The 51,068-nt window shown below is 49.3% G+C and carries 52 protein-coding genes, 1 tRNA gene and 1 other RNA gene (1 of these 54 cut by a window edge); 51 read left to right on the forward strand and 3 right to left on the reverse strand.

Features of this window, described 5'->3' with window-relative positions; translation table 11 throughout:
- From ABCW45_RS09615 to ABCW45_RS09645, 7 genes are all read left to right on the forward strand, one after another.
- Positions 1 to 859 carry the 3' portion of a patatin-like phospholipase family protein gene (locus ABCW45_RS09615; RefSeq protein ID WP_343220728.1) on the forward strand. Its footprint begins 287 nt before the window's first position, so the window shows 859 of its 1,146 coding nt (coding positions 288–1,146); the start codon falls outside the window, past its left edge; the stop codon is at positions 857 to 859.
- Positions 860 to 963: 104 nt separating this feature from the next.
- Positions 964 to 1,272: a DUF6637 family protein gene (locus ABCW45_RS09620; RefSeq protein WP_015554881.1), complete on the forward strand. Its 309-nt coding sequence runs from the start codon at positions 964 to 966 to the stop codon at positions 1,270 to 1,272.
- A gap of 4 nt (positions 1,273 to 1,276) precedes the next feature.
- Positions 1,277 to 2,257, forward strand: coding sequence for a biotin--[acetyl-CoA-carboxylase] ligase (locus ABCW45_RS09625; protein WP_117514940.1), 981 nt, complete (start codon positions 1,277 to 1,279; stop codon positions 2,255 to 2,257).
- Positions 2,250 to 3,386, forward strand: coding sequence for an A/G-specific adenine glycosylase (gene mutY / locus ABCW45_RS09630; RefSeq protein WP_343220729.1), 1,137 nt, complete (start codon positions 2,250 to 2,252; stop codon positions 3,384 to 3,386). The genes ABCW45_RS09625 and mutY overlap by 8 nt, the downstream gene beginning before the upstream one ends.
- Positions 3,387 to 3,732: 346 nt before the next feature.
- On the forward strand, positions 3,733 to 4,668 hold the full coding sequence (locus ABCW45_RS09635; RefSeq protein ID WP_343220730.1) for a diacylglycerol/lipid kinase family protein: 936 nt from the start codon (positions 3,733 to 3,735) through the stop codon (positions 4,666 to 4,668).
- A gap of 168 nt (positions 4,669 to 4,836) precedes the next feature.
- Positions 4,837 to 5,961: an RNA polymerase sigma factor RpoD gene (gene rpoD / locus ABCW45_RS09640; RefSeq protein ID WP_021905985.1), complete on the forward strand. Its 1,125-nt coding sequence runs from the start codon at positions 4,837 to 4,839 to the stop codon at positions 5,959 to 5,961.
- Between the two features lie 230 nt (positions 5,962 to 6,191).
- Positions 6,192 to 6,854 (forward strand): epoxyqueuosine reductase QueH, encoded by a 663-nt coding sequence (locus ABCW45_RS09645; protein ID WP_343220731.1) that lies wholly within the window; start codon positions 6,192 to 6,194, stop codon positions 6,852 to 6,854.
- Here ABCW45_RS09645 and ABCW45_RS09650 read toward each other — a convergent pair.
- Positions 6,834 to 7,838: an MBL fold metallo-hydrolase gene (locus tag ABCW45_RS09650; protein WP_117484322.1), complete on the reverse strand. Its 1,005-nt coding sequence runs from the start codon at positions 7,836 to 7,838 to the stop codon at positions 6,834 to 6,836. The genes ABCW45_RS09645 and ABCW45_RS09650 overlap by 21 nt on opposite strands.
- 298 nt (positions 7,839 to 8,136) lie before the next feature.
- Here ABCW45_RS09650 and ABCW45_RS09655 point away from each other — a divergent pair, with 298 nt between their 5' ends.
- From ABCW45_RS09655 to ABCW45_RS09715, 13 genes are all read left to right on the forward strand, one after another.
- On the forward strand, positions 8,137 to 8,400 hold the full coding sequence (locus ABCW45_RS09655) for an HPr family phosphocarrier protein (protein ID WP_015554876.1): 264 nt from the start codon (positions 8,137 to 8,139) through the stop codon (positions 8,398 to 8,400).
- 114 nt (positions 8,401 to 8,514) lie between these two features.
- A complete protein-coding gene (locus tag ABCW45_RS09660; RefSeq protein WP_343220732.1) occupies positions 8,515 to 9,360 on the forward strand; it encodes a P-loop NTPase in 846 nt (281 codons plus the stop codon).
- A gap of 328 nt (positions 9,361 to 9,688) precedes the next feature.
- On the forward strand, positions 9,689 to 10,723 hold the full coding sequence (locus tag ABCW45_RS09665; protein ID WP_117469863.1) for a methionine ABC transporter ATP-binding protein: 1,035 nt from the start codon (positions 9,689 to 9,691) through the stop codon (positions 10,721 to 10,723).
- A complete protein-coding gene (locus tag ABCW45_RS09670) occupies positions 10,716 to 11,396 on the forward strand; it encodes a methionine ABC transporter permease (RefSeq protein ID WP_015554874.1) in 681 nt (226 codons plus the stop codon). The genes ABCW45_RS09665 and ABCW45_RS09670 overlap by 8 nt, the downstream gene beginning before the upstream one ends.
- Before the next feature lie 179 nt (positions 11,397 to 11,575).
- Positions 11,576 to 12,463, forward strand: coding sequence for a MetQ/NlpA family ABC transporter substrate-binding protein (locus tag ABCW45_RS09675; RefSeq protein ID WP_015554873.1), 888 nt, complete (start codon positions 11,576 to 11,578; stop codon positions 12,461 to 12,463).
- A gap of 399 nt (positions 12,464 to 12,862) precedes the next feature.
- Entirely contained in the window at positions 12,863 to 14,233 is a 1,371-nt protein-coding gene (locus ABCW45_RS09680) for an MATE family efflux transporter (RefSeq protein WP_343220733.1), read from the forward strand.
- Between the two features lie 433 nt (positions 14,234 to 14,666).
- Positions 14,667 to 16,646, forward strand: a complete 1,980-nt coding sequence (locus ABCW45_RS09685) for an ABC-F family ATP-binding cassette domain-containing protein (RefSeq protein WP_117484320.1) — start codon at positions 14,667 to 14,669, stop codon at positions 16,644 to 16,646.
- Between the two features lie 276 nt (positions 16,647 to 16,922).
- On the forward strand, positions 16,923 to 17,615 hold the full coding sequence (locus ABCW45_RS09690; protein WP_015554866.1) for a redox-sensing transcriptional repressor Rex: 693 nt from the start codon (positions 16,923 to 16,925) through the stop codon (positions 17,613 to 17,615).
- Positions 17,609 to 17,977 carry a holo-ACP synthase gene (gene acpS, locus ABCW45_RS09695; RefSeq protein ID WP_015554865.1) on the forward strand — a complete coding sequence of 123 codons (369 nt, stop codon included), beginning with the start codon at positions 17,609 to 17,611 and terminating at the stop codon, positions 17,975 to 17,977. The genes ABCW45_RS09690 and acpS overlap by 7 nt, the downstream gene beginning before the upstream one ends.
- Positions 17,974 to 19,557, forward strand: a complete 1,584-nt coding sequence (locus tag ABCW45_RS09700; RefSeq protein WP_343220734.1) for an NAD(P)H-hydrate dehydratase — start codon at positions 17,974 to 17,976, stop codon at positions 19,555 to 19,557. Before acpS ends, ABCW45_RS09700 begins: the two co-directional genes overlap by 4 nt.
- On the forward strand, positions 19,547 to 20,722 hold the full coding sequence (gene alr, locus ABCW45_RS09705) for an alanine racemase (protein WP_343220735.1): 1,176 nt from the start codon (positions 19,547 to 19,549) through the stop codon (positions 20,720 to 20,722). Before ABCW45_RS09700 ends, alr begins: the two co-directional genes overlap by 11 nt.
- 176 nt (positions 20,723 to 20,898) lie before the next feature.
- On the forward strand, positions 20,899 to 21,249 hold the full coding sequence (locus ABCW45_RS09710; RefSeq protein ID WP_117469858.1) for a type II toxin-antitoxin system PemK/MazF family toxin: 351 nt from the start codon (positions 20,899 to 20,901) through the stop codon (positions 21,247 to 21,249).
- Between the two features lie 266 nt (positions 21,250 to 21,515).
- A complete protein-coding gene (locus ABCW45_RS09715) occupies positions 21,516 to 22,862 on the forward strand; it encodes a hemolysin family protein (RefSeq protein WP_117469857.1) in 1,347 nt (448 codons plus the stop codon).
- Positions 22,863 to 22,933: 71 nt separating this feature from the next.
- Here the strand turns inward: ABCW45_RS09715 and ABCW45_RS09720 are convergent, their stop codons facing one another.
- Positions 22,934 to 23,518: a xanthine phosphoribosyltransferase gene (locus ABCW45_RS09720; RefSeq protein WP_343220736.1), complete on the reverse strand. Its 585-nt coding sequence runs from the start codon at positions 23,516 to 23,518 to the stop codon at positions 22,934 to 22,936.
- 480 nt (positions 23,519 to 23,998) lie between these two features.
- Between ABCW45_RS09720 and recQ the strand changes: the two genes are divergently transcribed.
- The 10 genes from recQ to ABCW45_RS09770 all read left to right on the forward strand — a co-directional run bounded on the left by recQ (position 23,999) and on the right by ABCW45_RS09770 (position 36,188).
- Positions 23,999 to 25,867: a DNA helicase RecQ gene (gene recQ / locus ABCW45_RS09725; protein WP_343220737.1), complete on the forward strand. Its 1,869-nt coding sequence runs from the start codon at positions 23,999 to 24,001 to the stop codon at positions 25,865 to 25,867.
- Positions 25,868 to 26,083: 216 nt separating this feature from the next.
- Positions 26,084 to 27,121 (forward strand): ABC transporter substrate-binding protein, encoded by a 1,038-nt coding sequence (locus ABCW45_RS09730; protein WP_117502962.1) that lies wholly within the window; start codon positions 26,084 to 26,086, stop codon positions 27,119 to 27,121.
- 92 nt (positions 27,122 to 27,213) lie between these two features.
- Entirely contained in the window at positions 27,214 to 28,143 is a 930-nt protein-coding gene (locus ABCW45_RS09735; RefSeq protein WP_117484315.1) for an ABC transporter permease, read from the forward strand.
- Positions 28,136 to 28,930, forward strand: coding sequence for an ABC transporter ATP-binding protein (locus tag ABCW45_RS09740; protein ID WP_117469853.1), 795 nt, complete (start codon positions 28,136 to 28,138; stop codon positions 28,928 to 28,930). Before ABCW45_RS09735 ends, ABCW45_RS09740 begins: the two co-directional genes overlap by 8 nt.
- Before the next feature lie 339 nt (positions 28,931 to 29,269).
- Complete coding sequence (ybaK, locus tag ABCW45_RS09745; protein ID WP_021906009.1) at positions 29,270 to 29,770, forward strand: Cys-tRNA(Pro) deacylase; 501 nt, start codon at positions 29,270 to 29,272, stop codon at positions 29,768 to 29,770.
- A 301-nt stretch (positions 29,771 to 30,071) separates the two neighbouring features.
- On the forward strand, positions 30,072 to 31,013 hold the full coding sequence (locus ABCW45_RS09750; protein WP_117469852.1) for a cell wall hydrolase: 942 nt from the start codon (positions 30,072 to 30,074) through the stop codon (positions 31,011 to 31,013).
- Between the two features lie 266 nt (positions 31,014 to 31,279).
- Complete coding sequence (locus ABCW45_RS09755; protein ID WP_242992098.1) at positions 31,280 to 31,945, forward strand: HAD family hydrolase; 666 nt, start codon at positions 31,280 to 31,282, stop codon at positions 31,943 to 31,945.
- 195 nt (positions 31,946 to 32,140) lie between these two features.
- Positions 32,141 to 32,319, forward strand: a non-coding RNA gene (ssrS, locus tag ABCW45_RS09760) — 6S RNA.
- Positions 32,320 to 32,543: 224 nt separating this feature from the next.
- On the forward strand, positions 32,544 to 33,863 hold the full coding sequence (locus ABCW45_RS09765; protein WP_117469850.1) for an AI-2E family transporter: 1,320 nt from the start codon (positions 32,544 to 32,546) through the stop codon (positions 33,861 to 33,863).
- A 24-nt stretch (positions 33,864 to 33,887) separates the two neighbouring features.
- Entirely contained in the window at positions 33,888 to 36,188 is a 2,301-nt protein-coding gene (locus ABCW45_RS09770; protein ID WP_117469849.1) for a SpoIID/LytB domain-containing protein, read from the forward strand.
- A 227-nt stretch (positions 36,189 to 36,415) separates the two neighbouring features.
- Here the strand turns inward: ABCW45_RS09770 and ABCW45_RS09775 are convergent, their stop codons facing one another.
- Positions 36,416 to 37,630: a 6-phosphofructokinase gene (locus ABCW45_RS09775; RefSeq protein WP_252196285.1), complete on the reverse strand. Its 1,215-nt coding sequence runs from the start codon at positions 37,628 to 37,630 to the stop codon at positions 36,416 to 36,418.
- Between the two features lie 197 nt (positions 37,631 to 37,827).
- On the opposite strand from ABCW45_RS09775, the gene ABCW45_RS09780 reads away from it, so the two are divergent.
- The 21 genes from ABCW45_RS09780 to ABCW45_RS09880 all read left to right on the forward strand — a co-directional run bounded on the left by ABCW45_RS09780 (position 37,828) and on the right by ABCW45_RS09880 (position 50,953).
- A complete protein-coding gene (locus tag ABCW45_RS09780; RefSeq protein WP_181968494.1) occupies positions 37,828 to 37,998 on the forward strand; it encodes a hypothetical protein in 171 nt (56 codons plus the stop codon).
- A gap of 22 nt (positions 37,999 to 38,020) precedes the next feature.
- A complete protein-coding gene (locus tag ABCW45_RS09785; RefSeq protein ID WP_117469848.1) occupies positions 38,021 to 39,991 on the forward strand; it encodes an oleate hydratase in 1,971 nt (656 codons plus the stop codon).
- 338 nt (positions 39,992 to 40,329) lie between these two features.
- Entirely contained in the window at positions 40,330 to 41,973 is a 1,644-nt protein-coding gene (locus ABCW45_RS09790; RefSeq protein ID WP_117469847.1) for a DUF3298 and DUF4163 domain-containing protein, read from the forward strand.
- 265 nt (positions 41,974 to 42,238) lie between these two features.
- Positions 42,239 to 42,433 carry a helix-turn-helix domain-containing protein gene (locus ABCW45_RS09795; RefSeq protein WP_002591239.1) on the forward strand — a complete coding sequence of 65 codons (195 nt, stop codon included), beginning with the start codon at positions 42,239 to 42,241 and terminating at the stop codon, positions 42,431 to 42,433.
- Between the two features lie 29 nt (positions 42,434 to 42,462).
- Positions 42,463 to 42,852, forward strand: coding sequence for a hypothetical protein (locus ABCW45_RS09800; protein ID WP_118293907.1), 390 nt, complete (start codon positions 42,463 to 42,465; stop codon positions 42,850 to 42,852).
- A 19-nt stretch (positions 42,853 to 42,871) separates the two neighbouring features.
- Positions 42,872 to 42,944: transfer RNA gene (locus tag ABCW45_RS09805), tRNA-Ile, on the forward strand.
- A 235-nt stretch (positions 42,945 to 43,179) separates the two neighbouring features.
- Positions 43,180 to 43,491, forward strand: coding sequence for a hypothetical protein (locus tag ABCW45_RS09810; protein WP_343220738.1), 312 nt, complete (start codon positions 43,180 to 43,182; stop codon positions 43,489 to 43,491).
- Positions 43,492 to 43,941 carry an XF1762 family protein gene (locus ABCW45_RS09815; protein ID WP_055214515.1) on the forward strand — a complete coding sequence of 150 codons (450 nt, stop codon included), beginning with the start codon at positions 43,492 to 43,494 and terminating at the stop codon, positions 43,939 to 43,941.
- Positions 43,942 to 44,220, forward strand: a complete 279-nt coding sequence (locus ABCW45_RS09820) for a hypothetical protein (protein WP_118771927.1) — start codon at positions 43,942 to 43,944, stop codon at positions 44,218 to 44,220. It begins immediately after the preceding gene.
- Positions 44,201 to 44,563: a hypothetical protein gene (locus tag ABCW45_RS09825; protein WP_118771926.1), complete on the forward strand. Its 363-nt coding sequence runs from the start codon at positions 44,201 to 44,203 to the stop codon at positions 44,561 to 44,563. Before ABCW45_RS09820 ends, ABCW45_RS09825 begins: the two co-directional genes overlap by 20 nt.
- Positions 44,556 to 44,897 carry a long-chain fatty acid--CoA ligase gene (locus tag ABCW45_RS09830; protein WP_118771925.1) on the forward strand — a complete coding sequence of 114 codons (342 nt, stop codon included), beginning with the start codon at positions 44,556 to 44,558 and terminating at the stop codon, positions 44,895 to 44,897. Before ABCW45_RS09825 ends, ABCW45_RS09830 begins: the two co-directional genes overlap by 8 nt.
- A 12-nt stretch (positions 44,898 to 44,909) precedes the next feature.
- On the forward strand, positions 44,910 to 45,233 hold the full coding sequence (locus ABCW45_RS09835) for a hypothetical protein (protein WP_119216775.1): 324 nt from the start codon (positions 44,910 to 44,912) through the stop codon (positions 45,231 to 45,233).
- Positions 45,230 to 45,958 (forward strand): single-stranded DNA-binding protein, encoded by a 729-nt coding sequence (locus ABCW45_RS09840; RefSeq protein WP_343220739.1) that lies wholly within the window; start codon positions 45,230 to 45,232, stop codon positions 45,956 to 45,958. The genes ABCW45_RS09835 and ABCW45_RS09840 overlap by 4 nt, the downstream gene beginning before the upstream one ends.
- A complete protein-coding gene (locus ABCW45_RS09845; protein ID WP_343220740.1) occupies positions 45,948 to 46,202 on the forward strand; it encodes a toxin PIN in 255 nt (84 codons plus the stop codon). The genes ABCW45_RS09840 and ABCW45_RS09845 overlap by 11 nt, the downstream gene beginning before the upstream one ends.
- On the forward strand, positions 46,192 to 46,512 hold the full coding sequence (locus ABCW45_RS09850; RefSeq protein ID WP_343220741.1) for a hypothetical protein: 321 nt from the start codon (positions 46,192 to 46,194) through the stop codon (positions 46,510 to 46,512). The genes ABCW45_RS09845 and ABCW45_RS09850 overlap by 11 nt, the downstream gene beginning before the upstream one ends.
- Complete coding sequence (locus tag ABCW45_RS09855; protein WP_343220742.1) at positions 46,509 to 47,036, forward strand: DUF7768 domain-containing protein; 528 nt, start codon at positions 46,509 to 46,511, stop codon at positions 47,034 to 47,036. Before ABCW45_RS09850 ends, ABCW45_RS09855 begins: the two co-directional genes overlap by 4 nt.
- Before the next feature lie 171 nt (positions 47,037 to 47,207).
- Entirely contained in the window at positions 47,208 to 47,975 is a 768-nt protein-coding gene (locus ABCW45_RS09860; RefSeq protein ID WP_022279754.1) for a rolling circle replication-associated protein, read from the forward strand.
- Between the two features lies 1 nt (position 47,976).
- Positions 47,977 to 48,150, forward strand: coding sequence for an N-acetylmuramoyl-L-alanine amidase (locus ABCW45_RS09865; RefSeq protein ID WP_118293901.1), 174 nt, complete (start codon positions 47,977 to 47,979; stop codon positions 48,148 to 48,150).
- 215 nt (positions 48,151 to 48,365) lie between these two features.
- The gene (locus tag ABCW45_RS09870) at positions 48,366 to 48,776 is read left to right on the forward strand and encodes a VRR-NUC domain-containing protein (protein WP_055214531.1); all 411 of its coding nucleotides are present in this window, start codon (positions 48,366 to 48,368) and stop codon (positions 48,774 to 48,776) included.
- A 28-nt stretch (positions 48,777 to 48,804) separates the two neighbouring features.
- Positions 48,805 to 49,593 carry a ParA family protein gene (locus ABCW45_RS09875; RefSeq protein WP_009297807.1) on the forward strand — a complete coding sequence of 263 codons (789 nt, stop codon included), beginning with the start codon at positions 48,805 to 48,807 and terminating at the stop codon, positions 49,591 to 49,593.
- 208 nt (positions 49,594 to 49,801) lie between these two features.
- Entirely contained in the window at positions 49,802 to 50,953 is a 1,152-nt protein-coding gene (locus ABCW45_RS09880) for a ParB/RepB/Spo0J family partition protein (protein WP_343220743.1), read from the forward strand.
- Positions 50,954 to 51,068 lie beyond the last annotated feature (115 nt).

Raw genomic sequence — 51,068 nt, forward strand, 5'->3', positions numbered from 1 at the left:
GACCGACGCGGCGGCAGAATTCAGACGGCTGTTTTCAGACAGGGGGCTCGATATCGCCCCGCTCAAAAAACTTCTGGAAGAGACGGTGGATGAGGAGCGGATCAGGCGCTCACCACGGGATTTCTGCGCCGCGTCCTTTTCAGTCACGGACCGGAAAGAGGAGGACTTCGATGTAAAGGCAGCACCGCCGGGGACCATAAAGGATATAATGATGGCCAGCGCCTATTTCCCAGGATTTAAGCAGGAAAAGCTGGGTGGAAAGACGTATCTTGACGGCGGCAGCGTCAACAATGTGCCGGTGGATCTCCTGACGGACCGGGGATATAAGGATATCATCGTGATCCGCCTCTATGGGATCGGCGTGGACCGGCGAAGGTTCATGGATATCCCGGAGGACGTGACGGTCCACGAGATCGCGCCAAGAAGAAATCTCGGCGGGATCCTGGAATTTGACAGTGCGAGAACGAGGAAAAACATGAAGCTCGGCTATTTTGACGGGCTGAGATTCCTCTACGGACTCTGCGGAAGGAAATATTATCTTGACATGCCATACTCCGAGGCGTATTATTTTGGCAGGATCATGTCGGAACTTGACATGTTTAAGGAGTGGCTGAGACCTTATGTAAAGGAACATGAGTTTGCAAAGCTCACAGGCTATCGTGTATACACGGAGAAGATATTTCCGTTTCTTGCCAGGAAGCTTCGGCTGCAGCCGGAATGGGATTACAGGGATCTCTACGGGGCAGTCCTGGAAGTGTTCGCGAAAAAGATGCAGATGGAAGTCTACGAGGTCTACACGCCGGACGATATCGTGGGAAAGATCCATGAACTTTTTTCAGACAGGCTGACGATAGGATAGGGAATCGTGGCAGCACATCGGAAGTCTTTCAAAAGTACCAGGCAGCACGGATGATCCTGGGAAAACGGCAGATCCGGCAGAAAATATGAGGAGAACGCTGAAATATGGCGGAAAACAATAAGAGAAGAAAAGTCAGGAGCGAGTCCATGGCTCTTGATGCCATGCACATCATCATCGGCATCGCTGTGGTGGTGATGGCAGTTATCTCGTTCCTTGACACGGAGAGGTATATGTTCCTCTTTCCGGCGATATTTTTCCTGGCGGCAGTTTTAAATCTGGTCACAGGAAAATACTGGCTGTCCCGGGCAAAACGGGAGAGGCGGAGAAGAACGGCGGCGGTGTTCCAGATGGTGTTCGGAACGACCCTGCTGATCTTTACATTTTTAAGCGCAATGAGTATCTGGTGGAGGTAATGAGATGAAGGGAGAGATCCTGAAATTATTGAAGGAGACAGCTGGCTATATTTCCGGTCAGGAGCTTTGCGAGAAGTTCGGTGTCTCGAGAACGGCGGTCTGGAAGGTCATCAACCAGTTAAAGGAGGAGGGCTACGAGATCGAGGCCGTCCGGAATAAAGGATATATTTTAAAGGGATCGGCGGATGTGCTCTCAAAGGAAGAGCTGGAAAGCACGATCCACACGAAATGGGCAGGAACGCAGGTGGCGTTCTTCGAGGAGACCGACTCCACGAACAATGAGATCCGCCGTCTCGCGGAACAGGGCGCGCCCCACGGAACCCTGGCTGTCGCGGAACGCCAGCTCGGCGGAAAGGGCAGAAGAGGTCGTGTCTGGACATCTCCGGCGGGCGTTGGGATCTGGATGAGCATGCTCTTAAGACCACAGATCGATCCCATGGCGGCCTCCATGCTGACGCTCGTCATGGCGCTGTCCACGAGAAGGGGAATCGAGAAGGCGACAGGATTGAAATCTGAGATCAAATGGCCGAACGACCTTGTTTTAAATAAGAAGAAAATCTGCGGAATCTTAACGGAGATGAGCACGGAGCTCATGGAAATCCAGTACGTGATCCCGGGAACCGGCATCAACGTAAACCAGATGGAATTTCCAGATGATATCAAGGCAACAGCGACTTCCCTGCGGATCGAGAGTGGAAAGATCCAGAAGAGAAGTGAGATCATCGCGGCGATCATGGAGGCATTTGAGGGATATTATGACACCTTCATCGAGACACAGGACATGTCGGGACTTATTGAAGAGTACAATGCAAACCTTGTAAATCTCGGCAACGAGGTGTGCGTTCTGGATCCGGCGGGCGAGTACCGCGGTGTCTCTGAGGGAATCAACAAGGAAGGCGCACTTTTAGTCCGTCTCTCCGATGGCACATTAAAGGAGATTATCTCCGGGGAAGTTTCCGTCCGCGGAGTCTATGGATATGTATAAGGAAGAAATGAATGTTTCGGGGGCGGATCTTTATTCCGGTCTCCAGAAAATCTTTCCGGATGAGAAAGACCTCACCCTGACGGAGCGTCTGGAAGCCGCAAGAGGACCACTCCTTTCCTGGTATCGGGGGAATAAAAGAGATCTCCCCTGGCGGGAGAACCAGGATGCCTACCGGATCTGGATCTCGGAGATCATGCTGCAGCAGACGAGAGTGGAGGCAGTAAAGCCCTACTTTGCCCGGTTTATGGAGTGTTTTCCGACGGTGCAGGCATTGGCTGAGTGTGAGGAAGAAGAGCTTTTCAAGTATTGGGAAGGTCTCGGATATTACAGCAGGGCCAGAAATCTGAAGAAAGCGGCCAAGATCATCGTTTCCCAGTACGGCGGAGAACTTCCGGCAGATCGCAGAGCGCTTCTTGCGCTTCCGGGAATCGGAAGCTACACGGCGGGTGCCATTGGATCCATCGCTTTCGGACTCCCTGTCCCAGCGGTGGACGGAAATGTCATGCGGGTCCTTTCGAGAGTTGCCGGAAGCTACGAAGATATCTTAAAACAAGCGGTAAAGAAGAAGACAGAAGCTGCGGTCGAAGAGGTCTTAAAGACACTCAAAAAGGATGAGCCAGGAGATTTCAACCAGGCGCTCATCGAGATCGGAGCCATCGTCTGCGTCCCCAATGGTGCCCCTCTCTGCGATCTTCCATGTCCATTCTATACGGTATGCGAGGCGAGAAAAAGAAACCTGATCTCTGCGATCCCGGTGAAGGCACCGAAAAAGAAAAGGAAAATTGAGGAAAAGACCGTATTATTAGTGAAATACGGGGATAAAATAGCCATTAGAAAGCGGGATGACACCGGACTGCTGGCATCCCTGTATGAATTTCCGAATCTGGAAGGAAAACTTTCAGAGAAAGAGGTACTGGAACGCCTCGGTGGCGGGGCATCGGTGGAGGAAAAACTGCCGGAGGCAAAGCACATTTTCAGCCATGTGGAGTGGCATATGAGCGGGTACCTGGTGAGGGCAGGGGAAGAGATCCCGGGAATGCTGTTTGCGGACAGAGGGGAATTAAAGGAGAAGTACCCGATCCCGAACGCGTTTGCGGTGTATAGAAAGCTGCTGGAAAGCCAGTCATGATATAATGAGTCCAAAAGAAAAACAAGCGGCACCGCAGGTGGCATTTGTTTTTCTTGGACCATTAACGAACGAACCGCCTGCGTCAGCAGGCAATAGAGCGCGTCAGCGCGGGGGTCGTGAGTCTATGATATAATGGCTGTAAATTCTCTTGACCCCACAGATATTGTTTGTCAGGGCGGACAGAATGCAGAAGATGCATCATTATTGTACACGGGTAGGAATTTTCTGAACTGAAAATTCCGTACAGTAGTACCGATGCATCTGTCAGTGTCCCATATTAGAAATAGAAAGTATTGACATTTGTTAGTATTATGGCGCATAAGGGCGTCTTTTATGGAGCGTGTTCATGATGAAAATGAAAAAAATGTTATTTGTTTTTAATCCCCGTTCCGGGAAGGAAGCCATCAAGAACCAGTTGTCCGATATTCTCGGGATTTTCTGTGGAGCAGGCTATCTGCCCTCTGTCTATGTGACCCAGGAACCGGGGGATGCGGCGAAGATTGCCGAGGAATACGGTAAGGATGTGGAACTTTTCGTCTGCAGCGGCGGGGATGGAACGCTGAACAGCGTGATCTCCGGCATCATGAGGCTGGAAAAACGTCCGGAGATCGGATATCTCCCGGCAGGTTCCACGAATGATTTCGCGAGAAGCTTAAAGATTCCGGCGAATCTCACGAAGGCGGCGCAGGATGTGGTGAGCGGAAAGTCCTACGGCGTCGACATCGGAAAATTTGGGGATGAGCGGTATTTTGTTTATATCGCCGCATTTGGCGCTTTCACGGAAGTGTCGTACAGCACGCCCCAGGACATCAAGAACGTTCTTGGGCATCAGGCATATATCCTGGAGTCCATCAAGGCACTGGGAAATCTCAAATCCTACAGGATGCATTTGACATGGGATGACGGTGAGACGGATGGAGAGTTCGTTTTCGGAATGGTGACGAACACCACAAGTGTCGGAGGCTTCAGAGGACTTGCGCCGAAGGATGTTTCCTTCCATGACGGCCTGTTTGAGGGCGTGTTTATCCGGACACCGAAGACTCCGGCGGATCTTCCGAATATTATAAGTGGTCTGCTTCTGTTCCCGGAACAGGAAAATAAGGACGTGATCCGCGTGAAATCTTCAAAGTTTACGGTCACCGCCAAGGAAGAGATCCCGTGGGTCCTCGACGGTGAGTTTGGCGGATCGGTTACTGAGGCAAAGATCGAGAATGTGAAGGAAGCAGTGACCTTAAGCTGCAGCCCGGAGCCGGAGAAGCAGGAGGAGAAGACGGCGGGATGACAGGGGCGGCAAGTGCGCAGACCTGCTGAATAATTACAAAAAGTGCTAATAAAATGTTAAAATTCAACAAAAAAGGCGTAGAAAAGCATTGAAAATTGTCGCTGGATAGTATATAATGAACTATCGTGGAGCAGTTTGAGCAGCCCCAACCTGAAAGGACGTTATTCAGTGGAAAAAGAAGTATTTTTAGACAAACTTAAGAAACTTGTCGCACTGGGCAAGTCAAAACAGAACGCACTTGACGCGACGGAGATCAACGACTTTTTTGCCGGAGATAACCTCGGACCGGAGCAGATGGATGAAATTTATAATTACTTAGAGCACAGCAATATCGACGTTGTGCCGGTAATTGATGACGCAATGCTTGCGGATGATTCCATGCTTCTGGATGATCTGGATGATGACTACCGTGAGGACAAGGACGGAGAGGACATTGACTTAGACGCCATCGATCTTCTGGAAGGTATCGGAACAGAGGATCCGGTCCGCATGTACTTAAAGGAGATCGGTACCGTGCCGCTTCTTTCCGCGGATGAGGAGCTTCGTCTCGCGAAGAGAAAGGCAGAGGGAGATGAGTCTGCAAAAGAGCGTCTGATCGAGGCAAACCTTCGTCTCGTCGTAAGTATCGCAAAGCGTTACACTGGACGTGGAATGAGTTTCCTGGATCTTGTACAGGAAGGAAACCTTGGTCTGATCAAGGGCGTTGAGAAGTTCGACTATACAAAAGGATATAAGTTAAGTACATATGCGACTTGGTGGATCCGTCAGTCTGTGACGAGAGCCCTTGCGGATCAGGCGAGAACGATCCGTGTTCCGGTGCATATGGTAGAGACGATCAACAAAATGTCAAAGATGCAAAGAAAGCTGACTCTGGAACTCGGCTATGAGCCGTCCGTGACAGAACTCGCGGAAGCGCTTGAGATGTCCGAGGACAAGGTTATGGAGATCATGCAGATCGCGCGAGAGCCTGCATCCTTAGAAACTCCGATCGGTGAGGAGGACGATTCCAACCTCGGCGATTTCGTTGCGGACAGCAACGCGGTGACTCCGGAAGGAAACGTGGAATCCGTAATGTTACGTGAGCACATCGACGCATTACTTGGTGATCTCAAAGAGAGAGAACGTCAGGTCATCGTTCTTCGATTCGGTCTTGAAGACGGACATCCGAGAACTCTGGAAGAAGTTGGAAAAGAGTTCAACGTAACGAGAGAGCGTATCCGCCAGATCGAGGCGAAAGCATTGAGAAAGCTCAGAAATCCGGTCCGCAGCAAACGGATCCGGGATTTCCTGTAAGACCGGGAAAAGGATATTGGAAGCGGATCGTTGGGGGCAGACTGAACGGATTCGGTGAAAATAGAAATGCAGGCAGCGGGAGAAGATCCGGCTGCCTTTTTCCGTTGCGGTCTTTTTGCCGGTATCCTGTAATGGTGAAGTGCCGGTGACGGCAACCGGGCAGAAGGCTGAGACAGAAGGAGACACAGGGGATTGAAGCATCGGGGCAGCATAGCCTGCCGGGAGATCATATGAATAAGAGAAATTATCAGAAGGAATTAGATAAAAAACTGGAAGAACTGCAGAAAGAGGGAAAGGTTCCCACTTTATTTCTACACAGCTGCTGTGCGCCCTGCAGCAGTTATGTTCTGGAATATCTTTCCAGATATTTTGAGATCACGGTATTTTATTATAACCCGAATATTTATCCGCCATCAGAGTACGAGGAGCGGACATCGGAGCAGGAACGTCTGATCCGGGAATTCAATGGAGAGTGGGAACAGGAGACAGACCGCCACCCGATCCATTTTGTGGCAGGAACCTATGTGCCCGACGATTTCTATGCAGCGGCAAAAGGGCTCGAGCAGGAGCCGGAAGGCGGCGCAAGATGTACGGAGTGCTTTAAACTCCGCCTCTCCGAGGCGGCGAGAGAGGCAAAAGCCGGGTACTTCGATTTCTTTACGACGACGCTTACGATCAGCCCCCTAAAGGACGCGGAGCGGTTAAACCGGATCGGGGAAGAGATGGGACGCGAGTATGGTGTGGAGGTTCTGTCATCAGATTTCAAGAAGAGAAACGGATATAAAAGATCCACGGAGCTTTCCAGAGAACACGCGCTCTATCGTCAGAATTACTGTGGCTGCGTGTTCTCAAAGAGGGAGTCGGAGGCGCGCTCAGCGGAGAGACCAGAATAAGACCCCGTCCTTCTCTGTCCGGGTGATCGACCCTGTCTCTGCCAGCCAGTCCAGACAGGAAAAGAGTTTCGGCCATGTATTGAGATAGGAGAAAAGATAGGAATAGCGGTAGGTCTGCATGCGCTGGACATAGAGCGCCTGATCAAGCTCTAAAAGAGTCATGGGGTGGCGGCTTTCTGCCAGAGCCAGCCGGAGCTGGGTGCAGCGTGTCTCATATTCGTCGATGATGCGGCAGGTCTCCTCACGGATCTCGGTGAATTCTCCGTAGTGTCCGGGGAGAAAACGGTAACCGGCATAATCGGCAGCCAGTGCTTTAAGGGATGCAAAGTATTCAGCAAGGAGATGTTGGTCTTTTCCTGATGTGATGACGATGGGAGTAAGCCCCAGGATCACCTGATCAGCGCAGAAGAAAAGCTTTTTCTTCCTCTCCACGAGCCCACACTGACCGGCTGTATGACCGTATAGGGGGACGATCTCGAAATCATAGCCGCCGCAGGAGAGCGTGTCCCCCGGCGCAATGGGGGTAAAGGGAAAATGAAAAGAAATATTGTTTTCCCTTGCAAGTTGGTCAGCTCCGGTGTTGATTTCCTGCCAGGCATCGGGAGCCAGTTCTTTTGTGACTCCGCATTCTCTGGTGTAGGAGCGGCGCATGGTGTTGTCCTCATAAAGACGATGGTAGCGGTCGGAACATTCGGAGATCTCCACGGGGTTCATGAAGGCCCGGGCACCGCGCTCTATGAAAAGGGAGATGTATCCGCTGTGATCTGCATGATTGTGGGTCACAAAGATGTCGAGATCCCGATAGTCGATGGAAAGCTCTTTTAAGACATGTTCCATCTCATTCAGGCACTCCGGAACTTTCCAGGATGTGTCGATCATGAGGCTGCGGCCATTTCCTTTTATAATATAGAGGTTTCTCGATGAGGTCCGCATGGCTTTATTGGTGAGAATGACTTTATATAGATTGGGAGCGAGTAGTTTCATTTCGTGGGAACTCCTTGAACGTGGTTTTTAAGGTAGATCGTTTTGATTTTATCCCGGGCTTTGTAAAATGTCAAATCATTCCGGAGCGTTTCGTTGACATCATGGGGTTTGTGGTATAAAATGAAAATGTTTACGTAACTATTCAGTAGGTCTGCGCATATGCTGCGCTGACCGTAAGAACACATAGGATAGAAAGCAAAAATCCCATCAGCGAAGCTGATCTGGAATGGATTTTTGCTCGTGACTATGAAGGTACTGAATAGTTACATGTTTACAAACAAAATAGGAGGAACAGGTTATGGTAGAAAGAAAAGTTACAGTAGTAAACCCGACAGGTCTTCATCTTCGCCCGGCGGGACTGCTCTGCCAGACATCCATGAAGTTCGATTCTAAAGTGATGATTTTTTATAAAGAAAAAGAAATCAATGCGAAGAGTGTGTTAAACGTAATGGCATCCGGGATCCGGTGCGGCGATGAGATCACAGTACATTGTGATGGCCCGGACGAGAAAGAAGCCCTGGAGGCTGTATGTGACCTGATCGAGACAGGTTTAAAGGAATAAGAACAGCGTAAAAAGAAAAATAAGCAACGTGGCAGCATCAGGCTGCCATGGCTCCCGTCAAACTCACAGGTAGAGGATCTGGTGGGAGAATAAGTGATAGAAAGTGAGAGAATCATGAGCGAAACAGCAGAAAATTGTACACATGACTGCGGAAGCTGTACTGCAAACTGCGGAAGCAGAACAAATGAGCCGCAGAGCTTCCTTGAGAAGTTAAATCCGGCGAGCTCTGTAAAGAAAGTGATCGGCGTTGTCAGCGGGAAAGGCGGTGTCGGAAAATCCTTAGTGACATCCCTGATGGCCTGCCGCATGCGCGCGACGGGTGCGAGAGTAGGAATCCTTGATGCGGATATCACAGGTCCGTCGATCCCGAGAGCCTTTGGGATTCATGATGGCGTGACAGTGACTCCGGATGGAAAGCTCCTTGTCCCGGCGACTTCCTCCACTGGTGTTGAGGTGATCTCCTCCAATATGCTTCTGGAGAATGAGACAGATCCGGTGATCTGGCGTGGTCCGGTGATCGCGGGTGCGGTAAAACAGTTCTGGAGTGAGACACTCTGGCAGGATATCGACTACATGTTTGTTGATATGCCTCCGGGAACCGGCGATGTGCCGCTGACCGTATTCCAGTCTCTTCCGGTAAGCGGAATCATCATCGTAACTTCCCCGCAGGAGCTCGTCGCTATGATCGTTGAGAAGGCCGTTAACATGGCAAAGAAGATGAACGTTCCGATCCTTGGTCTTGTTGAGAATATGAGCTACCTCGAATGTCCGGACTGCGGAAAGAAGATTTCCGTATTCGGCGAGAGCCATATTGATGATGTCGCAAAGGAATACGGAATTCCGGTTCTCGCTCAGATCCCGATCCGTCCGGCGATCGCGAAAGCTGTCGACGAGGGAACGGTAGAGTATATAGAAGCAGACTTCTTAGACAATGCGGTGAAGGCAGTGAAGGAAGCTTAGGAAAAGCAAAAAAATAAGGTATGATACACAGGGCAGCTAAGGCAATAGCTGCCCGTATTTTTGGTGTAACAGGAAATTCCCTGTTACACCAAAGGCACATTCTTTTTATGCAATCGAAAATCAAAGGGTTCAATCTGGTAAATGACCACCACAGAAAGACAGATGAATGTCAGAGCCGGAAAAATTCATAAAAGACTCTCTGATATAGAAAAAACCTATAACGACTTATTTCTTATCTGTATTGGACGGATCAGTGAAAACGTGATATCTTATTAGCACACACAGAAATTAGAAAATGTACGACTGGTACGTACATAGGAGGATAAAATTGATTCAGTTAGACCATATTACAAAGACCTTTGATACCGGCGCGGATAAAGTCCACGCGGTCTCCGATGTAACGCTCCATATCAAGAGCGGCGAGATCTTCGGTATCATCGGATTCTCCGGAGCCGGAAAATCCACACTGGTGCGATGCATCAACCTGCTTGAGAGACCGACGAGCGGAACCGTCACCGTAGACGGAAAGGTCCTCACGGATCTTCCAGCAAAGGAATTGAGAGAGGCGAGAAAGAAGATCGGAATGATCTTCCAGCACTTTAACCTGATGCGTTCCAGAACGGTAGGAGAGAATGTCGCTTACCCGTTAAAGGGAAGCGGGCTTACAAAACAGCAGATCAAGGCGAAAGTGAAGGAGCTTTTGGAGCTCGTTGATATCGCAGAGAAGGAAAATGCGTATCCGAGCCAGCTTTCCGGCGGACAGAAACAGAGAGTCGCGATCGCAAGGGCCCTTGCGAATGACCCGAAGGTTCTTCTCTGCGATGAGGCCACCAGCGCTCTGGACCCGCAGACTACGGGGGCGATCTTACAGCTCTTAAAGCATTTAAATAAGAAGCTTGGAATCACTATCGTGATCATTACCCACGAGATGGCAGTTGTCAAGGAGATCTGTGACAGGGTTGCTGTTATGGAGCACGGAAATGTTGTTGAGGAAGGCGATGTGTTCTCGATCTTTGCGGCACCGAAGGCTGGTATCACGAGAGATTTCATCCGCACAACTTCAAACCTTCAGAAGATCGAAAAACTGATCGAGGATAAGTCACCGCTTGTAGAATTAAAGCCGGGCGAGAAGATCCTTCGGTTGAACTATATTAAGAAAAATACATCGGAGGCATTGATTTCCGAGACTTCCAGAAAGTTCAACATCAACTTAAATATCATCTTTGCGGATCTGGAGATCGTTCAGGACGCGCCGATCGGCGGAACCGTAGCGATCGCCAGCGGCAGGAAAGAGGATATTGAGGGTGCAGTTGAATATCTGAAAGCAAAGAATGTAGGAGTGGAGGTGATTGAGAATGGCTGATTTTTTAAATGCAATCATCCCAAATGTCATGTCGAAGCCGGATGAACTTCTTGAAAGCTTTGGACAGACGATCTACATGGTGATCGTATCAGGAGCAATCTCCATGGTATTCGGACTTTTCTTCGGAATTGTCCTCACGGCGACCGCTCCGAAGGGTGTTTTAAAAAACAAGGTTGTTTTCAATATTTTAGACAAGCTGGTAAATATTTTCCGTTCGATTCCGTTTGTGATCCTTCTGACAGCTCTGATCCCGCTGACCCGTATGGTAGTGGGAACCGCCATCGGTACGAAGGGCGCGATCTTACCTTTGATCTTCGGTACTGTCCCGTTTTTCACGAGACAGATCGAGAGTGCGCTCGCTGAAGTGGATTACGGACTGATCGAGGCGGCGGAAAGCATGGGGAACAGTCCCTGGGAGATCATTTTCCGGGTATATCTGAAGGAGAGTGTACCGGGAATCGTCCGCGCGATGCAGATCACGTTCATCAGTCTGGTAGGCCTTACCGCGATGGCAGGTGCTGTCGGCGGCGGCGGACTCGGAGACTTCGCGATCCGTTACGGTCATTCCAGAGGACAGACAGACGTCACATATGTGACTGTGATCATCATTCTGATTATGGTAAGCCTCATTCAGAGTACAGGTTCTTATGTTATTAAAAAGACGACCCATTAAGAGGGTATCCCCTTGTTGGGCGGTCGGTATGTTTCAATACCGGTCATAAGAAACGATCATATAGCTTGAAGCGGCGCGGAAATTTTCTGAGCCGTATCAATAGAATGGAACTGTCCGGTCCGTACAGCGAATGCGGACAGAACCGGGCAGCGACAAATCAGTTTAGGAGGAGACACATTATGAAGAAAAGAATTTTAGCACTTGGTACTGCAGCAGTTTTAGCATTATCCTTAACTGCATGCGGAAGCAGCCAGAAGGCAGAGACAACAGCAGCGGCAGCAGACACAACAGCAGCAGGTTCCGCGGCAGCAGATACGACAGCGGCATCCGGCGAGAAGACAGTGATCAAGCTCGGCGTAGTCGGCGAGAACAATGAGCAGTGGCAGCCGGTCATTGAGAAACTTGCGGAGGAGAACATTGATCTTGAACTTGTAAAATTTGCGGATTATCCGCTTCCGAACCGTGCGTTAAACGACGGCGAGATCGACTTAAACTCTTTCCAGCACATCGCATATTTTGAGGATGACTGCAAGAACAACGGATATGATCTTTCCATCATCGGTGAGACCATCATCGCTCCGTTAGGACTTTACTCCAACAAGATCAAAGACGTTTCCGAGATCAAGGACGGCGATATCATCGCGATCCCGAACGATGCTACAAACGGCGGCCGTGCGTTAAAGCTCTTAGAGTCCGCAGGTCTCATCAAGGTTGATCCGGAGGCTGGTTACACACCGACGAAGAAGGACATCACAGAGAATCCGTTAAACCTTGACATTAAAGAGGTTGAGGCAGCAAACACAGCAAGCCTTCTTCCGGACGTCGCAGCGGCAGTTATCAACGGCGGCCATGCGGTTGACAACGGTTTAAACCCGGAGAAAGATTCGATCTTCCTTGAGAGTGTTGAAGAGGGAAGCGACAACCCGTATGTAAACATCATCGTTGCGAGAACAGCGGACAAGGACAATGAGCTTTACAAGAAAGTTGTAGATTATTTCCGCACACCGGAAGTTGCGAAAGTGATCGAGGAGACTTACAAGGGCGCTTACATTCCAACATGGGAGTAATCTTTAGAATTTAAATAGTACGAATGGCCAAAGAGGCAGGATATCCCGTTTACTTGCGGGTTTCCTGCTTCTTTTGCGTGAATTCGTAACGATTCAGTACCTTCATAATTACAAGCAAAAATCCATTCCGAACCGGCTGCGACGATGGGATTTTTGACTTTTAGTCTATGTTTTCTTACGGTCAGAGCAGCAAATGTGCAGACCTGGTGAATAGTTACTTGAATTCACAAAATTTTCTTGTGAAACAGACAACGGTTTTCCTGTGACAGCGACGCCATGGAACTGCTTGCTTTTTCTCCCGAAATCCCGTATGATTTACATAGATATTACATTTTAACGGTAAATTTTACATGAAAAATGAGATAAAACAGAAATAACAGTCAGAAAGGGGCAATGTGGATGTCGAGACCTCAAGGTGGACGAAAAACAAACATTGATATGACGGAGGGAGTGATCTGGAAACAGCTGGTGTTGTTTGCGATCCCGCTGATCATGGGAAACGTATTCCAACAGCTCTACAATACCGTGGACAGCATCGTTGTGGGAAATTATCTCGGAACGTCGGCCCTGGCTGCTGTGGGAGCTACCACGGCGATCTGCAACACGCTGGTGAACTTCTTTAACGGAATCTCCATCGGAGCCGGTGTGGTGATCAGCACGAGTTTCGGCGCGAAAAACCTCGAGAAGCTTCACGAGGCGGTGGAGACGACGATCCTCTTCGCGGTGATCGTCGGATGTTTTGTCTCCCTGATCTCTATCGGGGTCGTTCCGGTGATGTTAAAGTGGATGTCCACGCCGGATGATGTGGTCGGACCGGCGGGTGAGTATTTAAAGATCTACTTTGTCGGAGTTCCGGTGCTGTTCCTCTACAATATGGGAAGTGCGATCTTAAGGGCTGTGGGGGATACGAGACGTCCGCTCCTGTTCCTGATCATCAGCAGCTGCTTAAATATTGTTCTGGATATCCTTTTTGTGGCGGTATTCCACTGGGGGATCAGCGGTGTAGCGATCGCCACAGTGATGGCGGAGACAGTTTCCGCGTTTCTGGCCTGCATGACACTCACAAGAACAGATGGAGCCCATAAACTTGTCTTAAGAGATTTACATATCAATAAAACATGTCTCGGTGAGATCTTCCGGATCGGACTTCCTGCCGGTGTCCAGCAGGGACTCACAGCGTTTTCCAATGCCCTGGTACAGGCATATATCAACGGTCTTGGTTCCTCTGTCATTATGGCGGGCTGGAGCTGCCACTCGAAGATCGACCATTTCGCGATCCTGCCGGCCCAGAGCATGGGCCAGGCGGCGACCACCTTCGTGGGACAGAACCTCGGCGCGAAGAATGTAAAGCGTGCCAGAAAAGGCGTCCGACAGGCGGTGTTCATGGGTGTCGGCGCGCTGATCTGCATCTCCATCGTCATGGCACTCTCCGCGAGATCCCTGGTATCCCTTTTTAACAGGGATCCGTCGGTTCTGCATTACGGAACTCTGTTTATCCTGATGACCGTGCCGTTCCGCTTCTGCAGCTCCTTCAACCAGATCCTGGCTGGTTCCTTAAGAGGCTCCGGTGACGCGAAGGGTCCGATGTGCATCATGCTCTTCAGATTCGTTGTCTGCAGGCAGATCTATCTGTTCTTTGTGACAAAGATCGCCTTCAACGAGTACACCGTAGGTCTCGGCTACCCGGTTGGGTGGATCGTGTGCGCGGTTATCTCCTACTTTTACTATAAGAAAAGCAGATGGGAAGAGCAGGTGGAGAAAGAAGCATAAAATGAATAAAGATATCCGCTGCCTGGTTCAACATGAACGGAATGTCATGGAAAACGGCAGCGGATTTTTGATTTTGTGTTCGTTGCGCTGATGGGAGATATGTGTTATACTTAACTGCGTATGTCGTTTTATATGAATACGATATGGTGTTATATCAGGCGGATTTGATGTGACATGACACTGACAAGAGAAAAGAGGCAGGCAGCCGGACTGAAAAAGCGGTTGGTTGTAAGGACAAAATGTTTGGACTTGGAACGATCATAAACGTCGGTGTGGCCGTATTTTCCCTGGGCTTAAATAAAAAAGTAAATGCCGGCAAATACAGAGTCTGTATTTGCGGTTGAAAGATAAAAGAGCAGTTGTAAAAATAACTGCGGTGTACAAAAAGTATGCGGCTGTGAGGCTGTTACAGTGATAGAAACAGGAGGATTTTATGATATTATCCTGCAGCAATATCTGCAAATCATTCGGAAGCGACGATATTATCAAGAACGCTTCCTTTCATATTGAGGATCATGAAAAAGCTGCCATCGTCGGCATCAACGGCGCGGGAAAATCGACGCTTTTAAAAATAATCGTAGGTGAACTGCAGCCTGATTCCGGTGAGGTGGTGCTGGGAAGCGGAAAGACGTTGGGCTACCTGGCACAGAACCAGGATCTTTTAAGCCACAGGACCATTTACGAGGAGATGCTTGACGCAAAAAAATCTGTCATCGCCATGGAAAATCGTCTGAGGGATCTGGAAAATTCCATGAAGACGGCATCCGGGGAAGAGCTGGAGACCATGATGAATCAGTACAGCCGTTTAAGCCATGAGTTTGAACTCATTAACGGCTATGCCTGGAAGAGTGAGATCGTAGGTGTCTTAAAGGGGCTTGGATTTACGGAGGAGGAGTTCTCCAAGCAGATCTCCACGCTTTCCGGCGGACAAAAGACACGAGTTTCTCTGGGCAAGCTTCTTCTCACAAACCCGGATATCATTCTTCTCGATGAGCCGACGAACCATCTTGATATGTCATCCATCGCATGGCTGGAGACTTATCTCTTAAACTACCGCGGTGCCGTTCTCATCGTTGCCCATGACCGGTATTTTCTTGATAAGATCGTATCGAAGGTCATCGAGCTGGATAATGGGCATGCTGTGGTCTACTCCGGAAATTATACGGCCTACAGCGAGAAGCGGGCGCAGATGCGCGCGATCCAGATGAAGGCATACTTAAACCAGCAGCAGGAGATCAAGCACCAGGAAGCGGTCATCGAAAAGTTAAAATCCTTCAACCGGGAAAAGTCCATTAAGAGAGCGGAGAGCCGGGAAAAGATGTTAGATAAGATCGAAGTCCTGGAGAAGCCGACGGAGGTCAATGACGCCATGGATATCCGCCTGGAGCCGAATATCTTAAGCGGAAACGATGTGCTGACGGTGAACGGTCTGGCGAAGTCCTTTGGTTCCCAGACATTATTTACAGACCTGAATTTCGATGTAAAGCGCGGGGAACGGGTCGCTATTATCGGTGACAACGGAACGGGAAAGACCACGATCTTAAAGATCATCAACGGGCTTGTGGAGCCGGATGACGGTGAGATCATTCTTGGTTCCAGAGTCCACATCGGATATTATGATCAGGATCATCAGGTCCTTCATATGGAGAAGACGTTGTTTGAGGAGATCTCCGACGCCTACCCGGGAATGTCCAACACCCAGATCAGAAGTACGTTAGCGGCATTCCTCTTCACCGGGGACGATGTGTTTAAGCGGATCGGGGACTTAAGCGGCGGCGAGAGAGGCCGTGTTTCCCTTGCGAAGCTCATGCTCTCCGAGGCGAACTTCCTGATCCTCGATGAGCCGACGAACCATCTTGATATCACTTCGAAGGAGATTCTGGAGAATGCCTTAAGCCATTACGGCGGTACGGTGCTCTACGTCTCCCATGACCGGTATTTTATCAATAAGACCGCGACGAGGATCCTGGATCTCACCGGAAAGCGGATGATGAATTATATCGGTAACTACGATTATTATCTGGAAAAACATGAGGCCATGATGAACGCCCATTTCGGGACCGAGAATGTGGAGCCTACCGGCGGAATCGTCGGATTCGGCGCATCAAAGACGGGAGCGGCGGCTGAAACTTCCGGAAAAGCGGCGGAGAGCAGCGCGGACGCAGGCGGAAAGCTTGACTGGAAAGCCCAGAAGGAAGAGCAGGCCCGCCAGAGAAAACGTCAGAATGACTTGAAAAAGGTCGAGGACGAGATCCACAGACTCGAGACGAGAGACGGTGAGATCGACGGGCTTCTCTGCGACGAGAGTGTTTTCTCCGATGTGGCGAAGCTCATGGAGTTAAATAAAGAAAAAGAGGAGATCGCAGGGAAACTTGAGACTCTGTATGAAAAGTGGGAGGAGCTGGCTGAATAAGCAGCAATCATTAATATCCGCTGAGTCTCAGGTCCGTTGCTGCCTGCGCAGGGTGTGAACAGCAGCAAACCTGTTGAACAGATATAGATATACTCAAAAGAAAAATGTTCCGTCCGGTCGGGGAGATCATGGGCGGGACATTTTCTTTTTTATGGGATAGGGCAGTTCCAGCCCCAATTCGCCTAAATTCTTTGACAAGGATTTGACAAATAATATAGATATGAGTATAATAGATTCCATCGTTATATGAAAGTTTTGAGAAGGTGAAACCAGAAAATGACAGACGAAAGACAGATTTCAAAGGCGGTTATTTCCAGACTTCCGCGCTATTACAGATATCTGGGTGAGCTGATGGAGGAGGGGATCGAAAGGATTTCTTCCAATGAGCTGAGCGCCAGAATGAAGGTGACGGCGTCCCAGATCCGTCAGGATCTTAACAATTTCGGCGGCTTCGGCCAGCAGGGATACGGATATAATGTTAAGTATCTCTACACGGAGATCGCAAGGATTTTAGGAATCGACAGACAGCACAACCTCATTATCATCGGAGCCGGAAACCTTGGACAGGCCATCGCCAATTACACAAATTTTGAGAAGCGCGGATTTATGATCAAGGGAATGTTCGATACCAATCCGCGGCTGATCGGTCTCGTGGTCCGTGGTGTGGAAATCCGCGGGATCGATGACCTTGAACAGTTTATTATCGATAACGAGGTGCAGATCGCAGCCCTCACGATCCCGAAGTCCAAGGCTCCGGAGATCGCAGAGCGCCTGGTAAAGGCCGGAATCAAGGCGATCTGGAACTTTGCCCATACCGACCTAAATGTTCCGGATGATGTGGTCGTTGAGAATGTCCACCTCTCCGAGAGCCTGATGCGACTTTCCTATCGTGTCTGCAGCATGCAGGATGAGCGGGAGCGGAAAGCAAAGGAAAAAGCAGAACAGACGGGAACCAATGAGACATGTTGATTGGAGTTGGCTGTGATTTGATCGAAATTGAGCGCGTAAAAAAAGCCTGTGATAAAGAGGCTTTTTTGTCGCGTATTTATACCGAGCGTGAGCGCCGGCAGGCAAAGGGAGATCCCCGGGTCCTTGCCGGCACTTTTGCCGTTAAAGAAGCAGTGGCGAAGGTGTTTGGAACGGGATTCCGGGAGTTTATGCCGATTCATGTGGAGGTCTTAAGAGACCCTCTTGGAAAGCCCTATGTGGAGCTTCATGAGGGAGCCGCAAAAACAGCAGAAGATCTCGGGATCACAAAGATCGAAGTGTCGATCTCAGACACGAAGGACCATGCGATGGCGTTTGCCGTCGGAGAGGGGGAGGCCGGATGAAAGCAGTTCTCAGTGGAAAAGAAATGAAAGAGTTCGATGCAAGGTCCATCAAAGGGTATGGGATTCCATCCTTAGTCCTGATGGAACGGGCAGCGATGGCAGTTGCAGAGAAAGCAGAGGAGATACTGGAAAAAGAAGAGGCAGGGACCGTCTGGTCCGTCTGCGGCTTTGGAAATAACGGGGCGGATGGGGTTGCCGCCGCCAGAATGCTGTTTTTAAAGGGGTACGATGTGAAGATCGTTTTCCCGCAGCGGGACGGAAAAGGAAGCGAGGAGCTGGAAGCCCAGCTAAATGTCGTAAAACGGCTGGGAATCCCGGTGATGACGGCGGAAGATCTGTCGGACCCGGTGGAAAAGAAGATCCCGGCGCAGCCGTTTAGAAAGGCCGGGGAGAGAAAAAGAAGCTGCCGGGGCGTGATCCTGGACGCAATCTTCGGGATCGGCCTTTCGAGAAATGTGGAGGGCGCATACCGGAAGCTGATCCGGTGGATCAATGGACAGGAAGACATGAAAGTCATTGCTGTCGATATCCCGTCGGGCATCAGCTCCGATAACGGAAGCGTGATGGGAGATGCAGTCCGCGCGGATGTGACGGTCACGTTCGGAGAAAAGAAGCTTGGACAGGTGCTGTTTCCGGGGCGGGAGCTCTGCGGACATCTTTTCGTGAAAGATGTGGGCTTTGTGCCGGAGAGCAGCGCAGAAAGAGAAAAGCATGTCCAGATGCTGGATCGGGAAGATCTTTTGAGGATCCCGGCCCGCATGGCTGACTCTAATAAGGGAACATACGGAAAGGTTCTTGTGATGGCAGGAGCGAAGAATATGGCGGGGGCTTCCCTGCTTTCCGCCAGAGCGGCATACCGGATGGGAGCCGGCCTCGTAAAGGTCTTTACCCCGGAGGAGAACCGGCTGATCGTACAGGAAAAGCTTCCAGAGGCCATTTTAGCTACCTACGACACGAAGGAGGCCGAGAAAGACCCGGAAAACTTTGCGCGAAAGATCGCGAGGGAGACGGAATGGGCCGATGTGATCGTTCTGGGACCCGGGATCGGGATGGAAGATTATGCCAGATGCATGGTGGAAAATGTCCTGAAGGACGCCTATGTTCCGATCATTCTTGACGCGGATGCCCTGAATCTTGCGGCGGAATACCGGGAACTGACAGGTTATTTTACGGAGAATATTATTGTGACGCCGCATATGAAGGAGATGTCGCGGCTTACAGGAATTCAGATTGAAGAAATGAAGGAGAATCCGGTCCGCACTGCCAGAGAGTTCGCGGATCAGTACGGCGTAGTATGCGTCTTAAAGGACGCAGCGACGGTGATCGCCGGAAGAGATGGTAAGACATTCGTGAACGGAAGCGGGACTCCGGCTATGGCCAAAGGCGGTTCCGGTGATGTGCTTACGGGCGTGATCGCCGGGCTCGTAGCGCTGGGACTGGAGGAGAGTGACGCGGCGGCCCTTGGCGTTTATGTACACGGTCTCGCCGGTGAGGCCGCTGAGAAACACTTTGGAGTCCACGGAGTGTTAGCTGGAGAGATCGCAGATTGCCTTTCGGAGGTATACAGAGATGGAATTTGACAGAATCTACGCAGAGGTTGATCTCGGGCGTATTGAAGAAAATATGGAGGCCATGAAGGAGCATCTTCGTCCGGGAACGAAGATGTACGGCGTGGTAAAGACGGATGCATACGGACATGGGGCAGTTCCGGTGGCGAGGACCATCGACCGTTTTGTCTGTGGGTACGCGGTGGCAACGGTGGATGAGGGGCTTAAGCTCAGGAGACATGGAATCGAAAAAGAGATCCTGTGTCTTGGTCCGGTTTCAGCCGGCCGCTATCAGGAATGTCTTGAAAACGACATCAGTCTGCCTATGTTTGAATACCGGAGAGCAAAAGAATTATCAGATGCCGCTGTGGCAGAGGGAAAGACCGCGAAGATCCATATCGCGGTGGATACGGGAATGAGCCGTATCGGACTTTTCCCGGATGAGGGATCCGTGGAGATCGTAAAGGAGATCGCAGAGCTTCCGGCTCTCAGGATCGCCGGTATGTTTACCCACTTCGCACGGGCAGACGAGGCAGATAAGACGAATGCAGGGGAGCAGTACAGACGGTTTCGCGAGTTCTGCGATGATGTGAAGGCAGCCGGTGTGGCTGTCCCGGTCTGTCACTGTTCTAACAGCGCCGGAATCGTAGAACTCCCGGATTTTAACATGGACGCGGTCCGCGCGGGAATCACGATCTACGGCCTGTACCCGTCGGATGAGGTAAAACAGGATATCATTTCTCTGAAACCGGCGATGGCGTTAAAAAGCTTTATCACTTACATCAAGGAGATCGGACCGGGAACGGAGGTCAGCTACGGCGGAACCTTTAAGGCGGAGAAGACGATGCGGATCGCTACGGTCTCTGCAGGTTACGGGGATGGCTATCCGAGAAATCTTTCCGGAAAAGGAGAGGTGCTGATCCATGGAAAACGGGCAAAGATCTTAGGACGGATCTGTATGGACCAGTTTATGGCGGATCTTACGGGGATCCCGGAGGCCAAAGAGGGAGATTCTGTGACTCTTGTGGGCAGAGACGGGAATCAGGAGATCACTATGGAGGAGCTTGCAGAGATTTCCGGCGGATTCCATTACGAGATCCCATGCCTGATAGGAAAACGTGTGCCGCGGCGGTACGTGAAGAATGGAAAAGAAGTGGGCGGCATGATGTGCAGGGATGAGGAGTACGAAGGCTTCTGACGGTCATGCTCGAAAACCGGTACGTCTGAATAAAATATCATAAGTGGGAAATACTCTGGACTATAAGAAGCACGCGTTGCAGGCTTCTTGAGGGAGCGCGGCAGCCGCCGGGGACAGGTGCAGGCACAGCCCCGGATCTGCTGACCGCATAGAAATTCAGGCGGAGTGTGAGACTTGTGATTATCAGACGGGGCGATATCTATTATGCGGATTTGAGACCGGTAGTCGGTTCGGAGCAGGGAGGCGTGCGGCCTGTGCTCGTGATCCAGAACGATGTGGGGAACAAGCATAGTCCCACGGTGATCTGCGCGGCGATCACATCAAGGATGAATAAGGCAAAACTTCCTACCCATGTGGAGCTTTCCGCCAGAGACTGTGACATGGTGAAGGACTCTGTGATCCTTTTAGAACAGCTTCGGACCATCGACAAGCAGAGGCTCAGGGAAAAGATCTGCCATATCGACGGGGAGCTGTTAGGCCGGGTGGACGAGGCGCTGAAGGTCAGCCTGGAACTTGGAGGCTATTAGGAAAATGCCTGTGAAAGGGGCGGAACCTGTTACATAATCGCGGGTGTATTCCTTGACGGGGCATGGATTTAATGCTATAGTGGACAAATAGTAACTGTTCAGTAGGTCTGCGCATTTACTGCGCTGACCGTAAGAAAACTTAGAATAGAAGGCAAAAATCCTATCGGCACAGCCGATTTGGAATGGATCTTTGAAACAATTCAGCCGTGGATCTGGAAACGGCTGGATGCAGTACTGAAAATGATAAAGGAGTGTAGGTAATTCTCATGGACGATGGCAATTCGTGGATAGGAATTGTTTTATTTGCCGCATCGGTGATCCTGTTTGCGGTGATGTACGGATTCGGTGCGGCGGTTCAGGCGCTGAACACCAGTGCACTGGAGGATGAGCGCGACGAGGGGAATAAGAGGGCGGAAAAGCTTCTGAAGATCCAGGAGGATCCGTATCTCTTTATCCGCACAAACCAGCTGGCAACGAGTATCCTGACACTGGCAATGGGAGCGTCTTCCCTGCTGTTTGTGGTACGAAATCTGACGGCACTGCTCGGAGTGCGCACAAAGCTGCCGCATCTGGCAGCCGTTGGAATTTCATATGTCGCGGGACTTGTGGGAATCGCATTTCTGCTCACGGGACTGGGGATCGTGATCCCGAAGCGCATCGCTGCGAAAAGTCCGATCCGGTTCTGCTATAAGGTGCTTCCACTGGTGGAGCTCGTGGCGAAATTTCTGTTTCCGTTCGCGTGGCTGATGGATCAGTTCGCCTATATCTCCCTGAAGGCGGTGGGCATCAATATCCGCGAAAAAGATGACAATGTGACCGAGGAAGACATCATGTATATGGTCAATGAAGGTCATGAGCAGGGGGTCTTAGAGGCCAGTGAGGCGGAGATGATCACGAATATCTTCGAGTTCGATGATAAAGTGGCGGCGGATATCATGACGCACCGCACGGCTGTCCTTGCGTTGGACGGGGAGATCACGCTTAAGGAAGCGCTGGATTTCGTTGTGAAGGAAGCAAACTACTCGAGATTCCCGGTTTATGAGGAAGATATCGACAATATCATCGGTATTCTCCACATGCGGGACATGCTTCATTATACAGACTCGAAAGAACATTTAAATACGCCGATCAAAAAGATCAAGGGTCTGCTCAGAAGTCCACACTTTATTCCGGAGACGAAGAATATCAACTCTCTCTTTAAGGAGATGCAGTCCCAGAAGATCCATATTGAGCTGGTCGTGGATGAGTATGGTCAGCTTGCGGGTATCGTCACGATGGAGGATATCTTAGAGGAGATCGTCGGAAATATTCTGGACGAGTATGATAAGGAAGAGCCAGATATCGTTTCCAGAAAGAATGGTACATATGAGCTTACCGGTCTCACACTCTTAGATGATGTGGAGGAGACTCTTGGGGTGGAATTTGATAAGGAAGATAAGGATAACTTTGACACATTGAACGGTTTCATGGTGTCCAGGCTTGGGCATATCCCGAAAGCGGGAGAGAAGGGGAGTGTCCGGATCGGGGACTATCTGTTAAAGATCATGAAAGTGGAGAACAAGGTGATCCAGACGGTTCTTGCGATTCCGTTACCGAAAGAAGAGAAGAAATAGAAAGAAGAAATAGAAAACGGATACTCTGCACTCCGGCATTCCTGCCGGAAGCGAAAGTATCCGTTTTTACATTAGTCCTGTTCGCGGAATTTTACAGTGCCGGCAGCCGGGTCCATGGACTCAACGATGGCTAAGGACTCTAAGTGGTAGCCCAGATTTCTGATGACCTGTCCGCCGATCTGGAATCCTTTTTCTACCACGATGCCGATTCCTTCAACTGTAGCGCCCGCCTCATGGACAATGGAGATCAGTCCCTGAAGGGCATAACCGTTCGCAAGGAAGTCATCGATAATTAAAACATGGTCATCCGGGGAAAGGAATTTCTTGGAAACGATGACCTGATTTTTACATTTATGGGTGAAAGATTCTACCTCAGCAACATACATTTCGCCGTCAAGGTTTACGCTCTGGGATTTCTTAGCGAAAACGACCGGCACATGGAAATGCATTGCCGCAATACAGGCGATACCGATACCGGATGCCTCGATGGTCAGGATCTTGTTGATATTTTCATTGGCAAAACGGCGCTTGAACTCCGCGCCCATCTCGTCAAAAAGTTCGATATCCATCTGATGGTTTAAAAAGCTGTCAACTTTTAATACGTTTCCCTCTTTTACAACACCGTCTTTCGTGATACGCTCTTCTAAAAAGTTCATGTTCTTTCCTCCGTAATTCCCCTTTTCGGGTGTATCTGTATTGTATCCAATTATAGCAATATTGGGGGGAGATTACAAGATGAAAAGCCGGGGAAAATATTACTGTACACGGGTAGGAATTTTCTGAACTGAAAATTCCGTACAATACAGTGGTGGTAGTGGATTTTGCCGATTCGGAATGCGAAGCATCGGCAAAATCAGTTACTGTTTGCGCAAAGCGTGAACAGTAACGGGAAAATGAATGGGCACAGGGATGGAAAAGCGACATCTTTTATAAAAGTTTATGGACTGCGGGCTTGCACGGAGAGCAGGAGCGTGATATTATGGAACAACAATAAATTCTTGATTCTGAATGATCTGATATTCGATATGCTCTTAGCTGCGTTGCGGCATCGTTTTTCTTTATGTTCCATTTGAATAATGCTTCAATAGCAGACTTTGCTCGATACTTTATCAGATTTGGAAAGGTATTATGCTTTTATGGATAAATATGAGGTATTAAAACAGTATTTCGGCTATGACGCTTTCCGGGACGGACAGGAAAAGATGATCGACGCGATCACCTCCGGCAGGGACGTACTTGGAATCATGCCGACGGGTGCGGGAAAGTCGCTCTGTTACCAGATCCCGGCGCTGATGGCAGGGGAGAACGGGGGAATTACGCTTGTGATCTCACCGTTAATTTCCTTAATGAAGGACCAGGTCAGCGCGCTGAACCAGGCGGGAGTCCATGCGGCCTATTTAAACAGTTCCCTGACGCCAGGGCAGTATTATAAAGCGCTGGGATATGCCCGCGAGGGTCGATATCCGATCATCTACGTCGCGCCGGAGCGCCTTCTGACACCGGAATTTCTCGATTTTGCCGTCCACGCGAAGATCGCTATGGTGGCGGTGGACGAGGCCCATTGTGTCTCCCAGTGGGGGCAGGATTTCAGGCCCGGTTACCTAAAAATAGAAGAATTTTTGTGTACACTCCCGAAACGTCCGGTAGTCAGCGCCTTCACGGCAACGGCGACGGCGGAGGTTCGGGATGATATTATCGATCTCCTGAAACTCCAGGATCCGGTGGTGACGACAACAGGATTCGACCGTCCAAACCTCTATTTCGAGGTCCAGAGCCCGAAGGACAAGTATGCGGCGGTAAAGACATATATCGAAGAACACGCCGGTCAGTGCGGCATCGTTTACTGCCTGACGAGAAAACTCGTGGAGGAGGTGACGGAGAAGCTGATGAAGGACGGCTTTTCCGTGACGAGATACCACGCGGGACTGTCCGACAGCGAGAGAAAACAGAATCAGGAGGATTTCATCTTCGACCGGGCGCAGATCATGGTGGCGACCAATGCCTTCGGCATGGGAATTGACAAGTCGAACGTCCGCTTTGTGATCCACTACAATATGCCGAAGAACATGGAGAGCTATTATCAGGAAGCCGGCCGCGCGGGGCGTGACGGGGAACCGGCGGACTGCCTGCTGCTCTACGGCGGCCGAGATGTGGTGACAAACCAGATGTTTATCGACAACAACCGGGATAATGAGGAGCTTGACGATGTGACGAGAGCGATCGTTGCGGAGAGAGACCGGGATCGCTTGAAAAAGATGACGTTCTACTGCTTTACGAACGACTGCCTGAGAGAGTATATCCTGCGGTATTTCGGGGAGTATGGAAGCGGATACTGCGGGAACTGCTCGAACTGCAAGACACAGTTTGAGGAGATGGATGTGACGGAGATTGCGAAGGCTATCGTGGGCTGCGTCGCAGAGTGCCGGGAGCGGTATGGAACCACGGTGATCCTGGATACTGTCCACGGGGCAGCGACGGTGAAGATCCGAAATTACCACATGGATGAGAATTCCCATTACGGAGAGTCATCGAAGGTTCCCACATACAGATTGCGCCAGGTCTTAAATTTCCTCCAGGTGAAGGAATATCTTGTGGTGACATCCGACGAGTACGCCATCGTAAAACTCGGAAAGAACGCGGCGGCCCTCTTAAACGGCGAAGATGAGAAAGTCATGATGAAGCTCCCGAAGGAGCAGGAGAGAATGAAGACTGGGAAGACTTCCAGTGCGAAGAAGCCAAAAATGACGGCCGGAAGCGAGAACTTTACAGAGAAGGAGACGACGCTTTTCGACCTCTTAAAGGAACTTCGCAGGGAGATCGCAAGGGAAGAAAAAGTCCCGCCCTACATAGTATTCTCCGACAAGACGCTGGTACATATGTGCCTTGTAAAACCCCAAAATAAGGAGAAAATGTTGAAGGTTTCCGGCGTTGGTGAGTTTAAGTTTGAGAAGTACGGGGAGAGGTTCCTGGATAAAATCAGGGACTCTTTGAGTGGGGAATTATAAATTTAAAAGCGCAGAAAGTTTCGAAATATCGAAATTTATGCGCTTTTTGCATAGATAAAAATAGGAAATCGACTTGACGAATCACAGAAACGGGTGTATGATAATGACAGTTTCACTCACACGCGTTAAAGCGTAACGCAACAACGCATTTAAGAACGGAATTCCGCATGAAGGAAAGGATTCCGAAAAGAGAAAAATTGAGGGGAGATCGATATTATGAAAAAAGTAACAGCACTTGCAATGGCAGCCGTCGTTGCGGCTTCTGCACTGACGGGCTGTGGATCCAGTTCCACAGCGGAGACAACAGCAGCAGCCACAGAGGCAAAAACAGAAGCTGCGGCAGCAGCTTCCACTGAGGCGGCAAAAGAGGACGGCAAGACTTATAACGTAGGTATCTGCCAGTTAGTCCAGCATCCGGCACTTGACGCGGCGACAGAAGGCTTTGAGGCTGCATTAAAAGATAAACTCGGTGACAATGTTAAATTTGATCTTCAGAACGCATCCGGCGATTCTGCAACATGCGCAACGATCATCAACCAGTTCGTTTCCAACGATGTTGATCTGATTCTTGCAAACGCGACTGCAGCTCTTCAGGCCGCAGCGGCAGGAACCAGCGAGATCCCGATCCTCGGAACCTCCATCACGGACTACGCGACTGCTCTTGACATCGATAATTGGACCGGTACGACTGGTCTTAACATTTCCGGAACCTCCGATCTCGCTCCACTTGACCAGCAGGCTGCAATGCTCAACGAGCTGTTCCCGGAGGCAAAGAATGTCGGCTTATTATACTGCTCCGCAGAGCCGAACTCCAAATATCAGGCAACAACCGTAAAAGGATATCTTGAGGATCTCGGATATACCTGTAAGGAATACACCTTCGCAGACTCCAACGATATCGCTTCCGTAACAACAACAGCAGCAGGAGAGAACGATGTTCTCTATGTTCCGACTGACAATACGGCTGCTTCCAATGCAGAGATCATAAACAATATCTGCCTTCCGGCGAAAGTTCCGGTAATTGCAGGTGAAGAAGGAATCTGCTCCGGATGCGGCGTTGCAACTCTTTCCATCGACTACTACGACATCGGATACAAAGCCGGTGAGATGGGCGCAGAGATCCTGATGGACGGCAAAGATGTAAAGGAAATGCCGATCGAGTTTGCACCGGAGGTAACAAAGAAATACAATAAGGCAAACTGTGAGGCACTTGGAATCACGGTTCCGGATGACTACGTTGTGATCGAAGAATAATAACGACTTGAAATTATGAGGACATCAGGGTGGCAAACAGCAAAAAAATTTGTCACCCTGTTTGTTATCATCAGCCATAGGAGGAAAGAAACGTGAATTTTGCAACATTGTTTAATGCATTGCCGGGTGCCTGTGCACAGGGACTCATCTGGGGCATCATGGCGATCGGCGTTTATATTACATATAAGATCCTCGATCTTGCAGACCTTACCGTGGACGGAACCATGTGTACGGGAGGTGCTGTCTGCATCATTTTCATGTTAAACGGACATTCTGTGGGAGTGTCCCTGTTTGCGGCGTTTATCGCGGGAATGATCGCGGGCCTTGTGACCGGAATCTTTCACACGGCGATGGGGATCCCGGCGATCCTTGCGGGAATCCTGACCCAGCTTGGTCTCTACTCCATCAACCTCCGCATTATGGGCGGTAAGGCAAATCAGGCCATCAGTGTGGATAAGTATGATCTTTTAGTGTCTCTCCGTTATGTAAAGGGAGTCGCATTTTACAGGAACACGATCTTCGTGACGGCATTGATCATTGTGATCCTGATCGCGGTCCTCTACTGGTTCTTCGGAACAGAGATCGGATGCTCCATCCGTGCCACAGGTTCCAATCAGAACATGTCACGTGCCCAGGGCATCAATACCGATTTTACAAAGATCTTAGGTCTTATGATCTCTAACGGGATCGTTGCCTTTGCGAGCGGCTTATATGCCCAGTATCAGGGCTTTGCGGATGTCAACGCAGGCCGCGGTGCCATCGTGATCGGTCTCGCAGCCGTTATCATCGGTGAGGTCGTATTCGGAAAGATCAGCCAGAACTTCGGTTTCAAGTTGTTCTCCGTTGCCTTCGGTGCAATCATTTATTATCTGGTCCTTCAGGTCGTACTCTGGATGGGATTAAATTCCAACGATTTAAAACTCCTGTCAGCTCTTGTCGTTGCGGTATTCCTTGCGATCCCGTACATGAAAGGCAAATATTTCTCTAAACCGGTAAAAAGAGGAGGTGCACCTCGTGCTTGATCTTCACAGTATTTATAAAACCTTCAACGCGGGAACCGTCAATGAAAAGACTGCGTTAAACGGATTAAATCTTCATTTAAACGAAGGCGATTTTGTCACCGTCATCGGTGGAAACGGAGCTGGAAAATCTACCATGTTAAATGCGGTCGCAGGAACGTGGTTTGTGGATGAGGGAAAAATCACCATCGATGATATCGACGTGACAAAGCTCCCGGAGCACAAGCGTGCGAAGTATCTCGGACGTGTATTCCAGGATCCGATGACAGGAACGGCTGCCACCATGCAGATCGAGGAGAACATGGCATTAGCAGCAAGAAGAGGAATGACACGTTCTCTGAAGGCCGGAATCACCGCAAAAGAGCGTGAGTTCTACAGGGGGCAGTTAAAGATCTTAGGCCTTGGTCTTGAGGACCGCCTCACATCAAAAGTCGGACTTCTCTCCGGCGGACAGAGACAGGCGCTGACCCTTCTCATGGCAACCTTAAAGAAGCCGAGACTTCTCCTTTTAGACGAGCACACGGCAGCCCTCGACCCGAAGACGGCAGCGAAGGTTCTTGAGACAACCGACAAGATCGTAAACAGTGAGCATCTGACAACACTCATGATCACTCACAACATGCGCGATGCGATCGCCCACGGGAACCGTCTGATCATGATGAACGCAGGCCACGTGATCTATGATGTGGCCGGAGAGGAGAAGAAACACCTGACAGTCCAGGATCTTCTTGCGAAGTTTGAGGAAGCTGCAGGCGGCGAACTTGCGAACGACCGTATGATCCTGTCGTAGGGGCCATATATATAGAAGAAACAGGTCGAAAAGTAGATAAACGGCAGCGGATATCTGTAAGCAGATTACAGAGTTTGCTGCCGTTTTTTGTGTAATAGGAAATTCCGAGGAATTCTCTATTACATAAAAGGCACTCATGTGCCAATGATGCGCACTCGCGCGAAGATGTAGATTGTCGCAAGCGACCGCGCGAGGCGCGAAAATGTGCCAAGGCACATTCTTTATTATTGCTTTTTTGCGTATTCCGTTGTATAAATGATGTGCAGCCTAAAAGGATTAAATACCGGACTGCGGGCAGATGCGGCGCAGGGAAAAGGCTGTGTTCAGGAGGAAATATTTATGAGCAGATCTGCAAAAAATGATAAAACAAAGACAAATGTGATGCGGCTTTTAGATGCCGCGAAAATCCCTTACGAGGCGAAGGAGTACCCGGTGGATGAGAACGATCTCTCCGGAAGCCATGCGGCGGACATGCTGGGTGTGGATCATGGAAGCGTGTTTAAGACCCTTGTACTGAAGGGAGAACGCACCGGATTTCTCGTCTGCTGTATTCCTGTGGACGGTGAAGTAGATTTAAAAAAGGCGGCGAAAGCGGCGGGAGATAAGAAGGTGGAGATGCTTCCGATGAAGGATCTTTTAGCCACAACGGGGTACATCCGCGGTGGCTGTTCTCCTATCGGAATGAAGAAAAAGTTCCCGACTTTTATTGATGAGGCGGCGTTAAAATACGAAACGATCGCTGTCAGCGCGGGCCAGAGGGGATTCCAGGTACTGCTTTCCCCGCAGACTCTCGCGGACTATGTGGGAGCAAAACTGCTGGATTTGCAGCAAAATGGTTAACATAAATGAAAAAGTTATCGGAAACCACCTGAAAGTGGGGAATCAATATTTAACAAAATTGTAACATTTGCAATATTTTATACTTGCCAATACCACCAAAAATTTAGGTTTTATGCCGATAATATTTGGAAAAGATATTAATAAAATGTAACAATCATTAAAAAACGGGCTGTAAAATGTAACAAAGTTGGCCATGGCTTATTGACATTTGCCCTCTCATTCTCCTATAATCACAGACACCGGCCGGAAAACGGTCGGAATGAACAACCGGCGACAGGACGGAGAAAGAGGGTATTCAAAAATGAATCCATGGAACTCATTTCTTCAGACAGTCTTTCAGTTTGTGAAATCACTCTTCACCGGTGTGACAAAGAAGATGCACCGGAATGCGGCAATTCTCACGATGGGCGCAACACTGATTGCAGTGATTCCATTTACAGCGGTGGACTTCCAGGGCGGAGGCAAAAACGCGATCGTAGCGTTTGCAGAGACGCAGGGAGGTTCGGATGAAGACAGTCTGGAGGAGACAGAAGATACTGCTCTTCCGGAAACAGACGGAAATGTTTTAGAGGATGAGACGACGGCGGATGAAGCATCATCCGCGGAGACGGAAGCAGATATCGAGAGAGAAACTGAAAATACAGAGACGAATGATAAGAACAGCGCCGAGGACGCAGGAGCTTCGGAAAAAGCAGACGAGAGCAATGGGGCTCAGGATGAGTCTGCGGGGCCGGAAGTGGAAACTGCGGGAAACGCAGAGACCGGAGCTGTGCAGGTTGAGGCGGAAGCAGAAGGCTCACCTGTGACAGAGGTACAGGCGGAAGCGGAAGAGACTGCGGCGGAGGAGCCTGCAAGGGAAGTTTTCACCGGCTACTCTGACAGCGACTACGATGTTCTTCTACGGATCGTGCAGGCGGAAGCTGGAAACTGTGACATGGAAGGCCGTGTCATGGTGGCGAACGTGATCTTAAACCGTGTGGAGAATGACTCATTCCCGAACACGATCACGAAAGTTGTCTACCAGAAACACCAGTTTTCACCGGTGTCCAACGGCTCCATCAAGAGATGCAGGGTCACAGCCGAGACGGTGGAGGCCGTAGGGCGGGCGCTCTCAGGTGAAGATCTGACGGACGGTGCCCTGTATTTTATGAACCGGCATGCGTCATCAAAAAAGAACGCCAGCTGGTTTGACAGACATCTGGAATTCCTGTTTAAACATGGAAATCACGAGTTTTTCCGGTAAACTCCGGGTCAGATAAAAAGGATAAGGGAAAGGCGGCATGTGCCAGAACCGTAAAAAAGCGGTTCTGGTGGGTGCCGCTTTTTTGCAGCTGCAGATCTGAAATAGAATACAGGTGATATATTCTGTCGGTTTGAAAACGAAAAGTCGATAGCCATGGAAAATAGTGGAGGTTGGCGGAAGGGCAGTACAGGATTTTATAATTGACATTTAAATGGGGGCATGGGATAATAAAACTCATGAAATTGGAAATACGTGAAAGAGGAAAAATGATGAAGTTAAAAAGAGTATTTTTTGATCTTGACGGCACACTGACGGATTCCATGCCAGGGATCACGAGGGGTGTTCAGTATGCGCTGAAACATTACGGCATCCATGTGGATGACCTTTCGGTCTTGAAACCGTTTGTGGGACCGCCGCTCTTCGACAGCTTTAAGAGATATTATAATTTTTCAGATAAGGACGCAAATGATGCGATCTATGTGTTCCGGGAATACTACGATGTGAAAGGCTGGATGGATAATGCGCCGTTCGATGGCGTGGAAGATATGTTAAAGACCTTAAAGGAGGCTGGCCTCGAACTCTATGTGGCAACATCGAAGCCGGAGGAGACCGCAAAGAAAGTCCTGGAATATTTCCAACTGACAGAGTATTTTAAATTTATCGGCGGCGCGTCCATGGATGAAGCGCGTGTGAATAAGGACGATGTGATCCGCTATGTCCTGGAAGAAAACTGCATCAGCGAGGAGGAGAAGCCTTCCGTGATCATGGTGGGTGACCGGGAACATGATGTATACGGTGCGAAGAAAACGGGACTTTCCGTGATCGGCGTGCTTTACGGATATGGAAGCCGTGAAGAACTCCAGAGCGCCGGGACAGATTACCTCTGTGAGACACCGGAGGAGACAGCAAAGCTCTTAAAAGGTATGATGTAAAAAAAGATCAGCCGATATTTGGGATGCTTTGTCTGTGTTAAAGACAAGACAGACAGTACAGCAGGGATCGAAGATCCGGTTTACAGCTATGTCGGGAGTTGTAATTATGAGTCGCAGAAAAATACATGACACCAGGAAATGGAACTTGAAAAATGATCCGTGATGCGCTATAATAGTTCTCAGTTAAAGGGAATGTGATTCCTGGGATGTTCGACACTCCTGTCTATTTTGAACCTACATTTTGACATACGGGATTCCTATATTTTTGAACGGATGTCAGGCCTCCAAAGAGTGGAAGGCAGATGTTTAAGTGCGGATGCCCACCTAGCATTGCTAGGCGTCAATTATTCAGGAAACGGCATTTTGGGATTGCGAAAGATAAAAAAGCAGCGAGAGATCGCTGCTTCTTTTCATATAGTGGGATATAACATGGCGTTATTTTACATGGATGAACGACGCATGATTTCCGCGCATGACGGGGGTTTAGATTTCGCAAATGCTCTTTTCTAAACATGGGAAGTATGATATTATGGGTGCAAACAGGTTTCGATACATATGATATGAATGGAAGAAACAACTGCAAAGGAGAAACTTTTTTATGAAAAATGAACGGTTCGAACGATACATTTACATGGGGGTGACGGCAATCCTGGTACTGATCGCAGCGGTGTTTGTCGTCTTTCTGTTTCTGGAGAGGAATGCAGTGTTTGCCTTTCTGGGAAAAGTACGGTTTGTCCTGGCACCGGTGATCTACGGCGCTGTACTTGCTTTTTTAATGTCTCCGGTCTATAACCGGTGCTACAATACAGTCGTGTATGTGCACGATGACGACAAGAAAAAAGAGGACGAGGAAAAGAAGATCGCGCCAAAGAAACGGTTCAAGAGTGAATCCTTCGGCAATTTCCTTGGAAAAGCCGTTGGAACAGTGATAAGCCTTGCGTTTCTGATCGTGGTGGTCGTAAGCCTTTCCAGCATGATCATCCCGCAGCTCTATTCCAGTATCGTGGGGATCATCAACATGATGCCGGTTTATTTCCAGAACGTGTATGACTGGCTGACGGAATTCTTCGTGAACAACCCGCCGGTGGAGCAGGCAATCTTAAATATTTACGAGCAGTCAGCCCAGTATTTTCAGAGCTGGATGGAGACGGACTTAATGTCGAATCTCTCCAATTTCCAGAACTTCCAGAATATTGAGAAGATTGTCGGCGGCGTATCCAGCGGAGTCATGAATGTGATCACGCTGACAAAAAACATGCTGATCGGATTGATCGTTATGATCTATCTGTTAAATATCAAGGAATCCCTATCAGCGCAGGGAAAAAAATTTATTTATTCCGTTCTTCCACTGAAAGCGGCCAATATCGTTGTGGCTGAATTCCAGTTTATTAAAAAAGCGTTTTCCGGCTTTATTATCGGAAAACTGATCGATTCCCTGATCATCGGAATTCTCTGCTTTATCCTGATGCATCTGTTTAAGCTGCCGTATGAGCTGCTGATCAGCGTGATCATCGGAGTGACGAATGTGATACCGTTCTTCGGACCATTTATTGGAGCAGCTCCGTGCGCGATCCTCGTATTCCTCATCAGTCCGAAACAGTGTCTGTACTTTATTGGGCTGATCCTTGTGCTTCAGCAGTTTGACGGAAATATTTTAGGACCGAAGATCCTGGGAAATTCCACAGGTGTTTCCAGCTTTGGTGTACTGTTTTCGATCCTGCTGTTCGGCGGATTGTGCGGATTTGTGGGAATGATCATTGCGGTTCCGTTGATGGCAGTCATCATTCATATTTATAATCAGATTCAGGAATATCTCCTTTCAAAGAAGAGTCTGAGCATAAAAGAAGAGGACTATGTAAATCTGAAGCGGATCGACGAACAGAACGGCGAGTATAAAAAACACGGTGACGAACAGTAGCTGGTTCTGGTCGGGAAAGGAATTATGAACGAGAGAAGGAAACTGATAAACTGGATGGCGGGAGTCACGACGTTCATCGTGGTTCTGCTGATCGTGATCGTACTTCTGGACAGGGAAGAGGATGGAGTCTCCCTGGCAGCGGCATCCCGGACGGTGGCACTGACACTGGAGTCGGGGAATGGAATTCTTGAAAATGCGCCGGAGACGTCGAATTTTGATGAAGATCTATCGGACCAGTGGTATGTGAAATATATGGACTACCTCTATGGTCAGGGATATATTGACAGCGGATCGGTCAAAGCGGACGAGCGGAGCGCTACGTCCGCAGTTACATACGCGGTTCTTTCGGACTGGGCAAAAAAGGCATCGGAAGAGGGAAAAGGGGAAACAGATGCGCTCCTTTCTTATGTGGATTCCGGTGACCGGGCGAAAAAGGCGGTCTCCAGTGAGAATTTCTGGAAGTTCTATGACGCGTTCCGCGCGGCGGTGGATCCGGACAGAGCTGTGGCCGAGGTGGAGACGGACCTTTACGGAACACCGGACAATGTGGATGGTGCGCCTGCATGGACAGCCTACACGAGGGACGGTATTTTTCAGTTTGAGGGACTTTACCTCGACGGATATATTGACCAGAAGATCCGGTTTCTGGCGAGAGACGATGAGATCTTAAAGGTGGAGGAGATGGTCTCGGACGAGATCGTCTACGAGAATGCCTGGATCTCGGGATTCTCCGGAAAGACAGTGACGGTCTTTATCGGAAATATCCAGAGGGAATTTCCGGTAAAGGGAGTTTTAAAGGATGAGAGCGAGATCTCCGGTCAGATCGGAGATCTGTACTTAAAGGGCGGAACCCCAAAACGACTGGTGCTGAAGAAAGAGAAGATCACCGGAACGGTCCTTGCGGTCCGCGACACAGAGATTGAGATCGACGGCTACGGCAGCGTGCCGCTGGCGGATCAGTTTAAGATCTATCGGACCTACGGTGTTCTCAGGGAACAGCAGAAGAAGGATATTCTCGTCGGCTACCACATGCAGGAATTTGTGGTGGCGGATGGAAAGATCTGTGCGGCCCTGACGACGGAGAAACCGGATATCGACATGATCCGCGTGCTTATCATGACGAACGGATTTAAGTCACTGTTCCATGATACGATCACACTTTCCTGCGACTCCATGGCAGTGTTGGAGTACGGAGATGAGAAGGATGCAAAGACGGAGTCCATCGCAGCAGGGGAGACGGTGACGATAAAACCGGGAGATTCAAGGGTCGCAAGTGGGCGTCTCACATTCCGTTCCGCAAATGAAGGCGGAATGATCACGGTACACAGTCTGGAGCGCGCTCAGGGAATGCCCGTCTATCCGGGACATATGGAGATCACGGAGGAGAGCGACGGCCTGCTTCTCTTAAACGAGGTGGATCTCGAGGAATATTTAAAGCGGGTGACACCGAGCGAGATGCCGCCGACTTATGAGCTGGAGGCGCTGAAGGCCCAGGCGGTCTGTGCGAGAACCTACGCATGGAGGCAGATTCAGGGCAATGCCTACTCGACCTATGGTGCCCATGTGGATGACAGCACGAATTTCCAGGTGTACAACAACACGCTGACCTTCGATTCCACGGATACCGCTGTGAATGAGACCTTTGGTCAGCTTCTGGAATACAACGGGGATCCCATCGAGGCGTTCTATTACTCCACATCTGACGGGCATGGAACCGACGGAAGTGTGTGGGGAGCGGATGCGTCCAACACGCCGTACCTCAGGGCAGTCACGATCAACAACAAGGCGAAGAAGCTGGATCTGACATCCAACGAGGCCTTTGAGAGCTTTATCAAGGACGAGAACACAGATGCCTACGACTCTGACTTCCCGATGTTCCGTTGGAACACGAAGACCACCAGCACGATCCTGGACGAAAAGATCGGCGGGGTCGGCAGGATCACGGGACTTACGATCACATCCAGGGGAGCGGGTGGATACGCGAAGACCCTGAAGGTCGTTGGAACGGAAGGTTCCAAGACATTTTCCGGGCAGAGCAGGATCCGCAGCATTCTCGGAAATGTATCACTTGTATACAACAGGAAAGACGGTTCCACATCTACGGGATGGGATACGCTTCCCAGCGGTTTCATCTATATCGAGAACAACGGAACCGATGAAAATCAGGTGACGACCTTCACAATCTACGGAGGCGGCTTCGGACACGGTGTCGGCATGAGCCAGAACGGTGCCCAGGGCATGGCAAAGCAGGGAAAGACCTGCCAGGAGATTTTAAAGTTCTTCTATGACGGGTGCGGGCTGATGGATATTAGTGAAGTGAATTAATGGAATATGAAAAATAAACAGCTCTGTGCAGCAGTTAAATGGAAAAGTGGATTTCGTTTGGCAGCGGTGCAGGGTTGTTTCGATCTTGAATAAGTCTGGGACAGGAAGTGGGAGAGTTCTTACCAAGGAAAGAAAAGGAAAAAGCCCGTGGAAGCATGTTTTCACGGGCTTTTGCTTTTGTTGAAGAGTTTTGTTAAAATTCGCGGTTATGGGTGATAATACCAAACTTACTTTCTGTACAGGTATTTCGGCACCCCGTTCTCCATCACGCGCTTCGGCTCGCCCTGGATCAGCGGGAGAGCGTAAGCTGAGAAGTCATCGGTGATATCGTTTCCTGCCGCGTTGATCCATTCCTTTGGGAATTTCTTTTCCTGATTGCAGATGAGGCTTACATCCTCCGGTGTGCAGTGCATCTTGTACGGCATGTCGGAGTCACGCTTGAAGGCGATCATCTTCTTTGTCTCCCCGGCGAGAACTGCCTTCACACCGGCAGCGCCTGCCATGGCAGCTTCCTCGATATCCGTCTCAGATACCATCATGCCGCTGCAGCGCTGGTTGACATTTAACTCGATGGAGCGGACTTTCACGCCGAACTTGTCGCGGACAAAGCTTTCCAAAACCTCACCGCAGCCGGTGAGCATCTTGTGACCGAAGGAATCGAGCTTCGCTGCGTCGGAGTACTCGCAGACAAAGGTGCCGCCCTCATCGGCAATTCCCTCGGAGACGCAGACAACGAGGTTCGGGGATTTCTTGAATGCAGCGTCCAGGTCATTATAGAACTGCTCTAAGGAGAACGGAGTCTCCGGGAGGTAGATAAGGCATGGGTTGTCGCCCTCATATTTTCTTGCAAGCCTGGAAGCAGCGGTGAGCCATCCTGCGTGGCGTCCCATGATCTCGACGATGGTGACGGATCTCTGCTGATAGACGGAGGCGTCGAGGACGATCTCGCGGACGGTGGAGGCAACATACTTTGCGGCGCTTCCGAAGCCCGGTGTGTGGTCGGTGAGGACAAGATCGTTGTCGATGGTCTTCGGGATTCCGATGAATTTCACATCGCTTCCAATCTTCTCCGCATAGCGGGAGAGCTTGTCCACGGTATCCATGGAGTCGTTTCCGCCCACATAGAGGAAGTATCCGATGTTCATCTCACGGAAGTTATCGAAGATCGCAGGGTAAACTTCACTGTCTAAATCTGCCGGAAGTTTATAACGGCAGGAACCAAGGTATGCGGCCGGAGTGAGCTTTAAGAGCTCAAGTTCCTTGTCAGAGAGGTCCGTGGAAAGGTCCATCACATGGTCAGCGAGGAATCCCTCGATTCCGTTGATCATTCCGAGAACATGTCCGTCCGCGCCGGATTCCCTGAATGCTTTTACCGCACCATAAAGGCTCGCGTTGATGACGGCGGTAGGTCCGCCGGACTGTCCGATTACAAGATTTTTCATGATTTCTGTATTCTCCAATCTGAATGTATTCCGTAAGCTTATTATAAAAAAATGTGTATGGAAAATCAATGATGAATGTATAAAAACGGAAAAACGGGCAATCCTATGACCAGTACAAAAGAAAAAGATTAATACTTATCCTCCCCTTTTTAGTACCCTGTTCGCTGCCCCTATAGAGACAGCGGGCGGGGTACTTTTTGAATGAAAATCAGAAAAAAGGAGAAGATAAAAGGCGGGAAGCGCAGAAAAAACTTTTGCGTTCAAAATATTTGAATGGAAAGCTTGACAAAGCCCGCGGAAAGGATTACTATCAAAAGCAGCAATATAGTTATGAAAACTACATGATACGGAATGTAGAAACGAAATAAACAGGAAAGGAAACCAGAAACGATGAGCAAAAAAGGATGGAAAGCCGGAGCAGTTCTGGCAGCCGGAGCTGGAATCACAGCGGTACTCGCGGCGAAGAAGCGCGGAAACATGGAAATGGATAAGATGAAAAAGACTTCCCATGGAAGCAGATCCGATTACCGCAACACAGAACTCGGAAAACATGATAAGAACAGCAAGGGAATCTACTACACAAACGGAAACTACGAAGCGTTCGCCCGCCCGGAGAAGCCGGCGGGAATCGAGGAGAAGTCCGCGTACCTTGTGGGAAGCGGTCTCGCATCCCTGGCAGCGGCATGCTTTCTCGTCCGCGATGCCCAGATGCCGGGAAAGAACATCCACATCTTAGAGGCCATGGATATCGCCGGAGGTGCCTGCGACGGAATCGATGATCCGACAAGAGGATATGTGATGCGCGGCGGCCGCGAAATGGAGGATCATTTCGAGTGCCTCTGGGATCTGTTCCACAGCATCCCGTCCCTGGAGGTTCCAGGCGCGTCCGTTCTCGATGAGTATTACTGGTTAAACAAGCATGACCCGAACTATTCTCTCTGTCGTGCCACAGAGCGCCGCGGCGAGGATGCCCATACGGACGGAAAGTTTGGTCTGAGCCAGAAGGGCAGTATGGAGATCATGAAGCTCTTCTTCACGAAGGATGAGGATCTCTATGACAAAACCATCGAGGATGTGTTCGATGATGAGGTATTCGGCTCCCAATTCTGGCTTTACTGGAGAACCATGTTCGCCTTTGAAAACTGGCACAGCGCCCTGGAGATGAAGCGGTACTTCCAGAGATTTATCCACCATATCGGCGGCCTTCCGGACTTCTCCGCTCTGAAATTCACCCGCTACAACCAGTACGAATCCCTGATTCTGCCGATGCAGAAATACCTGGAGGCGGCAGGCGTGGAGTTTCGGTTCGGCACAGAGGTCACAAACGTCCGCTTTGAGATCACGGACGGAAAGAAGACGGCCCGCGCTATCGAGTGCCGCACGAAGAACGGGGACACGGAGATCCCGCTGACGGAAAAGGACCTTGTGTTTATCACAAACGGAAGCTGTACAGAAGGGACGATCTACGGTGACCAGAACCATGCGCCGGTGGGTGACGCGGAAGTGAGAAGCAGCGGCTGCTGGAGCCTCTGGAAGAAAATTGCAGCCCAGGATCCGTCCTTCGGTCATCCGGAAAAATTCTGCTCCGATATCGAGAAGACGAACTGGGAGTCTGCGACGGTCACCACCGCAAATGAAGAGATCATCGACCAGATCAAGAAAATCTGCAAGCGCGACCCGAGGACAGGCAAAGTTGTTACCGGCGGTATCGTGAGCTGCCGCGATTCCAAGTGGCTTTTGAGCTGGACCATCAACCGCCAGGGACAGTTCAAGAATCAGAAGAAGGACGAGGTGTGTGTATGGGTATACAGCCTGTTCACCGATGTCCCGGGCGACTATGTGAAGAAACCCATGAAGGAGTGTACCGGTAAGGAGATCACCGCCGAGTGGCTGTATCATCTCGGAATCCCGGTGGAGGACATCGGGAGACTGGCAGGAGAAGAGTGCAACTGCACGCCGACCATGATGCCATATATCACAGCGTTCTTTATGCCGAGAGCTGCCGGAGACCGCCCGGATGTAATTCCGGACGGATCTGTAAACGCCGCCTTCCTCGGACAGTTTGCAGAGACTCCGAGAGATACGATCTTTACCACAGAGTATTCTGTCCGTACCGCCATGGAGGCAGTATACGGACTCTGTGGAGTGGACCGCGGTGTGCCGGAGGTATGGGGCAGTGTCTATGATGTGAGAGAGCTCTTAGACAGCACGGTGAAGCTCATGGACGGAAAGTCCCCGCTTGAGATGAAGCTTCCGATGCCGTTTGAAATGTTGAAAAAGCCGCTGCTCAGAAAGATCGATAAGACGATCGTTGGAAAACTTCTGCGTGATCACGATGTTTTGAAGGATTGGATGCTGTAGAGACGCGGCGCGCAGATAAAATAGATATATGAGAATATGATGAAAATGCCGGAAATGGGGAACTGCCTGTTTCCGGTATTTTTATGCCCAAATATGCCGAAATTTTTTGCAAGAGGGGGAGATCCGCTGTACGTTCTGTTTTCTTCCGCTTTGTTTTAAGAATTCGTAAGGGAAAAGAAATGGATTCCCCGGAGCATGTGCGATAAGATAAGGCTATAAAAAGGAATAATCCTGATACAGGAAAATTTCGGCTGCAAAGGGAAACAGAATGTGAATGCTGCATGTCATCGGCAAATAAAATCGAATGGTTATAAAAATTGATAAAGGGAGGAAACAGTATGAGAAAATATGGTCTATATCTCCTGATCGCAATGAGTCTCATGACCGGCTGTCAGAAAAAAGATATAGTGACGGTGGATACAGCGGCGGAGACGACACAGGAGAGCGGTGAGACTGGATCCACAGCGGAACGTGAGCCGGAGAGTGCGGTGGAGAGCATATCGGGCACTGATCAAAATGGGAATACGGGCGCGGATGCCCAGACGGACCGCTTCACCCTGATCCCTATCGCGGTAAGCGGGGAATATGACGGGGAATGGGATGACACAGACCAGACTCCAATCATCACATCGCGCTGCGACAAGGTCTATGTACAGGGGGACGGATATGATGCGCTGAAGCAGTCGCTCATTTTCCTGAATAAAAACCTGGTCAGCCAGAATAAAGAGGAGTATGCCTCCTATAAAAAAGAAGCTGAGGATATGCGGAACAATTACCCGGATATGAAGCAGTCATATGTCTGCAATTATGAATTTAATCCGGTCCGCTTCGACCATACGGTCGTCAGTATGTACTGGCTGAAATATTATGATCTGGGAGGCGCGCATCCAAGCTCTGTGACGGAATACCACAATTTCGATACGCAGACAGGAAAAGAGCTGGAACTTTGCGATGTAGTAAAAGATCTTCCGGGATTCCGGAAATATGTGGAGGAGGAGCTTTCTGACCAGAAGGAGGAGAAGGAATTATTCGAAGATTATGAAATGACTGTGGACAGTCTGTTTGCGGGGACGGATGGATATGGGCCACTGGGATGGTGCATCACAAAAACAGGTGTGTGCATTCATTTTGATCAGTATGTTATCGCCTCATATGCGGCAGGAGCTGTTGAAGTGGAGGTTCCGTTTGCCGGAAATGAAGCGATGTTCCAGACAGACTATATAGGGAAAGCTTCAGAAGGCTGGGCAGAAAAGATCAGTCCATGGGAGACTGTGACGTATGAGCACGAGGAAAACGATACTTCTGTGAGTTATCATTTTGATGATGCCGCAGACGGGTATGACGCGAGAAATATCACGATCGAGCGGGAACAGGGTGGAAAGAAGAAAGAATTCACGATGGAACTCTATGGACAGCCCCAGTACGGCTGGATCGTCATGACAGATGACGGGCACCCATATCTCTACACGGAGATCCAGAGTGAGAATGACTGGAGGACCATGGAAGTCTTTGACCTGAAGGGAGAAGAGATCTGCCATGTTGGTACATCGAATGACAGTCCTCATGGCGCCCTGTTAAATGATCCGGATGGATTTTACCTTACCCGCAGAGTGGATGCCCTGGGAACATATGACGCTTACCGGAAATTCCATGTGGGTGAGAGCGGGATGCCGGTGGCAGAGAATGATGTGTATACAAAAGTCAATGTCTGCGATTCAAAGGAGGATGAGGCGGCGCTGGTATCCACGAGGGAGCTTCCGGTGACAGTCTTCGACGCGGATGGCAGCGGGAAAGAGGAAAAGCTTCCTGCCGGAACAAAGTATTATGTCCGGGCAACGGATCTGGAAAGTTTTGTGGACATGGAGCTTTCCGATGGACGCAGATGCCGTCTGGCGGTGGGAAAGTCGGATAAAGGCTGGGGATTCGAGATCGACGGGGTGTATGAAGAGGATTGTTTTGAATTTATCCCGTATGCTGGATAAAAAGAATGTGTCATGGTGAATTTCCACACCGAACGCGCTCGCCTGCTGTAATCTGCAACTTTTCGCGAACACGCATTCAGGAATGGGCGGAATCCGGGAAAAACGATAAGTTTTAGAATGAAAATCGACAAGAGGTTATAAAGCCTCTGCCGATTTTCTTTTTTTATAGGAAACAGCAGAAAAGAAGAGCGTGCAGAGCGTAAAAACTCTGACACGCTTATTTTTTTACCATAAAAGCAAATGAGGACGGAAAGGAGCATAGAACATGGCGAAACGAAAGTACAAGCGTCTGCATTACGAGGACAGGCAGACCATAGAGGCTATGAGTAAGCAGGGTAGCAGTGTAAGTGATATTGCAGAGGCGCTGGGAACGCATAGGGACACAATTTATAGGGAGTTCAAACGCTGCAACGCCACACTGAAAACCTACACGGCGGCAGCAGGGCAGCAAGCGTTATAAACAAGAATAACAAAAGAGAGGTAAGACACATGAAAAAAGTAGATTTTAATAAATTGCAGGCAGGCGACTTAGTAGAAGTGCCACGCACACAGTTTGCACCTATGCGTAGCGGCTGGAATGGCTGGTTATTCAGTGAGGCAGTAGTAATAAGAAAGGGCGTAGGAAGAAAAAGCAAAAAGAATGTAGTCGTAGTGGAAATGAGAACACCAGCAGGAAAGAACAGCTACGGGACTATAGAGGCTACATTTTACGCAGAGAATGTTTTTACTACGCCAGCAGCAAAGAACGCAAGAAACATTTTGAAGAAATACGGAATAGAGGACGCAGAGAGCTTTTACAAATTCATTGAGCGGGACGACGTAACGGGCTGCGATTGGATAAGGTTTTTAATAGAAAAAGGCTTTTTATTTAATGAGTAGGCGGCAGCAGCCGCCACGAGTGCCGTTAGTTCAGCGGTTAGAGCAGCCGCCTCATAAGCGGCAAGTCGTGGGTTCAAATCCCACACGGCACATTGTGTAGCAGGCATGGCGAGCCTGCGGCAGAGGGCAGCAGGCTAATAGCTGCAATCTGTATACCGTGGAAAAATAGCGGCGGTCATACCAGCCAGAAAGTATGTGGACAGTCAACAGGTTTTCAGTTGCTTTTTAATGCGAAAAGCAGCCCGCACGGTAAAACCAAACGCCAGAACAGGAGAGCGGCACACATGGAAAGACAGAGAGCGCCGCCGAAAGGAAGAGAGGCAGAGAATGGCAGCAGAGGCATTGATAGTAGAGGACGCATACCAGAAAGGCTACGCAGATGCAATGGCAGATATGCGAAAGAAAAAAGAGCAGAGGCGACAGCGGGAGCAGGAAAAGAAAGCCCGCCGCTGGTATTTCATTAAGCAGAAAGCCTATGGGCTTGCAATGCTGGTAGTTACCGTGCTGGCAGTATGGGCGGCAGAGGGCGACATAACAATAGTGGTTATTACCGTACCGCTGGGGCTTATGTGTCTTTTCAGTAAAAAAATGCTGATAGTAGATAACTACTATTTTGCTACGGAAGAGAGGCGGCAGTAAATGCTTGAATTAGTACCAATTACGTTAAAAGAGGCTAATGCTTTTGTTGAGAGATACCATAGACACCATAAGCCAGTAGTGGGGCATAAATTCAGCATTGCGGCAAGCGACGGAGAGAAAATAGTAGGCGTGGCTATTGTGGGTAGACCGGTAAGCAGATATTTGGATAACGGGCTAACGCTGGAAGTAAATAGACTTTGCACAGACGGTACAAGAAATGCGTGCAGTTTTTTGTATTCGGCAGCATGGAGAGCGGCAAGAAATTTAGGATACAAAAAACTGATTACTTATATTTTAGTATCCGAAACAGGCAGCAGTCTTAAAGCAGCTGGCTGGAAATGTGTAGGGGAGTGCGGCGGGAAACGCTGGAACGGGCGCAGCGCACCAAAGGTAGATTTGTACCCGGCACAAATGAAATTACGTTTTGAGGTAGAAAAAGGGGGCGAGTAAGTGGGAAAGGCAAGCTATAAAATCAGAGAAACAAAAAATATGCGGCATTTTACATATTCTGGAAATTTGGAAGATGCAATAGAAAAAGCGGAAAGGGATTTGCAGAAAGAGAAAGAAAATAAGGAAATTGCGCAATGGTATTGGCTGTATGAAAAAGCCAAAAAAGCTATTAACGCACATAACAAGAAAATTGCCAACATTGAGGCGTTTATACGGTGTGCAGAGGAAGAGCAGGAAAAGCAGAAAGGTAAAAAGGATAATGAAACGACAGGCAGTTAAGAAACTGATACAGTGCGTAGCCATTATAGCGGCAGGCGTGCTGGCAATTATTTTGTTTATGTGGGCTATCTGGTACAGAGGAAAGAACAGCGAGCCAGTGACGGACGAACAGGTAGCAGCGCAGATGCAGCAGGCAGAGCCACTGGTTATTGAAACGCCAGAGGCAGCCACAGAGGGCAGTATAAGAGTATACGACTATGACGGCTGCTGCATTTATTCCTACTACGGAAAAATTCGGATAAACAACGACGGTAAGAACGGCAAGGACATTGACGTAGAGGCAATAGGCTACTTAGAGGGCTACCAAGAGCATAAGGACGAAAGCGAGGCAGGCAATGAGTGAGGTATACATACGCAGCCAGAATAAAGAAAAGCTGTATAGACTGGGCGGTAATTACGCCTGCGTAGAGTACGGAGAGTATGAGGACATAAAGAAAAAGAGAGGCGGCGCAGAGGCAGACAAAAAGCGCCACGTAATTTGCATAAGTGACGGGTGTTTAGAGGAAATCGGAGAGTATGCCACAAAAGAGCGCTGCTTAGAGGTTCTGGACGAGATACAGAAAGCGTGCGTAAGCTATCTGCTTACGGCTGGCGGTGCAGCTATAGTAAGGGGCGGCATGGACGTACAGCCGTTTGCAGCAGTAATACCGAGGCTGTACGAAATGCCGGAGAAATAGGAGAGGCAGACAGTGACAGTAGAGGAATTTATAGGCACGCTGGAGAGTTCAGACCGCCTGCGCATTATCGAGGGAAAAGCAGAGGTTTACGTAGGGTATCTGGCAGCGTTCAAACCGTTTGCAGACCATGAGATAAGCGAGGAATACCGAAAATACAGCGAGCATGAGGTAAAGAAGTTTAGGGCAGTGCCGGAGATAACGCACAGACGCTGGAAAGAGCTGGGGCTTATGAAACCATTAGAGCCAGACCAGACAGCGCAGTATAAGTTTAGTGATTTGCAGATGTCACTTTACTACACCATATACATACAGGAAAGGAAAGGGCAGGAAGTATGACAAAGAAAAAGCCGTATTTTTTACGGGATTTAGATACTGCAATCATGGACGAGCTTACAGGTGGCGGTATCAAGGAAAATGCAGCGGGACTGGTAGGAACGCTTACACAGATTGAGGAAATTAAGCAGCTATGCGGGCTGCCGTTTTGTGGTTATATGGCAAAGCTGGAAACGGTAAGACCAAGCGGCGTGCCGGACGAGGTAACGGTAGTATTTGCAGAGGACGTACCATACAGGGCTTGCAACGGCATAGAGTTTGACATTATGCAGGAATTTGTAGAGGGCAGCAGGCTTTTACTGACAGGCAAGGCGCAGACACTTAAGGACTTCCAGAGCGGTAGACTGCTGGTATATATTCTGGCAGATTTTGTGGCGGTATCAGAAAGGGCAGTAGAGCAGGACGAGGTAGCAATAAGAGGCGTTATAGCGAATAAACCAACACACAGAGAAACGCCAAGAGGCAAGCGTATTACTGATATTACGGTAAAAGTAAGAAATGAGCTTACAGGCGGCAGCTGCTATTTACCGTGCATCTGCTGGCAGGAACAGGCAGACGAGGCGGCGCAGTGGCAGCAGGGCGACACTGTAGAGCTGCTGGGACGGTATCAGAGCCGCCAGTATGAAAAGGTGCTTGATGCAGCCACAGGAGAAAGAGAACAGCGCACAGCTTATGAGGTATCGGTACGGCTGATTAGAAGAAAGGAAGAGGCAGAAAATGAGTGTTGAACATATCGGCAAGGGCTATGTAAAAATCTGCGTGAGTGAGGAAGAGTTAGAGAACAGCATAGCTGGGCTTAGTCAGCTAAAACCTATTTTGCAAACGCAAGTAATGAAAGGGAATGGAAGAAACACAAAGCAGGGGCTTACTGACGCAGCGGAGCTGGGAAAACATTTTGATACGGCGATAGATGCAATGACTATGCTTTTGGCTGGGTTTAAGGAAGAAAGCGAGGTACAGAATGAAGAGTAAAACAATTTTAGGAGCAGACGGCGCAACAAAAATGCGGCAGATTACAGTAGGGATACACGGAAAGGGCGGCGAGGCAGGCATAAAGGCAATAATGCTGCTTACAGCTTTGATAAATGATTTAAAGCAGTGCAAGACACCGCAGGAAGTATACGACGGATATTTACAAATTACGGGGTACTGCAAATGCTGCGTGGATTGTGATTTTATTGAAGAAAAAGACGCAGACGAGCTGATGCATTTAGCGGCATATCTGGCAGGGAATGAACAGGCACGGACAGAGGCACAACAGAAAGCGGGTAATCAGGTATGAAAAAAGTTTATATATGCAGCCCATACAGGGCGAAAGACGGCGCAGAGCTGGACAGAAACATAGATTATGCGCAGCAGCTGACACGGCAGGCATTAGAGGCAGGCTTAGCACCCATTACGCCGCATTTATATATGACGCAGTGCATGGACGATAAAAAGCCGGAAGAGCGGGCAAGGGGCATGGCTGCTGGGCTTGCGCTGCTGAAAGGCTGCGATTTTGTTATTGCGGGCGTGAAATACGGCATAACAGAGGGAATGGACAGAGAAATACATACAGCAAATACGCTGGGAATTGCGGTTATAGATGCGAGTCAGATTAAAGCATATATGCGATATGAGGAAAAGCGGCAGGAGCGGGCAGCGAGCGACTACGCAAAGCTGCATGAGTGCAAGCATTGTTACGAGCGTAGATTATGTAGCCTTATGGGGTATGAGAACTGCTGTACCGCAAACACTTGCACAGCTGCATATAGACGGGCTTATGAGTATGCCTTAAGCCGCATAAGAGAGCGGCAGGAAACATGAAAAAATAAAAGCGCCTACGGTGGGGAAACACCATAGGCGCTAAGCTATACAGCTTTGAAATACTATAAAAATTATAAGCTATGTATGGCGCAAAGTCAAGAAATTTAACGGGCAGGCAGCCCGTTTTAACACTTGATAAAAGTATTAACGAACCGACAGAGAGGTAGATATATGCCATACGTAGAGAGGGTAACAAAAGCGGGAAATACGATAGAGATAGAGAGGTACTTTACCAGCAGATACAAAAAGAAAGGTATCAGCAGAGGGGATAAGGTAAAGCCAACAAAAGAAGAGCAGGAAAAAGTAAACACCAGACAGGCAGAGAGAAAGTTAAGGATACTCATAAATGCAAACTATGGCTATGGGGACTACCATTTAGTGCTTGACTATATCCGCAGGAAAGGAGAGCCGGACAGAACGCCGGAGCAGATGCGGCAGGACATAGACGTATTTTTGAGGGAGTGCAGAAAGGAGTACAGAAAAGCAGGGTTAGAGTTCAAATACATACACGTTATGGAGATAGGCAAGAAAGGTGCGAGACATCACCACCTTGTAGTAAATAAAATTGATACAGAGATTTTACAACGCTGCTGGTATAAGGCATACGAGGGGCATAACAGGGTTAAGGTATTCCCACTGGACGATAGCGGCAACTATGCAGAGCTGGCAAGTTATTTAATCAAGTACACAGGAACGCACAAAAAAGGTACTGACGGAGCATTACAGGGCAAGCGCTGGAATTGCAGCAAGAATTTAGTAAGACCAGAACCAGAGTACCACATAATTTCAGACCGTGAGTATTTCAAGAAAGAGCCAAAAGCAATAAAGGGCTATTACGTGGACAAGAACAGCGTAAGCATGGGGGTACACAGTCCAGAGTATTACGGCTACGGGTATTTAAGATACACATTAGTAAAAATAACAGATAGGGGGGGTTGAAATGCAGATAATCAAGGGCGTTGCCATTGCAGCAGTGTTGATAATAGCCGGACTGCTGGCACTGATTGTGGCAGCATATCTGGCGTTTAGAATTGCAGCGGCTATTTTTGAACAGCAGGAGAGCTGGAAAGACAACGGCAGCAGAAAGGGCAGAAAACATGATAGAAAAAATTAAATACTGGTTATTCCAGAAAGGCAAGGACTGTAAGCGCTGCTGCCTGCGGTGCAGATACTACGATATATGCCGCTGGGACGTACTGGGAAATGCAGGACTACAAAGCGAGGAAACAATAGCGCTTTTGGCGATAGAGAACAGCAAGCCGCATAAGGACGGGCTGCTTTTTAGAATTTGCCAGTATGTAGAATTTAAGCAGAGAGCGAGGCGAGAAAATGAGAAACTTTAGACTGGACGACGAAAGCGGGCATCAAGAGGCATTATTTAGCTGGGCTGCATACAGAACAGGGCTTATGCCGGAACTGCAATATATGTATCATGTGCCAAACGGCGGCAAACGTGATAAAGCAACAGCAGCGGTGCTTAAGAGGCAGGGCGTAAAGGCTGGCGTGCCAGACATTATGCTACCAGCTGCAAGGGCTGGGTATCATGGGCTTTACATAGAGCTTAAGGCAGGCGAGAACACGACGACCAAGAAACAAAAAGAGTGGTTAGAGTATCTGCGGCAGCAGGGCTATTATACCGCCGTCTGCTACGGCTGGCAGCCAGCAGCGCAGCTGATAGAGCAGTATTTATTACATTCAGACGAGCTTACAAAAGAACAGGAAACAGTAACCATGCGTTAGAGGCGAACGCAGGAAAGAGAGGCAAAGAATGAAAACAATAAGCATTTTGAATTTAAAGGGTGGCGTAGCCAAGACCTTTACAGCGGCAAACATGGCGTATGAGCTTTACAGGCGAGGTTATAAGGTGCTGCTGATTGACAACGATAAGCAGGGAAACTTAAGCAAGGCGTACAGCAGATATGATGCAGAGAACGTAGCACCAGTTACAAGGCTACTGGCTGGGGACTGGGAAAACGCAGACGAGCTGATACAGCATACAGAGTATGAGGGTATCGACATTGTAACGGCGAATATGTCACTTTTTGGGGCTACATGGAATTTAACCAAAGAGGACAGCGAAAACCAGATAGAGAGATATAAAGCGCTGGTATATGCAAAGATGCAGTATTACGGAGATTGCACCATATACGGCAAGTATGATTACTGCATCATTGATAACCCGCCGGATATTGGGCTTAATGTTGTAAATGCGCTGGCAATCACGGACGAGGTAATAGTACCCGTAAAGGTGGACGAGGACGCTTTAGAGGGGCTGGACATTGTGACAGAGCAGATAGAGGACGCAAAGGTATTTAACCCAGCATTAAAGCTGGCAGGCGTGCTGATTACGTCATACCAGAACACAGACGGCGAGGCAGCAGGCGTAGAGTGGCTGGAACAAAAGACAGATTTTAATATTTTGGGTATTATTCGGTATTCCAAGAAAGTAGCAGAAAATACTTTCATGCGTAAGCCGATTTATGAGTATAGCCCATGCTGCGGAGCGGCGCAGGGGTACAAGAAATTTGTAACAGCGTATACAGGGAAAGCGAGGTAGCAAGCGTGGCACATAAAGAGAGATTATGCGTTTACTGGCATTGCCGCAGGACTGGCGGTACGGAGTGCTGGAACTGGGGCAGCAAATTTGCAGGGAAGAAATGCCCGAAAAGCGACGCTTGCGAGCATTGGAGAACGTGCGAAATGTGCAACGGAGTAATGGGACAGTGTAAGAAAAAACAAAGGATTGAGAAAGCGAGGTAGAGAATATGGCAAAGTTTGGTATTAACGACATTCTGAACGCAAAGACGAAAGCAGCAGGGCAGCAGGCACAGACAGAGGGATACAAAGAGATTTATTTAAGCCCTTACGAGGTAAAGGCAGCGCAGGAGAATACGCACCAGAAATTAGAGAACATAGAAGAACTGGCAGACAGCTTTTTACACGTAGGACAGGAACAGCCTACAGTATTGGCGAGAGTAAACGGGGAATACCGTATAATCGACGGACACAGACGTAATGCGGCAAATATTTTGAACTTAGAGCGGGGGCATAAGGAGTATGAGAAAGTGCTTTACCGCTTTATGGATATGAGCGAGGCAATGTATGAGCTGCGCTTATTGGCTGGCAACGGATTTACGCAGGAGCTTACAGCCTATGAAAAAACCAGATTAGTAGAGCGTACAAAAGCGGCGCTTATCAGAGCCAAGGAAGAGGACGGCTTAGAGATACAAGGCAAAATGCGTGATTTAGTGGCGGCTATGATAAACGAAAGCAGCACAAACGTAGCCAGGATGGACGCAATCAACAACAACGCAACGCCGGAGATTAAAGAGCAGCTGAAAGAGGGCAATTTAGGTATCACTGCTGCATACGAGGCAGCAAAGCTGGACGAGGACGAGCAGAAAGAAATAGCGGAAAAAGCAGCAGCGGGCGAAAATGTGAGGGCAAAGGAAATAGCGGAAAAGGTAGCAGAGAAAAAGGCAGGGGACGATTACGAAACACCGCACCCAGAAAGCATAACGTCTTTGTGCTATTCCTGCCAGAAATACAAGGACTGCAACGTAAAAACGGGAACGTGCCAGAAATGCGACCAGTACATAAACAAGGCAGAGGCTGAAAAGACGGACGAACAGCGGTACAGCGAAGAGCAGGACGCTATAGACCGCCAGACAAAGAAGAAATTGCAGGAGCGGGCAGACACAGAAAAAATGGAGCATCTGCCAAGCGAGGGGAATATAGAGCATAAGCAACATGAATTAAAGATAGTGGCATCTTATTACGAGGACGTAATAAGCGGGAAAAAGAGCTTTGAGCTGCGGAAGAATGACAGAGGCTATAAACAGGGCGACAGCCTTAAAATGCTGGAATTTAAGGACGGTAAGCATACAGGGCGCACGATTGATGCAGATATTATGTAAAGGTCAAACCACTCGCCTTTCACTAAAACCATTTTTAGTGCATACTTGAGAAAACCAATAGATTTTTTCAAGGAGGACTAAAGACTATGGATCAGTGTACCCACGAAGTCCGTGC

Origin of the sequence: Pilosibacter fragilis (assembly GCF_032490495.1) — a bacterium.
GTDB classification, from domain to species: Bacteria; Bacillota; Clostridia; order Lachnospirales; family Lachnospiraceae; genus Pilosibacter; species Pilosibacter fragilis.

Excerpts from the sequence above, each read along its gene's own strand:
- ABCW45_RS09620 (WP_015554881.1), top strand. The coding sequence starts at position 964 with ATGGCGGAAAACAATAAGAGAAGAAAAGTCAGGAGCGAGTCCATGGCT.
- ABCW45_RS09625 (WP_117514940.1), top strand. The coding sequence starts at position 1,277 with ATGAAGGGAGAGATCCTGAAATTATTGAAGGAGACAGCTGGCTATATT.
- mutY (WP_343220729.1), top strand. The coding sequence starts at position 2,250 with ATGTATAAGGAAGAAATGAATGTTTCGGGGGCGGATCTTTATTCCGGT.
- ABCW45_RS09635 (WP_343220730.1), top strand. The coding sequence starts at position 3,733 with ATGATGAAAATGAAAAAAATGTTATTTGTTTTTAATCCCCGTTCCGGG.
- ABCW45_RS09645 (WP_343220731.1), top strand. The coding sequence starts at position 6,192 with ATGAATAAGAGAAATTATCAGAAGGAATTAGATAAAAAACTGGAAGAA.
- ABCW45_RS09650 (WP_117484322.1), bottom strand. The coding sequence starts at position 7,838 with ATGAAACTACTCGCTCCCAATCTATATAAAGTCATTCTCACCAATAAA.
- ABCW45_RS09655 (WP_015554876.1), top strand. The coding sequence starts at position 8,137 with ATGGTAGAAAGAAAAGTTACAGTAGTAAACCCGACAGGTCTTCATCTT.
- ABCW45_RS09660 (WP_343220732.1), top strand. The coding sequence starts at position 8,515 with ATGAGCGAAACAGCAGAAAATTGTACACATGACTGCGGAAGCTGTACT.
- ABCW45_RS09670 (WP_015554874.1), top strand. The coding sequence starts at position 10,716 with ATGGCTGATTTTTTAAATGCAATCATCCCAAATGTCATGTCGAAGCCG.
- ABCW45_RS09675 (WP_015554873.1), top strand. The coding sequence starts at position 11,576 with ATGAAGAAAAGAATTTTAGCACTTGGTACTGCAGCAGTTTTAGCATTA.
- ABCW45_RS09680 (WP_343220733.1), top strand. The coding sequence starts at position 12,863 with ATGTCGAGACCTCAAGGTGGACGAAAAACAAACATTGATATGACGGAG.
- ABCW45_RS09685 (WP_117484320.1), top strand. The coding sequence starts at position 14,667 with ATGATATTATCCTGCAGCAATATCTGCAAATCATTCGGAAGCGACGAT.
- ABCW45_RS09690 (WP_015554866.1), top strand. The coding sequence starts at position 16,923 with ATGACAGACGAAAGACAGATTTCAAAGGCGGTTATTTCCAGACTTCCG.
- acpS (WP_015554865.1), top strand. The coding sequence starts at position 17,609 with ATGTTGATTGGAGTTGGCTGTGATTTGATCGAAATTGAGCGCGTAAAA.
- ABCW45_RS09700 (WP_343220734.1), top strand. The coding sequence starts at position 17,974 with ATGAAAGCAGTTCTCAGTGGAAAAGAAATGAAAGAGTTCGATGCAAGG.
- alr (WP_343220735.1), top strand. The coding sequence starts at position 19,547 with ATGGAATTTGACAGAATCTACGCAGAGGTTGATCTCGGGCGTATTGAA.
- ABCW45_RS09715 (WP_117469857.1), top strand. The coding sequence starts at position 21,516 with ATGGACGATGGCAATTCGTGGATAGGAATTGTTTTATTTGCCGCATCG.
- ABCW45_RS09720 (WP_343220736.1), bottom strand. The coding sequence starts at position 23,518 with ATGAACTTTTTAGAAGAGCGTATCACGAAAGACGGTGTTGTAAAAGAG.
- recQ (WP_343220737.1), top strand. The coding sequence starts at position 23,999 with ATGGATAAATATGAGGTATTAAAACAGTATTTCGGCTATGACGCTTTC.
- ABCW45_RS09730 (WP_117502962.1), top strand. The coding sequence starts at position 26,084 with ATGAAAAAAGTAACAGCACTTGCAATGGCAGCCGTCGTTGCGGCTTCT.
- ybaK (WP_021906009.1), top strand. The coding sequence starts at position 29,270 with ATGAGCAGATCTGCAAAAAATGATAAAACAAAGACAAATGTGATGCGG.
- ABCW45_RS09750 (WP_117469852.1), top strand. The coding sequence starts at position 30,072 with ATGAATCCATGGAACTCATTTCTTCAGACAGTCTTTCAGTTTGTGAAA.
- ABCW45_RS09755 (WP_242992098.1), top strand. The coding sequence starts at position 31,280 with ATGATGAAGTTAAAAAGAGTATTTTTTGATCTTGACGGCACACTGACG.
- ABCW45_RS09765 (WP_117469850.1), top strand. The coding sequence starts at position 32,544 with ATGAAAAATGAACGGTTCGAACGATACATTTACATGGGGGTGACGGCA.
- ABCW45_RS09770 (WP_117469849.1), top strand. The coding sequence starts at position 33,888 with ATGAACGAGAGAAGGAAACTGATAAACTGGATGGCGGGAGTCACGACG.
- ABCW45_RS09775 (WP_252196285.1), bottom strand. The coding sequence starts at position 37,630 with ATGAAAAATCTTGTAATCGGACAGTCCGGCGGACCTACCGCCGTCATC.
- ABCW45_RS09785 (WP_117469848.1), top strand. The coding sequence starts at position 38,021 with ATGAGCAAAAAAGGATGGAAAGCCGGAGCAGTTCTGGCAGCCGGAGCT.
- ABCW45_RS09790 (WP_117469847.1), top strand. The coding sequence starts at position 40,330 with ATGAGAAAATATGGTCTATATCTCCTGATCGCAATGAGTCTCATGACC.
- ABCW45_RS09795 (WP_002591239.1), top strand. The coding sequence starts at position 42,239 with ATGGCGAAACGAAAGTACAAGCGTCTGCATTACGAGGACAGGCAGACC.
- ABCW45_RS09800 (WP_118293907.1), top strand. The coding sequence starts at position 42,463 with ATGAAAAAAGTAGATTTTAATAAATTGCAGGCAGGCGACTTAGTAGAA.
- ABCW45_RS09810 (WP_343220738.1), top strand. The coding sequence starts at position 43,180 with ATGGCAGCAGAGGCATTGATAGTAGAGGACGCATACCAGAAAGGCTAC.
- ABCW45_RS09815 (WP_055214515.1), top strand. The coding sequence starts at position 43,492 with ATGCTTGAATTAGTACCAATTACGTTAAAAGAGGCTAATGCTTTTGTT.
- ABCW45_RS09825 (WP_118771926.1), top strand. The coding sequence starts at position 44,201 with ATGAAACGACAGGCAGTTAAGAAACTGATACAGTGCGTAGCCATTATA.
- ABCW45_RS09830 (WP_118771925.1), top strand. The coding sequence starts at position 44,556 with ATGAGTGAGGTATACATACGCAGCCAGAATAAAGAAAAGCTGTATAGA.
- ABCW45_RS09840 (WP_343220739.1), top strand. The coding sequence starts at position 45,230 with ATGACAAAGAAAAAGCCGTATTTTTTACGGGATTTAGATACTGCAATC.
- ABCW45_RS09845 (WP_343220740.1), top strand. The coding sequence starts at position 45,948 with ATGAGTGTTGAACATATCGGCAAGGGCTATGTAAAAATCTGCGTGAGT.
- ABCW45_RS09850 (WP_343220741.1), top strand. The coding sequence starts at position 46,192 with ATGAAGAGTAAAACAATTTTAGGAGCAGACGGCGCAACAAAAATGCGG.
- ABCW45_RS09855 (WP_343220742.1), top strand. The coding sequence starts at position 46,509 with ATGAAAAAAGTTTATATATGCAGCCCATACAGGGCGAAAGACGGCGCA.
- ABCW45_RS09860 (WP_022279754.1), top strand. The coding sequence starts at position 47,208 with ATGCCATACGTAGAGAGGGTAACAAAAGCGGGAAATACGATAGAGATA.
- ABCW45_RS09865 (WP_118293901.1), top strand. The coding sequence starts at position 47,977 with ATGCAGATAATCAAGGGCGTTGCCATTGCAGCAGTGTTGATAATAGCC.
- ABCW45_RS09870 (WP_055214531.1), top strand. The coding sequence starts at position 48,366 with ATGAGAAACTTTAGACTGGACGACGAAAGCGGGCATCAAGAGGCATTA.
- ABCW45_RS09875 (WP_009297807.1), top strand. The coding sequence starts at position 48,805 with ATGAAAACAATAAGCATTTTGAATTTAAAGGGTGGCGTAGCCAAGACC.
- ABCW45_RS09880 (WP_343220743.1), top strand. The coding sequence starts at position 49,802 with ATGGCAAAGTTTGGTATTAACGACATTCTGAACGCAAAGACGAAAGCA.